Here is a 57,671-nt window from a genome sequence, read left to right on the forward strand (position 1 = left end):
GGCACGATGCGATTCTCCTCACAGGTCAGGCGGTTGAACCGTCGGTTGTGCTGATTGATGAGGAAGAAGTCCGAGTTGAAAGCGCAGGCGATCTTTGGGGCCAAGCGATCCCTGATGCCGAGGAGCAGCTTCGCAGAAGTTACCCAAGTGAGTTCAGCTTTGCCGTGATTGGCCCTGCTGGTGAACGGCAAGTTCGTTACGCGACGATTTCTCACGATGGCCGTCACGCAGGCCGTGGCGGCAGTGGTGCGGTGCTGGGCGCGAAGAACGTCAAGGCGATTGGCGTCCGAGGAAACCGGCGTTGTGAGTGGTCGCACCCTGAGCGGCTGGTTGAATATGCCAAGCGGCTATCCGCAAAATCATTCGGACCAGCCACAGCGAAATATCGCGAGTTGGGCACCGCTTCGAACCTGCTGGCCTTCAATCGATTAAATGTTCTGCCAACGCGAAATTTCCAACGGGGAAGTTTCGAGGGCGCGATGGCGATCGCTCCCGAGCAATTGAGCGTTGCTCGCGAGCGGACCCGTGCTTCTTGTGCCGCCTGTACGATTGGTTGCGAGCATCTGTATTCACTCAAGGACGAACGGCTAAGCGGCAAGTCGCGGCCGGTACGATTAGAGTACGAAAACCTTTTCGCCCTGGGGCCACTTTGTGAAGTTAGCGATCCGGAAGTCGTCCTGACTGCCTCGCAGAAGTGCGATGAGTTGGGGCTCGATACGATCAGCGCCGGCGGGACGATCGCCTTCGCGATGGAATGCCAACAGAAGGGCTACTTGCAGTCTTTAGGAATTGATGCCAAGTGGTTGCAGTTTGGCAGCGGAGAGGGCTTATTACGGGCGCTTGATGAAATCGCTGAAGCTACGTCGCTCGGGAAGTTGCTCGCAAGCGGAAGCCGTGCGATGGCGGACCTGGTCGGGCACGACTCGCTTGACTTTGCCCCACAAGTAAAAGGTTTGGAACTGCCCGGCTACGATCCGCGTGGATTGCAAACGATGGCTCTCGGGTTTGCCGTGGGCACGCGGGGGGCGGACCATAATCGCTCGGGGGCCTACGAAGCCGACTTCTCAGAGGAGGTCGACCGACGCCATGCAGGTCCTGGGTCCGCCAGGCTTGCGGTCGAGACGGAAGACAAAGCGGCGATCATGGACTCGCTCATCCTGTGCAAGTTTTTGCGAGGCGTCTTTGAGGACTTCTTTCTCGACGCCGCGGAAATGCTGAGCCTGGTGACCGGCTGGGACGTGACACGTGAGGAGATGCGAGCCACCGCCCGGCGAATCGTCGATGCGAAGAAACAATTCAACATCAAAGCGGGTTGGACACCGGCGGAAGACACGCTGCCAAAGAGGATGCTCAATAGTGCGTTAGAGGATGACGAAAAGGCAACGCTGCCGAGCGAGCGGCTGGATTCGCTGATTCAGGCCTACAACTTGGAGCGGGGTTGGACGCGTGAAGGCTGGTTGGAGAAAGAATGACCAATAACCAAGCCTAAATGACCAAGGTGAAGAATGGATATTTGGTCATTTGGACTTGGTCATTGGTCATTTTAAAACCTCTAGCTCCACATCAATCCCCTTGCTCGTCGGCATGCCGCTGCCGTGGGTGTCGCCACCCATGAGGAGGCTGGAGAGGTTGCCGTAGGCGATAAAAAGGAGCCCTGCCGGGAGTTCGTCCCCTTTGGAAGGTTCGACCTCAGCCTCGATTGTGTTCCACTCGCTGGTCAGCCGGACGCGATCTCCTTTGGAGATCCCCAAACGGCCCATGTCCTCGGGATTCACCTGCAGCGTGTTGATCTCGCGCTGGTACTTTTCGAGGAATTTCCCCTCGCTAATGCCGCAGCCTTGGTCGCTGGTTCTGCCGGGAATGAGGATGAAGGTTTCGGGCATTGAAGCTGTCAGCTGTCAGCTATCGGCTGTCAGCTTTCCTTACGAGATGGATGAACCTGTCGAACGGATTTGTGTGAATGTATGAAGGATGTTTGCAAAGCAATGGGCGCAGTAAGCCTCAAAGGTTTAAGTATGCGATTACTGCGGATACAGCAACTATAGCTACCACGATCATATAGGCAGCTTGATTGCCCATGTCATCTCTCATTGCAGTAACTCGTGCAGCTTGAAATGAAACTTCCCAAGCTTGCCGCCGTAGTTTCCTGCGCCGATGGCGAGGATGCCTTCGCCGGCGGCTTTGTTGAGGAGAACCTTCATCGCGCCTGCGACAGCCTCTTCATCGACGCCGTTGACGACGATCTCGTAGCTGGCGTTCACGCCTTCGACGAGTTCCGTTTCCACGCGTCCGCGGAGCGTGGGGCAGAAGGCATCGTTCGTGCTGGCGACGAGCGTTTTGTATTGGGAACCGACCTTGCTTCCGCTACGGACTACACCACCGGGGAATGGGGCGATCACGCCGGGCATGTCTTTGATCGCTTCGCTGGCTCTCCGAGCCGCGGCAAGTGCCGTGGTTTGGTCGATACCTTGGAGGATGATATTTCCGCCTGCGACCCCTTTGCCGACGCCGAGTTTTTCTTCGACAAGGAATTCGCCATCCATCACGGGGATCCGCCAGTAACGACGACCCGCGAAGACTTTGCTTTTCTGAAATCCATCGCCAAAGAATCGAATGTGTTTTCCCAGAGGGATCGTCTCCTCTTTGCCCTCATCGTCCTTCACGCCCTCAAGACCGTTGAAGACGGCCGTTGTGGGGCAGGTCATCACGCATTGGCCGACACGATTGGGGACCGACTTGGCGAGCGCATCGGTGGAAAATCCAAATACGAGAATTGAGGCTGCCGGCCGCCCATCGGGGGACTGCTCGGCTGGAATCCGTTGATCGACGCCCACCTCTGCATCGCAGGCGATCACACTGGAAGCGTAGCCGCCGATTTCAGCCAAGGCGGCGTCCAGCCAGTAATCGTCGGCAGCAGTAATGATGAGCCGCGTGTACCGCATGCGGAACGCTTCGGCAAAGGTATCCAGTATCTCGGTTGGGCCGATTTGCATGGCAGAAGGATGTTTCTTGAGGATTTCGGGAAAGCCTATCATCGCTAGCGTTCGACTTCATGGCAAGCGTCTCTGAGAACGTGGAGAGTCGAAGACAGCCGCGACCTAACAGGTCGCCGGGACCTTTGAGCGATACTACGGCGACCTGTTAGGTCGCGGCTGCCTTGTGTTTTCTCTGCTGTCACAAGCTACAGAGACCGATTACAATGGATGCGTAGCTACCGGAGCACTTTGGCTCCCGTCGCCCAACGATTTCGGGCGAGACGTGGAACTTTCTTCTCAAACTCCCATGGTCACTACTAATCCCGAAGCACCCTCTCAAGAAACCGAACTCAAGATCGTCGAAGACGCCACCTGCACGTTTTGTGGCTGCGTTTGCGACGACATCGAACTGACGGTCGAGAACAACCATATCACCAAAGCCAAACGTGCCTGTGTGCTTGGCAAAGCTTGGTTTTTGAACCACGAAGTTGAGGATCGCCCTTCGTGCTTGATCGATGGTCAGCCGGCAACGGTGGAAGAGGGTTACGATCTGGCTGCGAAGATCCTCACCGATGGCGATTACCCGATCATCTATGGGCTGAGCGATGCGCCGTGCGAAGCGCAACGCAAAGCCGTGGGCATCGCCGATTGGATTGATGGCACCATCGACACCACCACGAGTGTTTGCCACGGCCCCAGCGGCATGGCTTTTCAGGGTGTTGGCGAAGTGACGTGTTCGTTGGGAGAAGTTGCGAATCGCGGCGACATGATCATTTTTTGGGGCTCCAACCCCGCCGAGAGCCACCCGCGGCATTTCACGAAGTACAGTCTGATGCCAAAGGGAATGTTCGTCCCCAATGGTCGCAAAGATCGCACCTGTGTGATCGTTGACGTTCGGAAAACGAAGAGCGCGAACACGGCAGATATTTTCCTCCAGATCAAACCGCGGAAGGACTTTGAAGCCCTGTGGACATTGCGTGCTTTGGCACAGAACATCGAGCTCGACCCGGCCCTCGTCCTCGAAGAGACCGGCGTTGAACTGGCCGTGTTTCAGGATTTGATGGATCGGATGAAAGCCTGCAAGTTCGGCGTGATTTTCTTCGGTATGGGTTTGACCATGACACGTGGTAAGCATTGCAACAGTGAAGCTTTGCTGGCTTTGACACGCGACATGAACGCCTACACACGTTTCGTCGCGAAGCCGAATCGTGGCCACGGTAATGTGACGGGGGCCGACAACGTCGTGAGTTGGCGGACCGGCTATCCCTTCGGCGTGAACCACTCCCGCGGCTATCCCCGCTTCAATCCGGGCGAATACACCACCAGCGATACGCTCGCCAACCGCGAAGCGGACTGCGGAATGATGATCGCGTGCGACCCGATGGCGAACTTCTCACAGCCGGCCCGCGAGCATTTGGCGTCAATTCCTTACATCGCTCTCGACACGAAAATCACGCCAACCACACGGGCCGCTAAAGTGGCATTCAGCGTGGCGACCTACGGGATCAACACCGGCGGAACGGTTTATCGGATGGACGACGTGCCCATTCCGCTGCGTCCTTCCTGTGACTCCCCTCATCCGAGCGATTTTGAAGTGCTCTCGCAGATTGAGAAGCGTGTGCAGGCGATTATTGCCTCGCGGTAAAGTTCGTAGTTCCGCCTTTAGGCGGCCTTACGCTCAATACATTCTTGCAGCCAGAACCCGCCTAAAGGCGGAACTACAAACATGTCTGATTACATCAAAATCGCCGGCGGGACGATTCACGATCCGGCTAACGACATCGACGGCGCGGTGCGCGATATTTGGATTTCGGGCGGGAAGATCGTCAACCCGCCGGAGGACCCGAGCGTTAAGCCGAGCCGCACCATTGATGCACATGGCTTGGTCGTTATGCCCGGCGGTATTGATATGCATTGCCACATTGCCGGGCCGAAGGTGAATGTCGCCCGGAAGATGCGGCCCGAAGAAAAACGCAAGGCGGAAGTCATCGAGCGGACCGCCATCACGCATAGCGGCACGATGGGGAGCGTCCCTAGTACGTTTGCCACTGGTTACAAGTACGCGGGGCTTGGCTACACAACAGCCTTCGACGCGGCAATTCCGCCGTTGGGTGCTCGTCATGCCCATGAGGAATTCGACGACACGCCGTGCCTTGATAAGGGCTTCTACGTGTTGATGGGGAACAATCATTATGTGATGCGTTCCATCCAGCAGAACGAGCCGCAGAAGCTGAAGGCGTTCATTGCGTGGTTGCTACGCTCCGCCAAGGGGTTTGCTCCTAAGTTGGTCAACCCGGGCGGCGTCGAGGTTTGGAAGCACAAGCAGGCCGGCAACGTGCATGGGCTTGATTCGGAGGTCGATCACTTCCGCGTAACGCCGCGGCAGATCGTCAGCCAGGTAACGCAAGCCGCCAATGAACTGGGCCTGCCGCACCCCGTGCATATTCACTGCAACAATCTGGGGATGCCCGGCAACTGGGAGACAACGCTCGAAACGATGAAGGCCCTCAACGGCCACAAGGGGCACCTCACACACATCCAGTTCCACAGCTACGGCGGTGGCGATGGGGACGAGGACACGTTCAACTCGAAGGTCACGCAGCTTGCCGACTACGTAAACACGCACGACAACATCACCGTCGACGTGGGCCAAGTGCTGTTCGGTGAAACCACGAGCATGACCGGCGACGGACCGCTGGGTTACTTTCTTTCAAATGTCTACGGAGGCAAGTGGTTCAGCGGCGATACGGAGATGGAAGCTGGCTGCGGCATCACGCCGATCAAGTACAAGAATAAGAGCCTCGTGCACGCGCTGCAGTGGGCGATCGGGCTCGAGTGGTACCTGCAAGTCGAAGACCCTTGGCGGGTAGTGATGAGCACCGACCACCCCAACGGCGGTTCGTTCCTGGCTTATCCGCAGATCATCCGTTACCTGATGGACCGCCAGTACCGTAAGGACGTCATTAAGACTTGCCACCCGCGGGTGAAGGACCGCTGCACCCTCGGCGATATCGAGCGCGAGTACACGCTCAACGAAATCGCTATCATCACCCGCGCAGGCCCAGCACGAATCTTGGGCCTGAAGAACAAAGGCCACCTCGCCCCCGGCGCCGACGCGGACATCACGGTCTACACGCCGCACGAGAACAAGGAGACGATGTTCGAACTACCACGGCTGGTGATTAAGGATGGTCAAATCATCGTTGACCAGGGTGACATCCGCCACCCAATTCAAGGCAAGACGCTACACATCGAGCCCGAATACGACACGGGCGTCGAGGCAGATATCCAGGAGTGGTTCGAGGAGTTCTATTCGATCCGCTGGCGGAACTATCCGGTGGATGCGAGCTATTTGCACGAGTCGGAGGTGGTGCCGGGGCGGTGAATTTCGATTGGTCCAAACTTGTGTGTAAGGTATAATTCAGCCATGAGCATGCAAGTCACCCTCCCCGATGATGTTGCCGATCTCGTTTCTCGGCGAGCTGCCACAATGGGCAGTACGCCCGAGGATGTGGCTGTTTCGGCGATTCGCTCGTCACTTTCTCAAGCAGCGATGGCCGAACTCGATGAGGTGCTGCGGCCCATTCGCAAGGCGTTTGATGCCTCGGGGATGACTGAGGATGAGTTGAGTGACCTGCTGGAAGAAGAGAAGCATGCGATGCGACGGGGTGAGTAGTTGAATTCCCCGACCATTTTCGATTGCAATGTTCTATTGCAGGCATTGATCTCTTCTCAAGGACCGGCGGCACGTTGTGTTCGCGGAGCATTGTCTGGCGAGATCCATCTTGTCGTATCCGCTTATCTTTTGGACGAGTTGCGAAGCGTTGCCAGTCGTCCCAAACTGGTAGCACGTTTTCACTTAACGGAAGAGAAGACCGAGCAGTTTATCGAAGATGTCGTCGAAGTGGCTAAGTTGGTTTCTGAAGTTCCGCACGTTTTCGACTACCCTCGCGATCCCAAGGATGAGCCCTACATCGACTTGGCAATTGCCACCAAAGCTCGCTTACTGGTGAGTCGAGATAAAGACTTGTTGGCTTTGAACGATATGAGGCTGCCGGAGGCTGTCGAGTTGCGACGTTTGCATCCGGCGATTGAGATTCTAACGCCTAGTGAAATGGCATTACGTCTCGGTTGATCGGAAACCCGATTCTAGAGTGTCATGAGGCTCAAGGCCACCTCATAATCCTCTGGCGTATTACAGTTCATCAACGACCGCAATTCTGGATCGACTTCGCGTAATTGCTTAACGGGTATTTCTCGTGTGTCGCATTCTTCAAAGAGAAAGAAAGGCCGCAGGCGGTCGGCGGCCAGGAGTGCTTCGACCTTCGACAGCACACTGGTGCGGTAGACAGCCGCCAGCGGGTGGTGATAGTGTTTGCTTCCCGCTTCTTCCTTGGGCACGGCAATGTCGTGATCGCCGAGTAGCGAGAATATCCGCTCGACAAATGCGGGCACCAATAAGGGAACGTCACAACTAGTGGCGTAGACGGATCCGACCTGCGACTTGTCGCTTAGCCGTCCCGAGTCGAAACAACGCAACCCCGCGGCCAGCCCTTCCAGCGGCCCACGCTCGGGGTTCTCATCGTGCGTGATCGTCACTTCGTTTGGTAACCCAGGCAGCTCTTGCCCGACGGCGGCAACCACGACAATGTTCTTTGGTGGCACGACTTCGCCGACGAGACGCACGACGCGCTGGAGCATCACTTCCTCACCGAACGGGAGGAGCGCCTTCGGGGTGCCCATGCGGGTGGATTTGCCGCCGCAGAGGACGATTGCGCCTTGGTTATTCATTTCGAAACCGTTGTGATTTGACGCAAAGGCGCGGAGGACGCGAAGAATCGCAAAGAAACTTTGGGAACACTAATCTACACTAATTTTAGTAGGCGTCGATTAGCGGGGATTAGCGTTCTCTCTCTGCATTTCTTTGCGTCCTTTGCGCCTTTGCGTTGAATCCCTTAACGCATCAGTTTCAGGTGATTATGATATTCCTTGTCTCGTAATTTTTATTCTGGATTCCATTCCATGGCACTGAAACTTACTTACACCGGCGAAACGACCGTTCCTGTTGAGATCGAAAACTTCACGCCGTCTTGGGCGGCGGAGAAGTCACTCGACCAGATCAAGGCGTTTGAGATTTATCACGGCAACAAGAAGTTGCCGCTGAGCGACTTTTTTGAGGTTGAGGGGGACGCGTCGGATAAGCAGTTCGACTTCTACGGCGATCTTTCTGGGGTGCACTGGATCGGTGCCCACATGGACTCGGGCGAGATCAACATCCACGGCAACGGCGGTCGCCACATTGGTAGTGAGATGACCGGCGGGACGATTCATGTTTATGGCGACGCGGGTGGATGGGTTGGTGCGGAGATGAAAGCCGGGCTGATCCACGTGCATGGGAACGCGGGGCATTTAGTCGGGGCGGCTTATCGAGGCTCGACGAAAGGAATGACTGGCGGGACGATCCTTGTGGATGGGAATGCCGGCAACGAGGTTGGCCTCACCATGCGACGCGGCACAATTGCGATTGGCGGCAATGCGGGCGACGTGATTGGATTCAACATGATCGCGGGGACGGTGATCGTCCTCGGCGAAAGCGGCATCCGTCACGGCGCGGGGATGCGTCGCGGGACGATTGCTTTGCTGGGGGAAAACCCGCCAAAGATGCTTCCCAGTTTCAAGTACGCCTGCACAGCTCAGCCGCAGGTTGTGAGCTTGCTGTTGCGTGAAATCCGTGAGCTAGGATTCGCGATTCCTGATGAATTGCTCGCAGCAGATTACGATCTCTACCACGGCGACTTGGTCGCGCTGGGGCGTGGCGAAGTGTTAGTCCGTCACGCTGCTTAGGTTTTTATCCGCGTTCATCTGCGGCTAAGTTGAAGCCCTTCGTAGTCAGTTGATTTCGAATCTCGGGGCTCTCTAGTAACTCTTTGAAAGCGACGACTGCTGGTCGGTCGAGTCTGCTCTTGGGGATGACGAAATCAAATTGCTCGTCTCTGAGCGGCAAGAAGACGAGTCCTGCTGATTCAGCGACGGATCGAATTGCCACTCCCCAATCGGCGCGGCTTTGCGCGACGGCGGCGACCACGGCGTTGTGGCTTTTGGCTTGGACGCTGTGTCCTTGGGGCTGAAGCTTGGAACCCACGAGCTTGCGCTCGGGGCTAGTTGAGGTTTGCTCATTCTCTCTCCCATAGCCCCCAGCGCCAGCTGGGGGTTGCGGCGCAAGTAACTGATCGATCAGGATCCGCGTGCCACTGCCTCGATTGCGATTGATCATGCGAACGCCTTCGCTGGGAATCGTTTCGGAGAGGACGCCTGCGAGTGACTTCTCGGCAAAGCGACGGTCCTCTTGGCGAAAGACAATTCCTTGACTGCGGCCATAGCCTGGGAGGAGTGCGAGCGTCTCATCGAGAAATGGGTGATTGTAAGTGTCAGTTTTCTCGTCGAGCAAATGAATCCCAGCGATGTCGCATTCGCCTCGCCGGGCGGCTTCGAGTCCTGCGGTACTTCCAACGGCAAAGAATTTTACGTTGAGCCCACTTCGACTGAGCTTTGACAAAAGGAAATCGAGCCCTACGCAGTGGCTACCAATCACGACAAGGTCTGCCGGTTGCGTGCGTGCGCCGATCAATTGGACCGAGGCCGAGCTGCCGGCGTCGACGATTTCCGTGTGGCGATCAATCGTGACGAAGCCGTCGGCCTGACTAAACGTGGTGACGGAGCCAGAGCCTTTTCCCATCGGGTAGGCCTTCACAGCCTCGTCGCTGTCGACAAGCCCGACGAGCAAATACTCCGTGCGGCCAATCTCGGAATTCACTTTCACAGCCATTGTGGCTTCGAGAGTTCCTTCGTCTGCTGGTGAACGACCGCCGAGCAGGCTGATCACAGGGGCAACGAACTCGTGAAACGTGAACACAGCGGAGGTCGGGAAACCGGGAAGGATGACCACTGGTTTACCTGCTTCACTCGCTAGGCAAATCGGCTTGCCTGGCTTGAGGGCAACGCCGTGGGCGACGATTCCGGGCCCTTGCCATGGCTTGTTGTTGAGCTCGGCGACCACGCGATAACACAAGTCGCCCTGCCCTTTGCTTGTGCCGCCGGAAAGGAGAACGACGTCGGCTACTTGCAGGGCGAGTTTTAGTTTCTCTCGTAACTCATCGATGTCGTCTTTTACGATTCCAAGGTTCAGTGGCGAACCGCCCAGTTCGCGGATGGCGTCGGCGAGGATTTGGGCGTTCGAGTCATAGACCAACGCGGGCTGCATTGGCTCGCCGGGGACGATAATCTCGTCGCCGGTGGAAATGATCGCGACCTTGGGTCGTTGAAATACCGGAACGTCGGTTTTGCCGATCGCCGCTAGAACTCCCGTCTCGCGACTGGTGAGTACGGTTCCACTGCGGAGGATCGTTTCCCCGGCGGCAATATCCGTTCCGGCAAAGGTGATTCCAAACGCTGGGGCAACTGCCCGACGGACGGCAAGTTGATCGTCCTTCGCCTCGGCGTGTTCGATCATCATGACGGCATCGGCACCGCGAGGGATCATGCCTCCCGTGGCAATTGCCATTGCTTCACCGGATACAATTTCGCCTTGAGGCTGAACACCGGTGGAAACGATCTCCTTAAGAAGCTTGAGCGTTCGGGGTGTCTGCTCATCGGCTCCAATCGTATCCGTGGCCCGGATTGCGTAGCCGTCGTAGTTGGAGCGATCGAAGGAGGGGACATCGACGGTCGCGACGATGTCTTCGGCGAGGACTCGGCCTAGTGCTGCGGATAGCGAAACAATCTCGTTTCCTAACGGTGCTAGATTAAGTGCAGAACGGAACCGGCGCTCGGCTTCGTCGCGGTCGAGGACGTTTAGGAATTGTTCTTGTTTCATATTGAAACCGCAGAGCGGTGAAAGCCCGTAGCCTGGGGCGTGAGCCCCTGGAGCCTTCGATAATTTTGAATCAGCCCCAAAGGGGTGAGAGCATGACTCCGGCTCTGCGCTTTGGGTAACTGTCGCCCCTTCGGGGCTTAACGTTTGTTTTGTTGTTCGTTTCCCCGGGGCTCACGCCCCGGGCTATGGGCTTCCGTCCCTTCGGGACTTAGCCGAATCTTTTCTAATCGTATAAGAAAACCTCAACCTCGCTCCCTTCACCGTACCCTTCACTATCGGCTGGAATCACCACGAATCCGTCAGCTTTAGTCGTGCTGCTGAGAACCGACGCGCCGCTGATGGCGATGGGTTCTACAAGGCCAGATTCTGTATCAAAGTTCACGCGGGCGTAGTCGACTCGACCTATGGCGGAGACCAGCTTTCTCGCAAGTTGGCCTGTGGACGAAGCATAGGGCCAATCCGCCAAGAGGCCTCCCAGTTGACGAATCGCTCGACCTGCGAAAAAGTCGTACGCGCAGAGACACGACACCGGGTTACCGGGAAGTAAGAACACGAGCCGGTCGCCGAGCTTCCCCATCCCCGTTGGGCTGCTGGGACGCATGGCGATGCCGTGGATGCCTAGGGTGCCATGTTCGGCCAGCAGCGTTGGGGCATGGTCCTCTTGCCCGACACTCGATCCGCCTGAAACGAGAATCACTTCGGCGTCTGATTTCAACGCGGCGAGAACCGCGTCTCGATCGTCGGGGACGATGTCAGGGTTCTGCACGGTTCCGCCGTCGCGCTCAACAAGTGCAGCAAGCATGGGTCCATTCGCGTCGGTGATCTTTGCGCCTTGCGGTTCTGATCCCGAAGGAAGTAATTCGTTGCCGGTGATGACGATACGTACGCGAGGTTTCTTGATCACGGAAACTTCACCGCGACCGATGGAAGAGAGTACGCCCAAGTCTTGCGGCCTCAGGATTCTTCCAGCCGGCAGGACTTCTGTTCCGGCTTGGATGTCTTCGCCGACGTTGCCAACGTGTTTGCCTGCGGCAACGTCGCTGAGGGCGAACAGCTTGTCGGAATCTGTTTCACTCTTTTCGGCGGGAAGTACGGCATCGGCACCCGCTGGCAACGGGGCCCCTGTCATGATGCGAGCGGCTTGGCCGCGAGCGACTTTTCCCTCGAAAGGTTCGCCGGGGAAGCAGTCTCCGAGGATTTCTAACGGCAGTCGATTGTAGGCAGTCGCCCCATGTGTGTCTGCTGCATGAAGTGCGTAGCCATCCATCATCGCCCGGCGGAACTGGGGAACATCGATGCGACTGACGACGGACTGGGAGAGGACGCGATTGTGGCTGTGAGCAAGTTGGATCTGTTCTCCAGGCAAATTCTCTCGCGAAGGAATCTGCGAATCGAGCCATGCGAGAGCCTGCTCGACGGTCGAGCGCTCGCGAAAGCCTCGCATGCGGACGTCTGCGTTGGGGTGGGGGGTGTCTTGTTTCGTCATGTCTTAGTCTCAAATTCTGGCCCGTCGATCCCTATTCTGATTGCTGGTATAATCTCGGGAAAGCCTATCTGAGGAGAAACAGCGAATCCCTAATCTCTGTGAACCTCTGTGTCCTCTGTGGTAAATAAGTCTAAGCCCCGTGTCGCAAACCCACCACGATGTTGCTTGCACCGTCTGTGGTTGCGTCTGTGATGACATTACCGTCGAAGTTGACGACGGTCGAATCGTTTCGCACGAGCGGCTTTGCGAGCTTGGCGAACCCGCTTTCTTGGAACTGGTTTCAGAGGCGGAAGCTGTAGAAATCGGAGGGCAGTCGACCACGCTCACTGACGGCTATCAGCGTGCTGCCGAGATTCTCAAGGCGAGCTGTGCACCGCTCGTCTACGGGATGTCGAGAAGTAGCACGCCTGGGCAACGAGCCGCGGTACGTTTAGCGGACAAACTGGGGGCGGTGGTCGATACGACCGCTTCCACCTGTCACGCCCCCTCGATCATGGCAGTGCAACGCGTGGGCGAGAGTACCTCGACGCTTGGCGAAGTGCGCAACCGTAGTGACTTGGTGATCTACTGGGGGAGCAACCCCCTGGAAAGTCATCCGCGTCACCTGGAGCGAATTGTCGATTCGCCCGGTCAGTTCGTTCCTGGTGGGCGAAAAGGTCGGACGTTGGTCGTCGTTGACACGGTCAAGACGGAAACGGCTGAGCGGGCCGACGTGTTTATCCAAGTCGAACCGGGGGGCGACTTTGAACTCATTTGGGCGCTGCGGATGCTGACGCAAGGCAAGCCGCTCGGAGTCGGAGGACCTCAAGACACAAAACGCAGTGGGGGCGAGACTCCGACATCAGTCGGGGGAGTCCCAATCGCGCAAGTCGAGCAATTTGCAGAACTTTTGCGAAAGAGCAACTACGGCGCGGTTTTCTTCGGGCTCGGCATCACGCGCGAGAGTGTCCCTCACGCGACGATCGAGGCACTGTTACAACTGGTAACCGACGAGAACGCACACACACGATTTATCGCGCGGAGGATGCGGATACCGGGCGACGTTTCGGGTGCTGATAGCGTCCTTTGTTGGCAGACCGGCTTTCCGTTTAGTGTGAGTATGGCTCGCGGGTATCCTCGCTATAACCCTGGGGAATACACGGCGGGGAATCTCCTTGAAAGACACGAAGTCGATGCGGTGGTTTTGGTGGGTAGCGAAGGAGTATCGAAACTCACCGAAGAAGCTCAGGCATACCTGAGAACCATTCCGACGATCGTTCTCGACTATCCAGGGCAGGAATGTCCATTCGTGCCTGCCGTGAAATTCACAACGGGGGTCTACGGCATCCATCACGCTGGCACTGCGTACCGTATGGATGAGGTGCCGATTCCTCTCCGTTCGGTTCTGCAGACAGACCTGCCATCTGACGAAACGGTCCTTCAAGAGATTCTCGCCAGGGTATAATTCGGTCGCCAGGTCGAATACCAAGCGAGGATGCCATGCCTTCTAAGCTACCCGACGAAGTAGCCAAACAGGTTCAGAGCCAAATCAACGAGCTCTTCGCGGACTTCAATTCAAATGATTCAGAGGTTGACCCTCTCGCCCAGCAAGCGGTCTATCTAGCGCGAGAGTTGCAACGCCGCGCTTCGCAACTACAGACGCCCGCGGAAAAGCAGCAGCAGGCGGAATTGGATGCGATGATCACCTCGCCGGAGGACAAGGCGACGCTGATGCAGATGACTGATCAGGCGTTTCGCTCGCACTCGACACGTCGTGCGGCAGATCAACTGGTGCACATATTGGATGTGCAAGGCGTACCGCGGTTTTTTGGTCTGTTCGATAAGGCAATGCTCAAGGGCTTTCAGGCATTCGGCGGTTACCTGCCTGGCGTTGCCATGCCTTTGGTGAAGGAGAAGATGCAGCACGAGACGGCCAACGTTGTGCTGCCTGCTGAGGAAGAGCTTCTCAAGAAGCATCTCGAGGAACGCCGTCGCGAAGGCTTACGGATGAACGTCAATGTCTTGGGCGAGGCGTTGCTTGGGGAGAGGGAAGCCCAGCGACGTTTGCAAATGTATCTGGCGGCACTCGCACGACCCGAGATCGAAGTGATTTCGGTGAAGATCTCGACGATCTACTCGCAGATTTCTCCCATTGCGCGTGAACACACCGTCAACGTGCTCTGTGATCGCTTGGAACTGTTGTATCGGGCAGCAGCGAAACATCGGTTCAAGCGGTCTGATGGCAGCGAGGTGACCAAGTTCGTCTACCTCGACATGGAGGAATACCGCGACAAGCACATCACTGCCGAGGTTTTCATGCGAACGCTCGACCGGCCTGGGATGGAGCAAGTCCGCGCCGGAATAGCCTTGCAAGCGTATCTGCCTGACTCCTTCGAGACGCAGCAAACGATTACCGAGTGGGCAAGAGCACGGGTGACGGCGGGGAAGTCGCCGGTGACGGTTCGCCTCGTAAAGGGTGCCAACATGGAGATGGAACGCGTTGAAGCGAGCCTCTACGGCTGGCCGATCGCGACGTTCACAGACAAAACCGACACCGATGCCAACTATCTGCGGATGCTTCGCTACGGGATGCAGCCGGAGAATATCGCGGCGGTGCAGTTGGGCATTGCTTCGCACAATTTGTTCTCACTGGCTTACGGTCTGGTGCTGGCATTCGAGGCCAGCGCTCTTGATCGCGTGCAATTTGAGATGCTCGAAGGGATGGCCAACCATCAGCGACGGGCGTTGTTTGCCCTCTCCCAGAACATGCTGCTTTACGCACCGGCGTGCAAGCAGGAAGATTTCATCAATGCGATCGGGTACCTCGTGCGTCGGCTTGATGAGAACACGGGCGAGGAGAACTTCTTGCGTCACGCGTTTAGCTTGGAAGTTGGGGATGCGGAGTGGGAGAAGTTAGAAGAAGGCTTTTTGGCGGCCTTTCGGCGCATTGAGTCGCTTTCGAGCGCTCCGAATAAGGTACAAGATCGGAACATAGAGAGCGCACACCGGCAGGCTGTTAGCCCGCGGCAGCCGTTCGCTAATGAACCCGACACGGATTGGTCGCTTCCTCAGAATGGCGAGTGGGCTCAGCAAATCATTGAGCGTTGGGAGCCACAGCATAGTGACCACGCTGCCGATGTGCCCTTGGTGATCGCTGGGAAGGAAATCTTTGCTGATCGCGAAGTTGGTGAATCCACTGATCCCTCTCGCCCAGGAATTGTCGTCGCCAAGTATCGTGAAGGGACAAGCGAAGATGTCGAAGACGCGGTGCGATGTGCCGTCGCCGATCCAACGAACTGGCGTGACCTGCCCGTGGCGGAGCGAACGGAGTTGCTCGACCGAGTCGCCGATGAAATTGTTCGCAACCGTGGCGATCTCATGGGGGCCATGCTCGCTGAAGGAGGGAAGACGCTCGCCGAAAGCGACCCGGAAGTCTCCGAGGCGATCGATTTCTGCCGTTACTATGGTCAATCGGCAGCGGCCTTTCACGAGTTAGAAGGAGTGCAGGTCACGAGTAAAGGAGTCGTGGCGGTGGTTTCGCCCTGGAATTTCCCACTGGCGATTCCTTGTGGTGGCATCGCCGCGGCGCTGGCGGCGGGGAACACGGCGATTCTCAAGCCCGCTTCCGACACGGCGATGATTGCCTATCGGCTCTGTGAGTGCTTTTGGCGCGCCGGTGTGCCGCGCGAAGCCTTGCAGTTTCTCACTGGACGAGGCGGTACTGTTGGTCACCAGCTTGTGACGCATGATGCGGTCGATGCTGTGATTCTTACTGGGGGGACGAACACTGCAGAGCGGATGCTGGCCGCGAAGCCTGCAATGAACTTGTACGCCGAGACTGGTGGGAAGAACGCCACGATTGTCACAGCGCTGGCCGATCGCGATCTGGCGATCAAGAACGTCTTGCACTCAGCGTTCAGTCACGGCGGGCAGAAATGTTCGGCGACTTCCTTGCTGCTGCTCGAAGAAGAAGTCTACAACGACGCGAGTTTTCGAGAGACCTTGTGCGATGCGGTGGAGAGCTTGAAGGTCGGCTCGGCTTGGAAACTGGAAACGAAGATCGGCCCGCTGATTCGCCCGCCCAGCGGCGAGCTTGAGCAGGGACTGAAAGACCTTGAAGACGGCGAATCCTGGGCCGTGATGCCGCGGCTGCACGTCGATGAGAATCCGAATCTGATTGCCCCCGGTGTGAAGTGGGGCGTCACGCCTGGAAGTTTCACACACTGCACGGAATTGTTTGGCCCGGTGCTGGGCGTGATGTGCGTGAAGAGCCTGGGAGAAGCGATCGAATTGGTGAACGCGACGGGATACGGACTGACATCAGGTTTAGAGAGCCTCGATCATCGCGAGCACGACATTTGGAAGAAAGGCGTCAAGTCGGGCAACCTCTATGTGAACCGCCCGACGACCGGTGCGATCGTTCTTCGCCAACCGTTCGGCGGCATGGGCAAAAGTGCCGTCGGTCCCGGCATCAAAGCGGGCGGGCCGAACTACGTGGCGACCTTGATGAAGTTTCAAGATAACTGCGAGGCAGGTTTCCAGAATCGTGCGAGTCGCAGGGAAGCTCCAACTTGGCCAACCTTCCAAACCTTCTGCGAGGTCCTTGACGATCCCACGCTCACTAGCGCTATCGTTAGTTACGAACGATGGGGCGAGGAAGAGTTTTTGAGCACGCACGACCATTTTCATCTTGTGGGCGAAGATAACATTCGTCGTTATTTGCCCGTCAAGCGGCTCTGTGTGCGTGTCCACCCGGACGATCAAGCTTGGGAGGTGTTTGCTCGGGTGGCGGCGGCGCGAATTGCCGGCTCGAACATCACGGTGAGCGTCCCCGCGAGCCTTTCAGGCGAGGCGATGGGGGCTGTTTCCCAATTAAAAGAGCTGGTCGCGATATGGTCCCCCAAGCCAGAATTTCTCGCTGAGTCCAACGAAGATTTGGCGATGGCTACGTCTAAGCGACGAGTCGGGCGGCTGCGTTTTGCCCACCCTTCGCGCGTTCCCACGGATGTGAGAAAAGCCGCCGCCGATGCCCTGCTCTACATCGCGGACACGCCGGTTAGTTCGCACGGTCGTGTTGAGTTGCTGTGGTATTTCCGCGAGCAGTCGATCTCGCACGTGTATCATCGCTACGGGAATCTTGGTTTGCGTGGCAATTCACAGTGAAAGTCCCACGCAGAGTCGCGGAGATCGCAAAGGTTCTGTTTGAGATCTAGCTCGGCGGCCTCCGCACCTCTGCGTGGGATATCTAGCGACTACTTTTTCTTGCGGCGTTTCTTCTCTATCGTCCAAACCTCGGCAAAGCTCGGGTCGAGCCGTGCCAGCCGGTTCCGCCGGATGTCGAGCTGACGCAGCTTTCCTTTGCGGGGCTTCACCAACACGAACGGCAAGCAAACGGCTTTGACTTCCAGCGGCTCGCAGTCGCGGTACGGGGTGATGGCGATGCGGACCAACTCTTCACGCTCCGCTTGGGCGACGTCGTATTCCCAGATGAGCAGAGGGAACTCACAGATTTCATAGAGGATGGCGACCCAATCACCGGCGCGCACTTCCTCCGGCGCGAGCGACTTTGCCAAAGTCGCGCGCTCACACTCCACCTCGGCGTCGTTGGTTGCGGAAGAAGCCATGCGGAGGAGGACATGGCACGGCTAGCGGAGGTTCGCAAAGAGATGGCAATTGAACATTGACTAGCCCGCGAGCACGACGACGTTGGGTCTGGCTCGCGCGGAGAATTATTTGCAAGGGTTCCCGCGCGAGGCTTAGCTAGCAAACTTTCGTTCGCAGTGTGCGAGATCTGCCCTAAAAAACAGGCTGCAAACTCTTCAGTCGAGCTTCGGTCTCTGCCATTAGCGCATCCTCGGCGGCTTCGTCTTCCGCGACGTAGGTGACGCTGAATCTTAGGAACGGCCCCGCGTCGTCCCAGGGGACGGTGCAAATGGACTGTTCGGTGATGAGAAATTGGCTTGCCTCTTCCGCATTGGCGAACTCGACGCCCGGGCCTTCGAAGGCTTTCGGCGACGGCGTGTAGAGAAAGTACGTGCCGCCGGGCATTTCACATTCGAAGCCGCAGCGTTTGAGTGTAGCGACGAGCTTTTCCATGCGACGGCGATACTTCGCGCGGATTCGTTGCGGGATGCTCTCGTCATCGAGAGCGGCGATCGCGGCTTTTTGGATCGCCATGAATTGGCCCGAGTCGCTGTTGTCCTTCACGTAGCCAAACGCGCTGACGATCCGCTCATGGCCGCAGACCCAGCCCATCCGCCAGCCGATCATGTCGTAGCCTTTGCTCATCGAGTGAACTTCGACGCCGACGTCTTTCGCGCCCGGCACGGCAAGGAAGCTGTTTGGTTCTTGGTCAAACGAAAGCAACGCATGGGCGGCGTCTTGCACGATGACAATGTTGTTGTCTTTGGCAAACTGAATCGCCTTCTCGTAAAACTCGCGGGTGGCCGTCTTGCCGGTGGGGCTGTTGGGGAAGCAGAGCACGAGGAGCTTTGCTTTGTCGAGCACGTCCCCAGGGATGCCGTCGAGGTCGGGGAGGAAATCGTTCTCGGCCAGCAGTGGTAATTTGTAAACGCTGCCGCCGTAAAAGTTGGTGTGCGTCCCCACGACGGGATAGCCCGGCACGGTCATTAGCGTGATGTCGCCGGGGTTGATGAACACGCCTGGTAGCATCGCGTAGACAGGCTTCGAGCCGATCGCCGGGCAGATTTCGGTTGCCGGGTCGAGTTGTACGCCGTAGGTCCGCTGCATCATCCGCGCGACGGCTTCCCTGAAGGCGGGAATGCCGTTGTCTGAGTAGCCTCGATTCTCCGGCTTGTTGATCTCCTCGGCCATCACAAGGCGAACCTTCTCGTCGGCCATTTCGTCATTCTCGCCGATCCCGAAGTCGAGCAGTTGCCGTTCGGGAAAGTCCGCCAGGACTTTGCGTTTGGCGCGTTTGATCTTCTCGAACTTGTAAATAGCGGTGTCTTTGCCGTAGCTGGCACCGCCGATGCGGTCGGCGAAAAGGGACTGGAAGTAGGGATCGGACATTGTGGGGTGGCGTTGTTTATGAGTGAGCGGCAGTTACGTTAACCACCATCGTCCCGATGGTGTCTTCGCCGAAATGACGAATCCCACAAGCTACCGGAGTGTGCGAGGGGCGACAACCGGGCGAGGCGCGGTCCACGCGGAGCGTGGAGTTACAGTAACACCACGCTCCGCGTGGTGAGCCCTCTAGCCGGGGCTATTCTTGCGGCAATGTTGGCCACTCGACTTTGGGGAGGGGCATGCGGATGACGAGGTCGTCGCCCTCGGGGAGATCACTCTCGACGCTTGGAGCTTCGTAGTCCTCGCCATATGCTCCATCAGAGTATGAATTCCTTTCAGGGGACTCTACCTTGGGCACCTGAGTCCACTCACCATTGATGACTCGCCATGATAAGCTGTTGCGTACAATGCCGTCGTTATCAGTAGCGTTGTCGTCGATTTCGTTCTTCCCGATGCTGTAGAGGAGATAGCCATCGTCTCGAAGATCGTACCGGTAGGGCTGATTTGCGAAGAGGTCGTTAGGTACCGATCCCATAATCGTGGGGGCAAGCGTTTCTAGCTTTTTCGGATAGCTACCTTGTTCAAGGTGATAGACGGCTAGTGCAGTGGCTATTCGATGTAGTTCGAGGTTCGCTTGAAGGCGATCTTCGGCGACCATCAGCGATGGAAGAGCAGGCAGGAATAGGCTAACGAGCTTCTCGGAAGTTTGTTGACTACGAACCGATTCGCTAGCAAAAATCGAAAAGAGACTAGGTTCCTTCCCGTTGCCCAACGATTGCATTTCGTTGTCCAACTCTTTGAGCTTGGCTTGACGGTTCTTGCGGTCAGTGATCCGAGCCGCGTTGGCGAGGCGATTGTACCAGCGATTGCCCAGCTTCAAACTAGGGGTGGCATCGATTGGTCCTTTCCAAGCCAGACGCTCGAGTTGACTCGGTACACGACTGCTGAAGCTGAGACTGTTAATTGAGACACGCTCCCCGAATCGCCCGCAGGTAACGCGCAACGCAGAATCGAGGAACATGAATCGTTCTCCTCGATCGATAGCGCCAGCCATGTCGACTCTCATAGGCAGGGATTGCAGGTCACTCAAGATCTTGCGAGCAAGTTGCTCGGTAAGTTGCTCGCTGTTCAATACATCGTCAAGACAACTCATCGCGACATCTCGCATGGCGATACCGATGAGCTTCTCAACACAGGTATCTCCACGGGCAATGTGGTTTCCCAGCTGCATGATGGCGAAAAAGTCTTGCCAAGCAAGTTCAACTCTTCCCTCGCCCAAATGTAGCATGCCTCGCAGGTTCAGCTCACGAGAGGCAGAGCGACCAACTTGTGATGAAGTGAGCCACAAGGATAACAAGGCAGGGTTCGGTTCGTTGAGAAACGATGGAGACGGACTGTAGAATTCTGGTCGTTTGCCCGCTTCGACCAGCAAGTCGAGCGCTTGGTTATTCCGTTTGACCCAGCTTGCCAGCGGTGGGTATTGCTCCGCTGTCCACGGCCTCTCCTTCGCATATTCGATCAGAGCTTGAATGGAGTCTTTCGTAATCGCGGATGGCTGTTTGTCGGAGGCGGCCATGTCGTCCGCGTAGCCATATTCACCGTCTGGTACTTCCGGGGCGACATAGCCGAAATCCGTGTAGATTTGATCGTCGGTGTAGGCAGGCACCAGGAAAGCGCCGGTATCAAGGTTCTCTAGACCAATCTCGTCGCAGGCAAGCTGAAACATAGATTGCTCCATATTATTGTAATCCTGCGGCCCCATCGCTCGCCAGAATGGCACAGCTCCATTGTTCTCCGGCGTGACGCCTTCTCGTTGCTTGGCGAAAATCACTGCGGCATAGTCTGGTAGCCCATCCTCAGCCAGAGGCTCAGTGATGTAGGTTGTACTCTTGCCAAGCTTCAGCGTGGGAGTGGGGCCGAATTGTTGGTAGAGAAACCATCCGAGCAGCAGTGCCAGTGGAATACCAATGTAGAGAAGTTTGCGTTTCATTGCGTCTTATCTGTTGCTCAACGAATAAGCACGAATCGAGCGAGTGAAAGAAGATGGCTACCGCTCACTATTCTACCAAACAAGATTCGCGCTATTCGTGAGATTCGTTGACGAGAAAGCCCGCATGACTCAGCCCTCGAGGGCCGAGCTACTTGGCTTGGGGCCAATCAATCTCCGGCAGCGGCAAGCGGATCACTAGGTCGTCGCCTTCGTACTTCTCCCACGTTTCGGACTCGCCGGTGGGGTCGGTTTCGGAGAGGTTGTCGAGTTTGGCTTGCAGGGCGGCGTGGGTGGTCCATTCGCCTTGGATCACGTAGTGCGTTTGGTCTTCGTACTCGTCGCGGAAGGTGCCTTGGTCGTCCTCCGCGTTGCTGCCTAGGCCGTAGAGCAGGTAGCCCTGCTTCTGGCGGAAGTAGCGGAACTTTTGTTCGTAGACGGGGTCGAGAGGTAACTCTTGGAGGAAGTCGGGCGTCAGTTCGTGTAACTCCACAGGGTACTCTCCCCGCTTTGCGTGAAAGGTAGCCAGCGCGGTGGCGACGATCGAGAGGCGGCGTTTTGTGATGCCGCGACGTTCTGCCACCATAGCTGCCCATGTGGGGGAAAAAAGCAGGCTGGCCGTGCGGGCGTATTGCCATTTTGACCTCGCTTGGGGAGAGATGAGTGCCTGAGCCATGAGGGCCTTGCTTTCTCCAATCTCGCTCCAACTCTCGACGCGTTGGTTGACTTCGTCCAAGAATGCCTCACTACGTTTTGGATCTTCTTCGTAGGCGGCTTTCTCATAGAGATCGTGATCATCGTTGAGCCGGCGGAAGATGTAGTTCCAATCGTAGGCGGCACGGTTGGCAATCCAGTCGTTATTCTTCTTGTCGGCAGGCAGGCTTTTAGGAGGCTGGCGAATCATCTGCAGGGCACTATCAAGCGTTAGCAGGCGTTCGTCGTAAGTGATTGCCCGTCGCATTTCCTTGGCCGGTGGCAACGATTGGAGGTCGGTCAGCATTTGTGCGAGCAGCCCTTCAGGAACCGCGACCGATTGTTTAGCCATCTGGTGTAGGAGTGCCACGTGCGCTTTGTCGGCCATCCCTTCGACCGCGATGGCGACCAGCGAGGCAACGATTCCGAATTGATTGCTGGCGTGTCGGGCCAAGCGGCGGCAGGCCATCAGGTCGGCGTGGGCCGCGGCAAAACGTCCCTCGCCAGCACGGAGCGTTGCTCGTACGCACAAGCCACGAGTGAAGGCGCGTAAGCCTTCGAGCATCGAATGATCCTGTAGCAACAGGGGTGGGCCGTCTTCGAGAATTTCAGCGACCATCGGCCCGTAGAACTTCGGACGCTGCGAGGCTTCGATGGCTAAGTCGAGTGGTTTACTGTTGGCCCGCAACCACACGGCCAGCGGCGGGAAGTCGCTTTCCTGCCAGGGATGGTTGTAAGCGGCTTCGCCCTGCTCCCCGAGATGCTCGTCGGCCAGTTCGATGAGGTATTTGCCTTCCTCCGGCGGCTCGGGCATGTCGAGCTCGTTGAAGAAGGCGGCTCGTTTTTCTTCTTCGATCTCACGAGGGCCAAGCGCTTGCCAAAGAAGCACCACTGCGTTGTTGTCTGCCGTGACGCCTGCTTTGGCTTTTTGCCGTACGAACTCGAAGTAATCAGGTAGGCCTTCTTCGTCGAGGGGTTCGGTGATGAACGTGATGCTCTTCTCGATCTTCAGCGGCGGGTCTGCCGCGTAGGATTGGCGGCAGCAAAGGATGAGCAACGCACAGGTAGAGTAGATGAGGTTGTGTTTCATCATGCGTCTCTTTGGTCAACGAATGGCACAAATCTCACGAATGTGATTTGAATAGGCTTGCTACTATTTTAGCAAAGAAGATTCGTGTGATTTGTGAAATTCGTTGACAAGCACAACCAGAAACAAACTCAGCCCTGGAGGGCCGAGCTACTGGGCTTTATGCCACTGCATTTTGGGCATGGGGAGCCGGATGATGAGGTCGTCGCCCTCGTCATAGAGCTCTGGTGGGTCGGCTTCGGTTTGCAGCCACTGCTCGCTGTCGAGCCATTCGCCCTTGTATACGCGGAACGGTGCGTCGTCGTTGTAGAAGTACGTGTTCGTGCCGTTGTCGTCGGTCTCGTTCTTGCCGACGCTATAGAGGAGGTAACCCTCGCCCACGCGGCGGTAGTTGAGCGGTGCAGCGGCGAAGAGGTCCGCGGGGACTTTTTCGAGAATGTCTGCGGTTAGTGGTTCGAGTGTTTTTGGGTATTCGCCGTATTGGAGTTTGTAGATGGCAAGTGCCGTGGCGACTTGGGCCAGTTCGAGTTGCATTTGGCTGCGGTCTTCGGCATGTGTTGCGGCGCTGACCGCGGGCAGGAACAGACTCAAGAGGATTTCGGTGACGGTACGCGAGCGTTGTGAGGTGCTGAAGATCGCCCCGAGGATTTTTTTCGGTTTCCCGACTTGCAGGCCGCGCAGATCGTTGTTGATTTGGTCGAGGGCCGTTTGCCGCTGCTGATAGTCCTCGATTCGAGCTGCCTCAACCAGCCGGTCGTACCAGTGATTGCAGATTTCGAGCATCAGGTTGGGATTGAGGGCTGCTTTGGCCGCGACTTGCTCGACCCCGTCGCCAATGCTGTCAGTGCCGCCGAGTCTGCCCGTGCAAAACCGGAGCGTGGTATCCAAGCAGAAAAAACGTTCACCGGTGTTGATGGCCTTGGCCATGTCCACTCTCGGCTTGAGTGCTGAGAGGTCTTGGGAAATTTGTTGTGCCAATGCTTCGGTAAGACCCTCGTGGCTGAGCAGATGATCGTGTGCGCGGTAGGCAATTCCTTGCAAGGCGATCCCCACTAGTTTGTGAATGATTGTGGGGCCGTTGCCAACATGTTCGCCAAGTCTCAGGCAAGCGAATGTGTCGCCCCAGGCTCCTTCGAGATCACCCTCGCCCAGACGAAGTTGCGCGCGCGTCATCAAGGCGCGACCTGCTTCGCGCGAAGCCTGCACGCAAGGCAAGAGCAGGTAGATGAGCTCTTCCTCGGGATTCGTCAACGCAGAAATCGACGGCAGATAGAACTCTGGTTGCTTGCCGGCTTCGACTAGCCAGTCTAGTTGCTGCTGATGGTCAGCGACCCAATTAGCAAGTGGCGGACTATCGGTTTCCGCCCAGGGATAGGCTCTCGTCAGATCGAGGAACTCGTAAGCGGCTGATTCGGTGTGGAAGATCGGCTCGTCGTCCGACTCTCGGTCCCAGTGTTTGCTCGCTTTGTCCTTCGACAACCGGAATCCGATCGACTCCATCAGCTGGCCATCTTCCCGGGGCATGCTGAGGAAGGTGTCGAGCTTAACGTCGTTGAGTCCGACCGCGTCACAGAGTAACGCGAAGTCAGCGAGCTTCATGTTCTCGCAGGGGCCCATCGCTCGCAGAAAAGGGACCGCCCCGTTGTTTTCGGGTATCACCCCTTCGCGCTGCATCTGGTCGAGGGCCAGCACGTAGTTCGGCAGGCCATCGGCGGCCAGCGGTTCGCTGATGTAGGTGGTCGTCCGGCCCAAGCGCACCTTGGCGTTGGGGCCGAAGAGTTGGTAGAGGAACCAGCCGAGGGCGAGCAGCAGGAAGATGCCGGTGTAGAGGAGTTTTTTCTTCATGGGTCAAATTTTGATAGGTGAGAAAAAGAGAATATGGTAGGCTTCTGGGGATTCTCGCTGACATTATTCATCGAGAGTGTGCGTCGGCAGATGCCCTAGTAGTCTCTTCGTTTGAGCGGCTTCGCAGCACTCGTAGATTCTTCTTTTCGCTATTCTCAAGTCATTCGATCACGCTTTTGCGGGTTTCACCATGGAATACAGTTATACCTCGTCTCGGTCAGCCACGCGGTCCCGAGGTTTCACGCTCGTCGAGTTACTCGTGGTCATCGCCATTATTGGCGTGCTTGTTGGCTTGCTGCTACCCGCCGTTCAGGCAGCACGCGAAGCGGCTCGGCGATCGCAGTGCATCAACAATTTGCACAATATGGCGCTGGCTGTGCAGACTTACGAAAGCTCCAAGGGGCATTTTCCAGAGAGCTATGGAGGCTTTGGCAGAAACACCCAGCAGGGCGAGATTCCCGCTGAAGATAACAATCTTGAGACGGGCGTAGGCTGGCAACTGATGTTGCTTCCACAGTTGGAGCAGCAATCGCTTTTCGATCAGTTCGACAGTTTAGGAGCTCTAGAAGGTTTCTTTAATGCGCCTTCATCCAGCGGGCTCGGACTGCAACGCCAGGCAGTTCTTGATGCGGGGCTTCTGCAGACTCAATTGCCAACTTATATGTGTCCGTCTGATGCCTCGGTGCAGCAGCTATCGACCGAGCAATTTCAATGGGCGGGTAAAACTGTCGCTACAACTAGTTATAAGGGCAACTCCGGCAATCCTTGCCCGCCGGGAATCTTTGATTGTACGGAGCGAACGTATGAAGGAACAACAACTCGGTATGTGCCGCCTGGGATGCCCAGTTTGGGAGTTCTGTCGTACGCGGACTACCGGCAGCCAACCGAAGTTCGGATGATTGAAGATGGACTCTCGAATACGCTTCTCATCGGAGAAGACATTCCAGAGCACAACGATCACAGTACCGTCTTCTACGCGAATTCGAATTCATCCATTACCTCGACTCAGCTCAACTATCTTCCACAGCCCCCAACGCCTCGAGATTGGAGAATCGTACAGAGTTTCCGCAGCTATCATCCAGGGGGCGCGAACTTCGCAAAGTGTGACGCTTCGGTGACTTTTATCCCTGAGTCTATTGACATTGATGTTTATTGGTGGCTTTCAACTCGAGATGGCCATGAGGTACTGAACTCGACAAGTTTCTGACCGTTGCGAGCCGCGGATTACGCTCGATATAACTAGCGTTGACAGTTTAACTCTTCACATTAGTCCGCTGACGATTGATTAATCACACTCTATGAAGAATTCGAAAACCATTGATCGGTTAGTCGTCTGTTTGTTTGCAATGGCCGCCCTTTTGCAGGCCGGTTGTAATGATTTGCCTGCAACTGTCTCCGGCGTCGTTAGTGTCGGAGGAAACCCTATTCCGGATGGAAAAATCGGATTCTATCCGGTCGCAGGAGGACCGCCCGCCGTATCCAATATCGGACCAGATGGAAAATACGAGGTTAGAACTGCTTCGCGTGATGGGTTGGCTACCGGAGAGTATCTTGTGAGCGTCACGAGTTACGATCAAGAAATCACGATGGGGATGTCGCAGCAAGAGGCGCTATCTCATAGCCGAGTGGCGTACAAATACACCTCGCGCAAAACAACCGACTTAAAGGCGAACATCGTAGACGGAGAAAACGATCTGCCGTTCGACTTAGAGCCCCCGCCAAAGAAGCCGAAGAAATAGTTCGGTACGGCTCGCCTAAACAACTAGGTTAGGAAGCCCTACTCTTCTTCGCCGCTCGAATCTTCCGTCTCGCTAGGCGTAGCGACGGCATCGACTTCCTCGTCCGCCTCTTCCTTCGGCACGCGGACGATCGCCGCGAGTGAATCGTCGGCGTCGAGGGTCATGAGGTTCACGCCTTGGGTGTTGCGGCCGATGACGTTGAAGTCGCTGACTTTGACACGCTGGATTTTGCCGCGGGCGGTCATCATGAGAAGCTCGTCGGTTTCGTCGACGCGGCAGATGCCGACGACTTGGCCATTGCGGTCGGTCGTTTTGATGTCGCGTAGGCCCTTGCCGCCACGGTTTTGGGTGCGGTAGCTATTGCTGCTGCTGATGTCGTCGTTACCCGTTACAGAATTGTCGCCTTCGGCACTATCTGCGTTCGGGCCGAAGTAGGTTCGCTTGCCAAAGCCTTTCTCAGTTGCGGTCAGCAGCGTGGCTTCCGGATCGGCAACCACCATGCCGGCGAGGTGATCGTCCTTGGCGAGATTGATGCCCTTCACGCCGCTGGAGTTACGACCCATGGAGCGTGCATCGGTGGCGCGGAAGCGGATGGCCATTCCTTGAGCAGTCGCCAGTATCACCTCGTCGTCGGGACCGGTGACGACGACGTCCATCAGTTCGTCACCCTCTTTGAGTTTGATGGCGATGATGCCGGTTTTCTTGGGACGGCTATAGGCTTTGAGGTCGGTCTTTTTCACAAGACCGTTACGGGTGGCCATCAAGAGATGATGGTCTGGTCGGTCGAAGTCGCGGATTGCACGGCAGTCGGCGATCTTCTCTCCCTCATCTAGGTTCAACAGATTCACAATCGCCCGGCCTTTGCTGTCGCGCGACAGTTGCGGCAGGTTGTAAACCTTCTGCCAGTAAACTTTGCCGAGGTTCGTGAAGAACAACAAGTAGTGGTGTGTGCTCGTGACGAATAGATGCTCGACCGGATCGTCCTCTTCGACCTTCGCGCCTTTGATGCCCTTGCCGCCACGTTTTTGAGCGGAGTAGACGCTGGCCGGGGTGCGTTTGATGTAGCCTTGGTGACTGATCGAGACGACCATTGTCTCCTCTTCGATCAAGTCCTCCATGTCGACATCGCCGATTTCCTCATGGTCGATTTCGGTGCGACGCTCGTCGGCGTGCTTGTTGATCAGCATCTCGCAGTCTTCACGAATCATGGTGAAGATGCGTTGCGGATCACCAAGAATGTCCACGTAATCGGCAATTTCGACGAGCAGCTTGTTGTGCTCGTCGGCAAGTTTTTCTTGCTCGAGGTTCACCAACTGGCCGAGCGTCATGCGCAGGATCGCATCCGCTTGCACGGGGGTAAGCGAATATTCCTCGGCGACACCGCGCTCTTCTTGAAACTGGGAGTATCCTTCGTCTCCCAAGGCACGCTTGAGCAGTGCGCCTGGGGTTTTGATTTGCATCAACGCCTGCTTAGCTTCGGGCTGTGTTTTCGAGGCTCGGATGACGCGGATGACTTCGTCGATATTCGCATGAGCGAGCAGCAAGCCTTGAACGGTATGCTTCCGCTTGCGTGCCCGTGCGAGGAGGAATTGCGTGCGGCGGCGGATGACCGTGACGCGGTGGCGGAGAAACTCTTCGAGCATCTCCTTGAGCGAAAGCATCCGCGGCTTGCCATCGACCAGGGCGATCAGGATGATCGAGAACGTGTCTTGCAGTGGCGAGAACTTGTAGAGCTGGTTGAGGACGACATCGGGATCGGCATCACGCTTCAGATCGATGACGATCCGGACTGGCTCTTTGAGATCGCTTTCGTCTCGAACGTCGGAAATGCCGACGATCTTGCCCTCGTTGGCGAGCGCGGCGACTTTGAGCATCACCGCATCGCGTGATTGCTGGTAGGGAATTTCGTGTACGATGATTCGCGTCTTCTTACCCTTCTCTTCGGTACTAGTGCGGGCGCGGACAGTCACGGTACTGCGGCCTGTTTGGTAGCCCTTCAGAATTCCGCTGCGGCCACAGATCATACCGCCGGTGGGAAAGTCAGGCCCGGGGATGATGTCCATCAACTCAGGAACGGAAATTTCCGGGTTATCCATCAGGGCGATCACCCCACGGCAGACTTCACCCAAGTTATGCGGCGGGATGCTGGTCGCCATACCGACAGCGATACCGCCGGAGCCGTTGACTAGCAGGTTGGGGAATTTCGATGGAAGAACTGTCGGCTCGACGTTGCGTTCGTCGTAGGTGGGAACGAAGTCGACCGTGTCGAGTTTCAAATCGTCGAGCATGATCGACGCGATTTGCGACAGACGGGCCTCCGTGTATCGCATCGCCGCGGGAGGCAGGCCGGCGATCGAGCCAAAGTTGCCCTGTTTGTCGACCAGCACATGCCGCATATTCCACTCTTGGGCCATGCGAACCAAGGTCGGATAGATGACACTTTCACCGTGGGGGTGATAGTTACCTGACGTGTCACCGGAGATCTTCGCACACTTCACCCGCCCTGCCCCAGGCGAGAGGTTGAGGTCGTTCATTGCGACCAAAATGCGCCGCTGCGAGGGCTTCAGTCCGTCGCGCACGTCGGGCAGTGCGCGTGAGACGATCACGCTCATCGCGTAGGTGAGGTAGCTGTCCTTGAGCTCGTCTTCGATCGGCAAGTCCAACAGCCGCGCAGCGATGGCGGTGGACGGATCGAAGTTCGGCACGATGGGGTTGCCCTCAGCGTCGTTGCCGGGCGTGCCGTCGGGGTTGAGATTCGCCCCGTGGTCGGTGGGGTTGGAGTCTTCCGGATTGGTGTCGTTGGTATCGTCGTCCGCCACGCGTGGGGTCCTTCGTTCGTGCTTTTTCGTGCAAAGATAGCGTAGGGAATTAGCTCCCGAGCAAGCACTTAACTTACCACTTTTCGAGCCACTCTGACACCGGTGCAGGCCGTTGAAATGACGCTGAAAAACAAGGTGTTTTCTTCACCGTTAGTGTCAAGCGTGAGGCGGTAGAAATAGTCCGCTGAAATGCGCGTCAAAGCCAGGGTTGCGATGGCGACTGGTGTAACGTCTGAGTCTGTTAACCGCTTTGACAGAGAGAGACAATTTTCCATAAGCCGGCGTTGCCTGCCGCCGAGTGGGACAGACGATTGCGACCGAATCGGTCGCGAGGAGGAACAGAAAAGTGAGAAGTTTACTAGTAGCTTTGGTTGGTATCGTTGCCTTGGTTGGCCCTGCTGTTGCGCAGGCTCAAAACCAGAAGCGATTCTCTCGGGCTCGTTTGCCAGAGGCCGTGAATGGGCGACAGTCGAAAAGCCTAAACCGGAACACAAAGGAAGTCACACAGGCACAGTCCTCTCAATTGCCAAAGGGGCAAGCGGCCAAAGCGAGCACGTCGACAGGACGGAACAACCCCAACGATCCACAGTTCCAACCGAAGCCTGACTTGGTTGCGCTCTATGTCATCGACCGAGGGAACACGGCGATCATTGCCGTTCAAAACCGCGGCAAAGTTAGGTCGAACGCGACAACTGCTCGCTTGGTGATCTCTTCACTGGGAGCGGCAGGGACAAAGGTTCGCAACGTCAGCCTCGGTTCGCTTGAGCCTAATGGAACGAAACTGCTGCACGTGCGTGGACTGTTGTTGAGCCATGTCTCGATGTCCGTCCGAGTCGACGCTGCTGATAAGAATCAGGAATCGGATGAGACCAACAACTTGGCCTTCCATGTGGTCGAGGACCAGACGAATAACGGCCCGGACATGGCGATCACGAAGATCCAGTTCTTCTCAAAGCAGAAGGAAGTATGGGTGACAGTGCACAATTATGGCAAGAAGAAGGTCGACCGTTCAACTTTGCACTTAGAGAGCAAATTCGGACTGAAGCTCAACGAGCGGATGCGGCATACGATCAAAGACCTCAGACCGGGGACGCATCAGATCTATCGATTCTTCCCGAAACAGATGCAGCGAGGCATGCAGTTCGAGGCGATCGCCGACATCAATAACCATGTCCCTGAACAAAGCGAAGGGAACAATCGTCGTACGCAAACCTATTAGTTGAGAATAAACGTGCTCCCTACCCACAGGTACCCTGGGGTAGGGGCACATTTTCACGGTTTGTGCGTGGCGAGCCGAAGAGCTATGCCGCTTCGGATTCTTGCTTTGATTCAGCTGCTTTCGTCGCGGTTCCGTTCAGCCGCTTTTTGAGTTTTTCTCGGAAGCCTTCGACATCGTCTTTACCGATCGCCTGGGTCAAGACGTTGACCGCTCCACCGCCAACAAGGGGCAACTGGCTTTCGTGCCCGTTGTGTAAGGAGGCTAGCATTCGGACCGCTTCGTAGCCGTAGAGGTAAGGGTCTTGAGCAATGGTGGCGTGGATGTTGCCTTCGGCTACGCCGTCGAGAGTTTCTTCAGCAGCGTCGAAGGCGATGATCTTGAGCTCGCCGAGTTTGCCCGCCTCTTTGAGTGCTTGAAGCAATAACGCTCCGTGATAGCCATTCATGCCGACGACGCAGTCAAGATCTGGGTTTTCTTCCAAAGCTTTGGCGAGGTTTTCCTTTGTCTTTGCCTCACTGCCTTCGTCAATGGCATACACAACGGTCTCCCAATTCGGCCCGTCGCCGTCGTTATCGACTTTTTGGTTAGCCTTCACTTCCGCTTCTTCGTAGCCGAGTTTCCGCTCCTTCGTGTTGCTTTTTGTTAGATTGGAAATGAAAACTGCCACTTTTCCCCCGTCGGGGACAGCTTCGCGGACCAACTTGTGAGCAATTCGCCCTGCGCGAAAGTTACTGGTGCCGACATAATAGAGGCGTTCTGATAGTGGAGCGTCTGAGTCGAACGTGACGACGTGCATTTTATCGGAGAGGCGATTGATTAGCCGGGTTTGAGAGTCCGCATCGAGCGGGCTCACTGCACAGCCGTCGATTTCGGAATCCTGCAGAGCAATCATAATGCGCATCTGCTCGTCGGCGCCCTCAGCCTGCGAGGGCATTTTCACCTCGAGCTCGACATTGTGCTCCTTGGCAGCGGCCTCGGCTCCCTTGGCGGTCAGTTTCCAAAAATCGTCAGAGCCGCCTGTAACAAACACGGCCCGGGTAGTCTTGTTTCCCTTGGCGATTGGATCGACCGTTACGGAACTGCGATACCAGGCCGCTGCTCCGATAGCAATAAGTGCCAAGAGTATTAGCCCCCACTTGCCACCCGACGTTGTGTTTTCGGACATCGCGATTCTCCTTGAAGAGGCAGAAGAGATTGAGAAGAGAGACTTATATCATGGGATGAAACGGTCGTGGCAGCAAGCAACCGGCGCCGGAAACTTAAACAAGGCGAAATGAATCACTTCTCTTTCGATCTGAAACAAGGCATGTAACTATTCCAATTCGATCTTGTAGACATTGGCTATATCGTCAAGCGGCTCGCCGATGACCGGCGGGATCGTCAACTCCAATCCCGCGTCGGTTGGTTTCATGGCGATCGATTCACCGTTACTCAACAGCTTCACGCTTGCGACATTTAGCGCTGGGCGTCCGTCGGACTTGGCGAAGCCTTGGAGGAGCACTGTGTCTCCAGGAGCCGGTTTGCCTAATTGAAAGGCGTAGACTGTCTTGCCCTTCTGGGTGTAGCGAATGTCTTCAGCCGTCTTTGCTTTGTCCGTCTTTACGCCCCCGAAATGGCCTTTTTCGTCCTTGGCCGTACCGTGACCGAAGACAACGAAAGGCCGTGTGTCGTAAATAGCTTCGCCATATTTGTCGAGCCACTTGCCCATTTCTAGCAGTACGTTGCGTTGCCCCTCGGGTATACTGCCGTCGGCCTTGGGCGAGATGTTGAGAATCAATTGACCGTTCTTGCTGACGATGTCGATGAGGCTATGCAGCACGACTCTCGTTGGTTTGATTTTCAGGTTCTCGGTATAGCACCAACTGCCGTAGCTGATGGTATCGTCGGTGAGCCAGACAAACTCCGTCTTGTCCTTCATGCCTCCTTTTTCCAGATCAAGCACACCGACGGTCTGTGGTAAGTCTTCTTGCTTGTAGGTGACGAGTACTTCTTGGCCCTTCTTGGCCGCTTCGTTGAAGTAGTAAGCAACAAACTCTTGGCGGATCTCTTCAGGGATCTCGTGCAACCAACTGTCGAACCAGATCAGTTCAGGGTCGTACTTATCGATCACTTCTTTGAGCTTGCCCAGCCACATGTCGAGGAACTCTTCACGCGGCATGTAGCCGTAAAGGATGGCTCGCTTCTTGTCCTCGAGCATTGAGGGGAAGTTGGTTTTCGCACCGGAGTAGTGACCGGTCCACTGCCCCTTCTCGTTCTTCCAAAGACTGTTCCGTGCGTGATGGAAAGTGACGGCCAGCTTCATATCACGCTTGCGTAGTGCCTTGGCCATCTCGCCGGTGATGTCCCGCTTGGGGCCGGTGTCCATCGAGTTCCAAGGCGTTAGCTCACTGTCCCACATCGCGTAGCCGTCGTGATGCTCAGCTACGGGGCCAGCGAAGCGAGCGCCGGCTTTCTGGAACAGGTCACACCACTCTTCAGCATCGAAATGCTCCGCGGTGAAGTCAGGTACAAACTTGTCGTACCCAAATTCCGTGGGCACCCCATACTTGTTGACGTGGTGAGTGTATTCCTTCTTGTCCTTGAGGTGCATATGCCGTGGGTACCACTCGTTGCCAAAAGCCGGTACCGAGTAAACGCCCCAGTGGAAGTAGATGCCGAACTTGTCGTTGCGAAACCACTCAGGGGCAGGCGTGTGCTTGGCGAGGGATTCCCAGTTCGCTTCGTAGGGGGCCTGTTCGTGCTCTTTGGCACTAGCAGATGCCGTGAGAAAAAGAAGTGAGACCACTACAGAAAGAAAGCCGAGGTTCTTGAACTTCATCGAGAGATTCCTCTAGAGAGTGAGTTTTGGGGATATCGCAACCACGAAATGCTCCTAGCCGGAGTTCCATGCATGATAGCAGGTTGGCGACTTGCCGTTGCGTAGGGAGACTTCCTGCAGCTCTGGGTTTTTAGCGAAAAAAGGCTTACAATATTTGCTTATTCCTGACGAAACACCCAAAGCCCTCTCAACGACTCTTATTTGACGCAGCGAACCTTATGGCGAAGGTCACTCTCCCCGCAGGCTACAATACCCCCGAGACGGAAGCTCCGGTGGAGATCGAGTTGAAAAGTCCCGGGACCGCTGCCTTGCTGGCGTGGCTGGTGCCCGGGTTGGGGCACGTCTATCAAGGACGAACGGGAAAAGGCATCCTGTTCTTCGTTTGTGTCATGGGGACGTTTCTTTACGGAATGGCGTTGGGCGAAGCGAAGGTCGTCTACGCCGCCTCGACGAGCCCGTTGCCGATTCCCGGTCCGTTTTACGAGCGATGGCAGTACGCCTTGCAAGTTGGCGTTGGCTTGGCAGCAATGCCTGCATATGTGCAGACATGGCGCGATCCAACCGGTAACTCGCAAGCCAACGGGGAAGAGGGCGGCTTCATGGCTCCGCCCAGACAGCGTCGCTTCCGATACATTGACGACTCTGGTAACGAGACGTTCCAGCCAAATGAGCAGTCGTTATGGGAAGTGAAAATGCATCCCAACTACGAGATGGGCACCGTCTACACGGTGATCGCCGGACTATTAAACCTCTTAGTGATCTGCGATGCGTATGCTGGCCCGCTTGTGATTCTTCCTCCCGCAAAGAAGGAAGACGATACGGACTCCGAACCTGATTCTGAGTCTACCGATCCCTAACGATCGCACCTTGATAGAAGTTTAGCGATGTTTGCAATACTCACGACTTTGTTGGCAATCCAATTCCCATTGCCACTGGGAATCATGAACCTTTGGCACGCCGTGCCCCTCGTGGTTAGTGTGAGCTTGGTTTGGTCGGCCACACGACACGAATTGATGCCTTCCATCCTCCGGCATGCCGTCCGATTCGCTGTCTGGGTGCTTGCATTCATGGGGCTTTTCATGGTTCTCCTATCCGTCATGCAGCATTTGGCCAGTTGAAAGGTACGCTGTTCATCTTCGAGATTGCTGGGCGAGCCCAAGCCGGTGCTTGTGATTGGGGCACCAGAATCGTATGCTGACGACATAAGAAAGACTTACACGCACTTGTAGCTCAATTGGATAGAGCACTGGTCTTCGAAACCAGGGGTTGTAGGTTCGAGTCCTACCAGGTGCGCTTCCTGAGCCCTTGATGGTAAATTCCTTTTCGCAGCGGCCTCGGTAGGAAATGCGGATTCAACACTCTCGTATGTCAGTAAAGATACTGACAAACATTCCTGGGGGGTCTCATCTGAACCACCGCTCTGAGCAGACGTCATGGTTATCGTCTGCACAAGTCCTCTCGTCCGGCCATCGTTAGCTGCAATTGCCAAGCCAATTATTCTGGCCTAATTCCGTCGGCTTAGAGTATCGCGGAGTTACTACGCAGCCGCTTGTTGAATGCAACCTAAGGCAACTGCAAGCTTCGCTTTGTTGGCTGTCCATGATCTGTTGCGCTGCGCTTGCCTACTTCTCGACATTAGTTTCCTACTCATAATGAGTGCCAAGGACTGAGGCGGGTATCGCTCAGAATCGAGGCTCGATTCGATGCATAGATCGTTAGGCCTGTGACGAATTACTAAGAAAGCATCCATGATGGAACCCCCCACAGCCGAACACGCCCGCCTCGCAGAAGAGAAAGCCCGTGAGCAGAACTGGAAGCGTTGGGGTCCCTACCTTTCCGAGCGACAATGGGGCACCGTCCGCGAAGACTACTCTGCCAATGGCGACTCTTGGCGAGACTTCCCCCACGATCATGCTCGCAGTCGGGCTTACAGGTGGGGAGAAGACGGCTTGATGGGTTTTACCGACCGACAGTGTCGGCTTTGCTTCTCAATCGCGCTATGGAACGGCAAGGATCCGATTCTTAAGGAGCGCCTGTTCGGTCTCACAGGTCCCGAAGGCAATCACGGTGAAGACGTCAAAGAGTGCTACTACTACCTTGACTCGACTCCAACGCACTCTTACGCGAAGGCATTGTACCGTTATCCGCAAGCAGAGTTTCCCTACCAGCTATTGGCAGAGGAGAACGCCCGACGTGGCAAAAGCAGTCGTGAGTATGAGCTAGTCGATACGGGAGTGTTCAAGGATCGCCGTTATTTTGACGTGGTGACCGAATATGCAAAGGCGGGACCCAACGACCTTCTGGTTCGCATCACAGCCACCAATCGTGGTCCAAAGGAGGCCGAGTTGTGGCTCCTGCCAACCCTCTGGTTTCGTAACACTTGGATCTGGGGCTGCAAGCACGAGGGCTGCACCCTGAAGCCGAAGCTCGCTTTGGTCGGCAACGGTTCTTTGGAAGCAACTCACGAAACTCTCGGTAGATTCTACGCTAGTTTCAGTCACCATCCGTCTGGTGACACTGCCAAGGTGCTCTTTACTGAAAACGAAACTAATAGCAAGCTTCTGTTCGGCAGAGAGCAATACACTCCTTATGTCAAAGATGCGTTCCACCGATATCTGATCGATGGTCAAGAAGATGCGGTCAACCCGCAGCAGCTCGGCACGAAAGCAGCAGGCCTCTACCGATTGCAAATACAAGCAGGTGAAAGCCAAAAAATCGAAGTTCGTCTCTTTGAAGAAGGTGCTTCAAGTACCGCGGCCTTCGGTGAAAACTTCGATCAAGTGTTTAATGATCGCCTTATTGAGGCAGACGCATTTTATGACCATGTGATTGGTCCCAATGCAGACAATGAGCAACGCAACGTCTCTCGGCAGGCATATGCGGGGTTGAATTGGACCAAGCAGTTTTATCACTATATCGTTGAGGATTGGCTCGACGGTGACGAGGTGATTAATAAGCCACCGGCTCAGCGACGGAGTGGACGCAACCACAAATGGGGGCACCTCTATGCTCGTGACGTACTGAGCATGCCAGATAAGTGGGAATATCCTTGGTTTGCCGCCTGGGACTTGGCCTTCCACATGATTCCACACTGTCGAATTGATCCAGAATTCGCAAAGAATCAACTTCTGGTACTCTTGCGCGAATGGTACATGCATCCCAACGGTCAGTTGCCGGCTTATGAGTTCGCTTTCTACGACGTCAACCCACCCGTACACGCTTGGGCCTGCCTGCGTGTGTACCAGCTGACAGGTGGCAAAGACCGAGAGTTTCTCGCCAAGTGTTTCGGTCGATTGCTGCTCAATTTCACATGGTGGGTGAATCAAGTGGACGATGGCGGCGATAACGTCTTCGCCGGGGGCTTTCTCGGGTTGGACAACATCGGCGTTTTCGACCGCTCCAAAGGTCTTCCAGCGGGAGCCAAACTGGAACAAGCCGATGGAACTGCCTGGATGGCTTTTTACTGCGGCACAATGTTGTCGATCGCCCTCGAAATGGCACGTGAAGATCCTAGCTACGAGGATATGGCGTCTAAGTTCCTTGATCACTTTGTCCGTATCGCTGACGCAATCAACAGTCGTAACGGTGCGGGCCTTTGGGATGACGACCAAGGTTTCTACTTCGACCAGCTACAGATCGACGGCCAGACCATCCCGATGCGGGTGCGCTCGCTAGTCGGATTGCTTCCACTGATCGCCGTAGAAGTACTCGATGAACCTTTGGTTCAATGCCTCCCTGCTTTTAAGAATCGATTAAAGTGGTTCCTCACTTACCGTCGTGATTTGACCAAACAAGTGTCTCTAGCCGATTGCCCCAAAGGGTCGAGAAAAATGCTTTTGGCGATTCCTAATCGCGAACGCCTGGAACGAGTCCTTCGGGTGCTACTTGATGAATCTGAGTTCCTTTCGCCCTTCGGGATACGCTCGCTCTCAAAGCGTCACGAACACGAGCCGTTCAACCTAAGAATCAGGGGACAGACACACAGCATCCGTTACGTGCCTGGAGAGTCGGATAGCTACATGTTCGGCGGCAACAGCAATTGGCGAGGTCCCATCTGGTGGCCAACTAGTTATCTCTTGATCGAATCGTTGGAGCGATACTACGAATTCTATGGTGACGACTTCCAGGTGGAATGTCCTTCTGGTTCGGGGCAGATGAAGAACTTGCTCGAAGTGGCACGCGAAGTCAATGACCGGCTAACTCGCATCTTCTTACCTAGCGAACCTGACGGTGCACGGCCCTGCTTGGGTGCCACCTGTTGCCCGAAAGAGTATTTCGACTGGCAAGGCGAGGTGCTTTTCCACGAGTACTTCCATGGAGACACGGGCGAGGGACTCGGTGCCAGCCATCAGACTGGCTGGACCGCTCTTGTAGCAAACTGTATCGAGCGGCAAATCGGCAAGCACCCCACAGTTGACGGTGTTCACGCTTTTCATGGCCAGGAGCTTTAGCCCTAGTTGCCGCTCCAAATGAGGTGTGAAATCTCCGACTCCCTCCTTATGGAACGAGCCAAGAATACGGGGTGTGGTGAGATACGTTTTCTTGCCAATCACATAAATTGTATTGTCCTGCCAAGCGACTAACTCCTTTAGCGGGTCCCGCCTGCACAAGATCAAAACTTGAGCTCAGTCTGGTCGTTGCTGAATCTCGCAGTGAGATTTGTTCTCTCGTTCCACTGAATTCGATTCCCTAGCCACGGTAGCTATTCGCTTAGCCCGATTGCTTTCGTAGCTATACTAGATAGATGCCAGTAGCCACTCCACCGCTGACGGAGAATGCCTTAGCAGAGGAATCGGGTTTAGCGACCGATGCTCTGCAGCCGGATCCGTTTCCGCTACCGCTAACGCCATTCGAGCGGATGATGCTTGCCGAGGACCGCGCTGAGTATCCGATGGTGGCGACAGTGGAGTTCGATTTCTCTGGTCGTCTTGATCGCACGGTTCTGAATGACGCCTACGCAACGGCGATCGCGAGGCATCCTCTCTTGCGAGCGCGAGTGGAAAAGCAACCATTTAAGCAACCTATTTGGGTTGCTGCAGCAACTGCCCAGGTCGAGTATTCGAATGAGGAGGCGGGCTTTCCGCTGAAGAGAATCGATTTATCGGAGTTGTCAGGGCTCTTGCTGCGCGTAAGTGAGGTTGCCGATCGGGTGAAGCTGCAACTCCATGTGCATCACGCCTGTTGCGACGGAAGCGGGATTTTCTCGTTCTTTCAAGATTTGCTACTGGCTTACCATCAGCAAGTCGCGGGAGAGACACCCCAGTTGACTCCGTTAGATTTCGACGCGTTACCGAGAAGAAATAAGTTCCCGCTGTCGTCCAAATCGATTGGCCAGTGGCTCTATCGGATCGGTTTTGGAATCCGTGAAGCGGCAAAGTTTACCCTTAGGGCAATCGAGCCACTTGTTAGCAGCAATGATCGTGGAAAAGGGATTTCTGGCTTTCATCAAGTTGCGTTGCAGACCGAGGGAGAACTCCTCAAGGGTTTGAGAAAAACCGCTGTACGTGAAGGTGTCACACTGAATGACTTACTGTTGCGAGATTACCTTGCTACTTTGGGCGATTGGCAGCGACACAATCGCGATAGTACCTTGGCGAAAGAGCGATTCCGATTGCTAGTTCCTTGTGACCTGCGGACGGAACAACACGCGGAACTCCCTGCTGCGAACGTTCTTGGATACGCATTCTTAACCCGCGACATTGCGGACTGTGAGCATTCGGATGAGTTGCTCCAAAACGTCCAAGCGGAAATGGCTTTTATCCGTGAGACGAATGCTTCGCTCTACTTTCTGCGTTGCCTGAATGTGGCGGCCCGAGTGCCGGGCGGCATGGCTGGCATTGGACGGTCCCGCGGTTGTTTCTCAACAAGTTTATTAAGCAACTTGGGCGACCCCTCGAAGTATCTCTCGCGGGAACTCCCCCGAGACCGCGGCAGAATCAAAGCGGGCGATCTTGTTCTAGAAGACATCGTTGCTCACCCTCCCCTGCGAGCGGAAACCAGGGCGGGAATCGTCCTTATTACCTACAGGAATCAATTGTCGCTGGGGCTGACATGCGACGCTCGTTATTTTTCTGAATCGGCGGCTCAGGAACTTGGCTCACAGTTTCTCATGGTGCTCAAGAAAACCGCTACAAGTAGCTAATTCCGATTAGAATAGAAACCCACTCTGTTCTTCTTTGGCCAAAGCCCTTTTGTCAAACATCGACGCGCTGAATCGTTAGACCACTTTCATGGAGATTGATCACCAACGAACTGTCGTCGAACTCATCGCAGAGCGTACGCGGGCTCAACCAAACAAGATCGCCGTTGAGGATGCTCAAGGCGATACGCTTTTCTATTGCGAGTTAGAAACGAAGGCGTCGCAGTGGGCTACTTTGTTTTGTAACGAAAGCATCGGGAATGAAAAGATTGTTGCTATCGCGGCATCGTCTTCGCTTGAGACCATCGCAGCCATTCTAGGTGTTCTCAAAGCAGGCGGTGCTTATCTGCCGCTTGATTTGGGTAGCCCTAAAGTCAGACTTCAAGTAATGCTTGAGGACGCAAAACCTTCGCTTGTTCTTTGCGACGAGCTTGGAGCAAAGCAGGTTGCAGGTTGCGGATTCCACCAGCTCTCTTTGCTTGATGCAGCCGCACGAGACGAAAGTTCGGAGCAAACGACGCAGGCAGGAATCTCTCCTGAACAATTGGCCTACATCATCTTTACTTCGGGTTCGACTGGGCAGCCAAAAGGTGTTCTTCTGGAGCATCGCGGTCTGTCAAACATGGCACAGGCACACGCCCAAGTGTTTGGTGTTGGACCGGAAAGTCGGGTGCTACAGTTTGCTTCGCTCAGCTTTGATGCGTCGGTGCATGAGATCTTTATGACGCTCGTTGCCGGAGGCACACTCTGCTTAGCGGAACGAGAGCAAATGGCACCGGGAAAAGAACTGGTGGAACTGCTTAAGCGGCGGCGCATTACCAATGTTTTGTTACCCCCGACGGCACTTGCGCAGCTTCCTGACGCGGAATTGTCCGATCTGCGAACCTTAATTGCAGGAGGTGAGCGTTGTCCAGCTGCACTCGTCAAGCGTTGGAGCGAGGGGCGGGACTTTTTCAACGCTTACGGACCGACGGAGTCTACAGTGACCGCGGCTATTTGGCAGTGCGATTCGGATGAAGATCGTGACCCGCCGATTGGCTGCGTCCGCCCGGGTGCTGAGCTATTCAATCTGAAGGATGATGGTGCACCTGCATCGCTTGGGGAAGTTGGCGAGCTGCACGTCGGAGGAATTGGTTTGGCTCGCGGTTACTTGAACCGTCCTGATCTGACGAAAGAAAAGTTCATCGTTAGGTCATTACAGCGGCTTTACCGGACCGGTGATTTCGTGAGAGAGCGAACCAAGGATGTCTTCGAATTCGTGGGGAGAGCTGATCGACAAGTGAAGGTGCGCGGCTTCCGTATCGAACTCGATGAGATCGAGAGTTGCCTAGCGAATCACCCACAAGTTTCTAGTTGTGCCGTGCGTGTTTGGGAGCGTGAAGGGGCACACGGCCAGTTGGCCGGTTACTACACTGCGATTGATCAAATTGAAGCCGAGCAAGTTCGTGCGTTTCTTGTTGAGCAATTGCCGGCCTCAATGGTGCCTTCTCATTTGATTCCTATGGACAAACTGCCGCAGGCGGTAAGCGGAAAAGTCGACTATCAAGAGTTACCGGATCCACTTTTCCCACCCCGTGACGAGAAGGTGCAAACTGGTGAGATTACAGAGAATGACCTTGAATCTCGCCTGACCGAAATTTGGGAAGAAGTGCTGGGGCTAGAGGTTGCCCGGGAGGATCACTTTATTGAGCTAGGAGGCGACTCGCTGTTGAGCGTCCAAGTTGCCGTGCAGGGGCAAGCCGCTGGGTTGGAGTTTACCAGTGCGGAAGTGCTCGCTTACCCGACTGTGGCTAAGCTCGCTCAACTCTTGGAAAGCCGATCGTGAGCGATTCTCGACCGAACTCACCGCCACCCAACAAGCATCCGGCTTGGACGCCGCGCATCTGGTTTGGGATGCGTTTTGGTGATGTGATGAAGTTGCTAAGGGAGGGGAGATTTCGCGTTTCGCTCTCCAGAATTCACATGCCGTTGCTACTTCTGCCCGTCGCGGTGGTGAATTCGATTTTGTATTGGTGCCAACAACTGTTGTTCGGTCGAGCAATTGCAGAAATGCAGCTGCCGGCTCCGCTGGTGATCGTCGGCCACTTTCGCTCTGGAACAACACATCTCTATGAGTTGCTGGCTCGCGACCCAAGATCTATAGCCCCCACGACGTTTCAGTGCTTTGCCCCGAATCATTTTCTGTTGACGCAAAGCTGGCTGCCGAAATTCCTGCGTTGGCTGATGCCCACGAAACGACCGATGGACAATATGACGATTGGGCTGGAGCGACCGCAGGAGGACGAGTTCGCCATGGTCGCCATGGGTGGACCAACGATGTACCGTCGGATGGCGTTTCCGAACGAGCCGCCGGTCGATTTGTCGACGCTCGACATGGAAGGAATCCCGCCGCGAAAGGAAAACCGCCTGCGGGAGCGGTTAACGTGGTTCTACAAGGCAGTGACTCTGAAAACTGAGCGTCGATTATTGGTGAAGGCCCCACCCCACACGGGAAGAATTGCTTGGTTGGCGGAGCAGTTTCCTGGAGCGCAGTTCTTACATATTGTGCGAGATCCCTCGGCGATGATTCCTTCGCTGGAACGCACTTGGCGGGTTCTTGATCTGACGCAAGCGTTCCAGACACCAGACGGAGATAAGGATTACTTGCCGTTGATTGAGGAAACCTTTGAGCGAATGTTTGCCAGCTTTCGCGAGTCCCAGGCGACTCTTAAGGCCGGACAACTCCATGAGATCCGCTATGAGGATTTAATTGCCGATCCGTTGAACACGCTTGAGGAAGTTTACCGTGAACTCCAACTGGGAGACTTCGGGGCTGCACGACCGGCTATCCAGGAGTACCTAAATTCGCTTGCAGATTACCGCCCTAATCAGCTTGCCCAAGTATCTTCTGATGGGGTCGGCGAAAGTGAAATCTGGCAGTGGTATCGTGAGACTTACGGGTACGGCAAAGGTTCGTAGCTGGATTGCGATAACTTACTCGACCGCAACGCCGCACCAGCGCCGCAGCTCCAGAGTAGCAAGTACCCAAAGTCCCGCGGCATCCAGACCGTGATCATCACGAGCATGACGGCAACGATTGCCCCAGCCATTCCTGCGGTGAAGGCAACTCCGCTACGGCTATCCAGCGCGACGCGTGTGTAGTCGTAGACGGCTGTTCCCACGAGCAGCGTGAAGCAGACCAGTCCCAGATAACCGAACCGCAGTGTCATTAGCACATACTGGTTGTCAACGAACTGCAGCCGAGTGAGTGTTTCCGCATACTGCTGGCCGACAGGCACTCTAGGAGGAAATCCGGTGACTGCATCGGTTCCGTATCCCAGTAGTCCCGCCTCGCGTAGAGCGCGGGCATATACAATCGGAAGATAGAGTCGTGTTCTCGTCCCACTGAATTCGACCTTTTCGTCAGCGACAACGATTTCGCGTTTCCGGCGATACTCGGACTCACCCGACCATACTTCCAGGCCTTTGATGATCGTCTGGAATTGCCAGGCGGAGAGCAGCACGATCAACACGCCGGAGACTGAAAGGACGACTCTCCAACGAGGGCGGCAGATAAGTGCGACAACGTAGAACAAGACGGGCAACGCAAGAATCGGTCCCCGCGACACGGAGCTGACGACTCCGGCCCCAACGATCCACGGCGTCCATCGATACCAGTTCGGCCCACCGCCACGCTTCACGCGCGAGGCGGCGTACATCGCCCAGGGCATGAGCAGCAGCAACATCGTGCTAAAGAAAATCGGATGCTTGGCGACCGCGTAGGCCCGTTTGAAGATCCAGCGTGACATTTCGCGGCCCATGAATTCCATCGGGCGCTGGCCGTAGAGCATCTCCGGGAGATTGGTTCGCGCAATCATTTCGACAAGGCCTAACCCACTGAGCGCAAGTGCCACGCCAAGGGCGACTGGGTACAAGTTGCGTAGGTCGTCGATGTCTCGCAGGACAATCCGCCCGATCAGGTAGGGCATGACCCATTCGCCGAAGGCACGCACAGGGACGACAAGCGAGAAGCCAGAATTTTGCCAGTCGGAAAGCACGTGAGTAGCCGCTAGTGCCAGCACGACGCCGTCGGCGAGCATCCAGCGCCAAGGTTTGAAGATACTTGGCCGCGTTAGGCAGGCGAGCAAGCACGCGATGCCCAGCCCAGAGCGCATGTCGACTTCGGTCTTGAAGGGGAGCCAATCGACGCGTCCGACACTCGCGCCGAAGTAGGCCCACGTGGGCACCAGCAGCGAGAGGAGCATCACCTCGCCAAAGCCGCGCCGCATGCCGACCGTGCGACTTCGCCAAGCGAAGATGCTAATCAGGAGCAGCCAACTAACCCCGTACATGCGTCCGCCTTTTTGTCCTGCTTACCCGCGAATACTGACGCCGCCATCAACGACGAGCGTCTGCCCCTGAACGAGATCGCTCAGAGGACTGGCGAGGAACAACACCGCGTCGGCGACTTCTGCCATGGTGAGCGGACGGTCCCCCGTGAGCATCCGTTCTTGCACGGCAGCGAACATTTCTTTCGCCCCAGGAAGCATTCTCGTTGAATCGGTTTCGACCAGCCCGGCCAGCACGACATTGAAGTTGATGCCCGAATCGCCCAACTCGTAGGCCAAGTGTCGGGTTAAGCTCTCAAGGGCTGCCTTGGAAGCACCGATCAAACCATACGCGGGCAGACCGAGTTGCGAGCCGTGGCTGGAGAGGGCGATCACCTTGCCGCGACCATCGCTCGCTTGCAATAACTCACGAGCCGCCTGCGTCAGTGAGATGAGCGCTCGGGCATTCGTGTTCATCGCCGCTTGAAAGTGTTGCGGCTTGGAATCCATCAGCATCCGAAAGCCGCCCGAGGCGGCGTTGCTAACAACGATGTCGAGCGAGCCGAAGCGTTCGCTGATGAATTCGACCATCGCTTGGATATCCTCGTCTTCGCTCACGTCTGCTTTAATCGCAGCAGTGCGACGGCCCAGTTGCTGGATTTGCTCGGCCAGTTCGTTGGCTGCCGTCTGGGAGGTGACGTAGTTGGTCACCACGTCCGCCCCCGCTTCCGCGAGCCGCAGCGCGGTTTGCCGTCCGATGCCGCGGGCGGCACCGGTCACTAGGGCGACTTTTCCTGAAAGGTCGATCATGGGTTGTTCAGTTGCTTTAGATTAAGTCGTCGTTGTTCGCTGTAAGTATTCTTGAAAGGCGTGCAGTCGTTCTTCGCAGCGTCCCAGCACGCCCGCGTGGGGGCTCGCCTTCATGCCGGCTTGAATTGCCGGGAACAGAGCGAGGTCTTCTTGCATAATTTTCTTCGTAATCCCTGCCGTGACGCGCCCCCAGACGGCAGATGCCGCGCTGCGTCGCCAGGTTGGCTGCTCGGCAATACGTCCGAACTGACGCACCATGCCCGCTGACTGGGTTGGTCCACAAGGAGAGACCCTATGACACAGACTAATTGCATCGGTGAACGAGAACAACAAGTTCGGGAAAACATGATGCTGCTCGTAGAGCCCCGTGGGCTCGTAGCCAAGCTTAGCGACGAACCGGCTTTGCCGTTTCTGCAACCAGCCGTCGAGCCGCGAATGGACGTCAAATGGCAGGGGCACGCTCATTGAGGTTCGTTGGTCACAGATGGTATGTTCTATGCGAGCTTCCCCGGGGTCTTGCTTGAAAGTTTGTGGGTGGATCGAGGGGACGTGGTAGGCCTCCAAGGAGTTCTCGATTGGAATCTTCCAATTGACCGGATACTCAGGGTTCCAACGGAGGAAGGGTCGCCACTGCGGGCCAAAGCGTTCGGCTAATCGAGGGAAGAATTCCCCTAGAAATTCTTCCAGCGAAGGAGCCTTGTCATCAAGGCAGACGAAAACTAACTGGCCACAAAGTTCGACACGGTAACTTGGTAATCGCAGTGATTCGCGATCAATCGGGGCGAAGTTCTTCGGCTCGGGAATCTTACGCGTGTATCCGTCCGCACCATACTGCCAGCCGTGGTACTGGCATTGGATGGCATTGCTCGTGCCGCTGGTCTCGTTGGTGAGTAGGCAATGACGGTGTGCGCAGACGTTGGAAAAAGCGATAAGCGCTCCCTCGCAGTTGCGGACTTGCACAGGCTGCCCGGCAAGCTCAGTGGTGAGATAACTTCCCGGCTGTGCGAGTTCGTCCGCCGTGGCGACCAAGTGCCAAGCGGAGCGAAAGAGTATCTGCTCGCGTTGGTGTTGCTGCTCGCTCCAGTAAGCTTCCGGCGAAAGCAGGTGCGGCAAAGCTTGCTGGGCGACAAACATCAGGCTACCTACTCAGGAGGAATGCTTACGCCTTGGGAAGCCAAACGATGCGATAATCCTCGACGTCGACCAAGATATCCCCGTTGGCACCGGTGAGAGCGAAGTCGAACCATGCGTAGCGGTCCTCGCGACGTTTGAAGCGTGACTGCATGAGGCAGCGCTCACCAGGGTATGGCTCGCGTCCTAAGGAGAGTCGCGTGATACTTTCGGGCAGCGCGGTCCCATCCTCAATCGCGAACCAGGCCAGGAGTCCCGTTGCGTAGAGACATGCATCAATGGCAGCGCTCGGGACAATCCACCCGGTGACCGAGCGACGCGGGCCCGCCAAGTGAACAATTGATTGCGAGGCGATCTGGCCCCAGGCTTGGTTTTCCGCGATCTGGATACTGCGAAGTCCGCGGAGCGGCTCGCCCAAATAAAATTTGGAGCCGCGGGCCGGATAGCGGACTGCTTCCCAGGTTTTCGATGGTGGCGGAGCGAGCCAAGTAGGTTTCGCGAGAGCATTGCCTGCTTGGACTTGGCCGCTGAGGTAGGGGCGTCCCGCTTCGACTAACTGACCGTTGCGCGAAACGACATCGGCGAGGAGGCGACAGCTTGCAGTATTGGCCGTTTGCTCAGCGATTACCGTGACGGGGTGGGGCTTGTCCGTGTGAAAGCGAAGTCCATTCTCAGCTTTGAGGTTGGTGAGAGTTAGCCCTTCGCGACGACCCAGCGCACGTGAACCGGCCTCTGCGAGCATTTCCATTCCGACAACGATCGGCAGGAGCGGACGATCATCGAGGCGGTGCTCACGAAGGAAGGGGTCGGTCGTCGGGTTGAGTCCAAAGGTCGATTCCTGCCTGTTGTCAGAGGCCGTTGTCTTACCGCGATCAAGCAACGGGCATGGTGCGACAGCACCCTTAGTTTGCTCTGGCATTTCCGACGGGAAGAACAGCCGACGGTAGCGGTCGTCGGTGATGAGGACTTCCCCTTCGGGAGCACCCGCTTCCAGCTCGCGAATGAGATGCTCAACACCTTCCGCGGCAGGCATGAATTGCATGTCGACCATTTCTAGGGCCAGCTTTACCTCGGGGCGGGTCGCCATGCCGACATCCCCCCAGGCGTGCCAGTGGAAGGCGACGGAAGCCACTTCCGGTCGTTGCCAGCGATACCAGCCGATGAGCTTGGCGAGCATATCGTTGGCAAGGGAATAGTCCGCGTGTCCATTGGCGCCAAATCGTCCGCTGATCGAACCGAAACCGGCGAAGTATTCCAACGGGTCTTCTTTGGTGAGTTCCATTATGGCAAGAGCGCCGTCGATTTTTGCCCGTAGGCACTGCTCGACTTTCACGGGGTCTTTGTTCTCGAAGCGTGCGTCTTTGCCAACACCAGCACCGTGGATGATGCCTTGGATGGGGCCGCTGGTGGTGCGGATTTCGTTGAGCGTTTGACTCAAGGCAGTGCGGTCGGCAACGTCGCAAGAATAGTAATGTGCCTCGATGCCGGCTGACCTGAGCTTCTGAAGGGTCTCGTCAATCTCGAGAGATTTGTCGATGTTCTTCCAGGCTTGCACGGGATTCTCGCCAGCGGTGCGTGCTTCGGTCATGACTTCCAGCTTCACCCGCTTCAAGCCTGCGTCGTCGAGGTTCCGCCAAGCAGCGGGGACTTCTGGGACAGGTGCGGTGCCGATGAGGTGGGCTTTCAAACCGAAACGACTAGCCAGCTCTTGAGCCACGTGGGCGGTGATGCCTCGGCCTCCGCCGGTGAAGACCCAGTTGCCACCCCGCTGGATCGGCTTCGTGGCGGGTTCAGTCAGCGGAATGTCTTCCACGCGGACGACACGACGCTCGCCACCTGAGCAAGTTACCTCCGTGTCGAAGGTTCCCGCGGCGAGTTCCGCCAGAGCTGCGTCAACGACTTCCCGTGGCGAGTTGTGCGGGGCGGCGTCGATCAACTTAATGGGCAACGTGCGAATGCCGTTGACCCAGTTTTCGATCATCATCCCTTTGAGCAGACCAGCAACTCCTCCTCCCTCTGCCGAGAAGACCGGTTCGCAGAAACCGAAGTCGCCACCCAATGAAGTCACGCCAACCAGCGAGGCTTGCTCGCTCAGGCCTTCGTCCACGATGCGTTTGATCCAGTGCTGGCAGACCGAGAACGGCGTCTGTAGCCCGCGTGGACGGCGGTTGTTCCAGCGATCTTCATCGAACGTGGTCCCGGCCGATGGCTCGCAGGGCGTGACGATGAATAGATGCGTGACTGGGCCGGTTTGCCATAGTCGATCAAGCTCAGCGACTGCTTCAGCCGGGGTGGCTGTTTCCGGGAGGATGGTCGCACACTGTCCTAGTTCTTCAACACGTTGTTGGAACGCCTCGGCCAGCGGACCAACGCCAAGGATTGCGGCAGCTCCATGCAATTCGGGAATCGTTGGCACACCGGGCAGCAACGGCTCTCGCTTCATGCGAAGGATGCGACGGCTTGTGACTTGGGTGTCGCTTTCCTCAACTTGTGTTTCGGGGATGTTTGGCGGCTGGTAGAGTTCCGGCTCGTCGTTGGTGTCGGCATCATCGGTCGTGACAAGCAGCGGCAAGTCGCCGTTCGCTGGGGAATCGTCTCGCAAGAGGTTGTACGCGGCAATGCTGCGGACATCGACGCCGGCACCCTCGGCAAGGCCGGAAAGCTCTTGCCATTGTCGGTTCGAGAATTGCTGTCTCAGAGTTGCTTCACTTTGCAAAGACGCTTGCTCTGTTGAAGACCCAAAGCGATCTGCCGCATCCAAGAGATGCGCTCGAATGTGGTGTGCGTTGGCCGTGCCGCGTTGGATGGAGTCGCGATAGACATGGCTGAAGTCTTCTGTTCTCGGCGTCGGTATTGCTGAGGCAGGCGGGGGAGTCAGGAGCTTGGGTGGCTCGGAGGTTGACATCTTTGGCGTGATGGAGACGGTCTCGACTTGTCCGGCGGTCACTTGGCGAAGCAGGTTCAAAACATCGCGTAGCGTGCGGAAGTCGGAGAGCGAGAAGCGATCAGTCGATTCAACCTCGATCGTGAAGTGTTCGCGAAGTTCGCCGAAGAGTTGCGCCTTCTTAATGCTGTCGATCCCCAGGTCCGCTTCCAGGTCCGCGTCGAGTTCGACAATCTCTGGCGGGTAGCCCGTCTGTTCGACGACGAAGTCGACGAGAAACGTCTCCAGCCCGCCAAGTTCTGCGAGCGTGTTGGGCGCGACAACCTCCTGAGAGTATGATTCTGCTACAGGATCAACTTGGGGCTCGAGTGCGGCGGATGGCTGTGGTGCTGGGATCGCCGTGGCCGGTGAAGTGTCTTCCGATGTCGCTTTCGTATCCGTGAGCCACTCGGTCTTGCCCCCGCTTTGTTCGAGGAGTTCTAGCACGTCGCGTAGTGTGCGGAACTGATCGAGCGAGAACTGCGCTGCCACTTCGGGGTCGATGGCTTGCTCGAGGTCGAACATCTCGCGTAGCTCGCCGAAGAGCTGCGCCTTTTTAATGCTGTCGATCCCCAGGTCGGCTTCCATGTCCCAATCGAGCTCGATGATTTCCGCTGGGTAACCTGTTTGTTCGACCACGAAGTCGATCAGGAATTGATCAAGCCCAGCGGGTGGTGGCGAAGCCACGGTTGCTGGGACGCTTGGGGCAATCGGTGCGTCACCTCCAAATTGGGATTCGGCTGGGGTGGCTGGCTCCGGAGCGTGACCATTCGCGGCGGCGCGTGTTCGGTCACGTCGGTTTGTGGTGGCGTCGAAGCGCTCGATCGTGGCCGTCGCCTCTCTGGCTGGTGGCGGTGAAACGGGGCTTCTCGCTTGTGTGCGAAGTCTCGCCTTTCGCGTTAGGGTTGCGTCGAAGTGCAGGATTTCGTGAGTTGTCATTGGTTTTCGTTGTGATGTAGCGCTGGCCGGTTCAGCCTTTGAACGACGACTGTCTGTGCTTCTTAATTGGATTCCCAACACTTCACATTGAGCACGAATGTGAACGGCTTGTTCTTCGCGCGTGCGGCGTTGATGGTCCACGGCGAGACACGAGATCTCGTTTGCAGCCGCATTGGTATGCGAGGTGAGGATCTGTTCGTTGAGCCGAGTAAGCACGGTCTGTGGGCCAACTTCCACTAGCAAGTCGCAACCTTCGTCAACCAAGCGGTGAATCATGTCGCAGTAAACGACCGGGCTGACAAGTTGGTTGACCAAGTTGTCTCGAACGTCGTCGGGATCAGCAAGGTATCGGTTAGAAACTGATGAGAGGTAGGGCACACGGGCGGGCTGCAAAGGAACTTGCTTGAGTCCGGTTGCCAACAGCGGCTGTGATGCCGCCATCAGCGGCGTATGAAAGGCGCAAGGCACCTGGAGCAAACGGCAGTTGATTTCTTCTCGTGCGGCGAGTTGCTCGAAGCGTCGCACTTCTTCGAGGCTGCCTCCGACAACCGTCTGCTCGGGGGCATTGCGGTGCGTGATGGAGACCTTCGCCTGATTCTCGGCGATCAGCTTTTCCACACGTTTAACATCTGCTTGAAGTGAGAGCAGCGCGCCGCGTTCCTGGATCGAGCGATTCAAGGCGTCGGTCCGTATGCGTGTAATTCGTAAGGCTTGCTCAGACGTTGCGCACCCCGCGGCGGTCATCGCGGCGAACTCACCAAAGCTATGCCCGCAGACAAAGTCTGGTTTGAGCCCTAAGTCTTCGAGCCAAGCCAGTGCCAACAAGTCCGCGGTCAGCATTGAAGACTGAGTTGCCCAGATTTCTTGGCCGAGTTGGTTGGCTTCTTTCCCTGCAAGTTGCTCGAACGTTTGCCCTCCGAGTTCCCTCAAGTGCTGATTCGCTTCTGCAAGCACTGACTGAGCTGAGGGGGAATGGTCTGCCAAGTCTGCCAACATCCCAGCATACTGCGAGCCCTGTCCAGGGAACACGAAGGCGACCTTCGGCATGCTTTGTTTCGTCTGTGCAACGTAAATGCCTTTGGCGGCTAGGGAGCGGCGCGTATTGGCTTCGATTCGATCTTCCATGCAACCTGCGAGCATCTTCGCGGCGAGGGACTGTTGCATCTTGAACTCCTCTGTTGAGGAGGCAACGGTCGCCAGACGAAACTTTGCTGGCTCTGCAGTAATAGTTTGGTTGTTCGAGTTCAAGTTCTCCAAGAGTTCTGCCAAGTTGTTGCCTGTGAAGCGATGGAGTGTTGGAGTCGATGTGAGCGTCGCGACGGGGACAACTTTTTCTTGTGGCGTGCCTTTCGTGAAGGCGACCGTGTGGGCTAAGCCGCTAGCGGCGTGGTTGCTGATGGCTTGGGTTTGGCTTTCATCGGAAATTGTCCCGGCGATGATTGTGGCGAGGGTTTGGGCACTCATCGTGTTGCCGATTTGGGTGACGAGTTGGTTCTCGACCAGCCTCTCCGCAGCGAATCCAGCCGCTTCGAGCGCTTGTCGCTCTTTCTTGTCGAGTTCTGTGACACCAAGTCCGGAAGTCACGCTGGAGAGTGTCGAGTTCGCGTCCAATCTGGATTGTAACCTTGTTGCAGACGATCGAATCGCTTCGCCAATCGCCTTCTTGCTTGCTCCTGCAGCAATTTCTTGGATCGTCCCGAGCACTCGATCACCGTCGCGTTTGGCATCGCTAAGGCGTTTTAAGAGCAGAATGGCGACGCCTTCCCCGGGGACGTAACCTTCGCCCGGGGTTTCCGTGGAACCTTCCAAGCGACCCTGAAGCGTGAGCGCTTCGTAGTTCGCGAGGTCCATCGAGCGTTGGGCACCGGCGCAAAGAATGTGCGAGCAGGCCCCGCTGCGGAGCAGATTCACGGCGACACTTAACGCCGCGTCTGAGGAGCATTCCCCCGCATCGACGGCCATTGCTCCACCTGCGAGGTTAAGTTCTTTCGAGATGCGGGAGGCGAGCGTGCTGCTGGTGAAGCTGCCGGTTTCGTCAATCAGCGCGGGCTTGGCGGTGATCAACTGTTCTTCGAACTCTGTGATCATTCGAGCGATGTGGTCGCCGGTGTAGCCGCGGCTGGAGAGTAGTTCGCCAAGTTGTTTTTTGAGTTGAGGCAAACGCAGTCCGACGACCAACTCGTGCCCGAACTCGCCACCGAAGATCGTTCCTACGACCACTGCGGATTGTTCGCGATCGAACTCGCGCGTGTCGTACCCTGCTTCCGCTAGGGCTTGTCGCGCGGCGTCAAGTAGCATGAACTGCAATGGATTCGCGTTAGCAATCTGTTTGGGTGGGATGCGGTACTTTCGCCAATCGAATTCGTAGTCGTTGATGAAGCCACCACGGAGGGAAGTGGTTGTCCATGGCTTACTGCCTTCAGTTCCCGTGATGCAACGACGATCACGCCACCGCTCGTTTGGTGCCTCCGTTAGTTGACTTGTCCCTAAATCTAATAAGGTCGCGAATTCGTCTAGTGACTTTGCCCCGGGCAGAATAACCCCCCGGCCGACAATGGCGATCGGTTCCTGCTGTTTGCTGATTCTTGATGAGCTACTACTTGGCTGAAGCTTCGACCGGTGCTTCTCAATGTATTCCTCGACAACAACATGGACATTCAAGCCACCGATCCCGAATGCGTTGACGCCTGCTCTTCTTGGTGTGCCTCCTACTTTTTGCCACGGGGTTGCTTGATCTGGCAGTTGGAAGGGAAGCTCGTTCCAAGGGATCTTGCTATTAGGATTCTCGACATTAATCGTAGGAGGAACTTGCCCGTGTCGAATCGCGAGGACGGTTTTCAAAAGACTCGCTAAGCCTGCTGTCTCAAGCGTGTGGCCGATGTTCGACTTGACGCTTCCAACTGGAACGGATCGCCCCTGGAAGTGCGGGCCGAAGAACTCGCCGAGGGCTTCCATCTCCGTGGCGTCACCGATCTGCGTGCTGGTCGCGTGAGCTTCGAGATACTGGATGTTGCCCGGCGAGAAAGCGTTATGTGATGAGCTGCCGTGGTAGGCCCGCTGCATCGCCCGCATTTGGCCTTCTTTTCGGGGTGCCCAGAGGCTTTTGCCGCGACCGTCGGCCGAAAGGCCTATTCCGGGCAGCACCGCTTGGATGGTATCGCCATCGGCAACAGCGCGTGACAGCTTTTTTATGACCAGGGCGACGTAACCTTCGGAACTGATAAGCCCGTCGGCGTCTTCATCGAACGGGCGGGTGCCCGTGGCACTGCACGATTGGGCTTGCGAGAACAACACCAAGCTGTCTGTCTTGTTGTAGGAGGCTCCGCCCACTATGGCCATGTCGACTTGATCGAACTGCACCGCGAGAGCCGCCATCGACAACGCGACGACCGAAGAAGCACAAGCCGCGTCGGTCACTAAGTGTGGCCCCGTCAGACCAAGGGTGCGAGAGATGATGCTGGCTGCGGCGTTGGCATCGACTTCGGGGCCACCGTTGCTGTCGCGATGAGGCAAGCCTGTACGCATTTTTTGCACCAGTGTGGACGCAATTGCCTCTTGCTCGTCCGTTGGTAACGAAGCAAAGCCGCGGGACTCTTTCAAGTACTCTGCCGTCTCCGCGGCGAGCGTTGCGTAGACGAGATCACTTCCGTAGTTGCTGCCGCCGGAGTGACCGATGTAAACGCCCGTGTTGCGATGGGGAATTTTGCGCACGTCGTAGCCCGCATGTCGGCAGGCTGCCGCGGCGACTTCGCACATCACCAGATGGCACGGATCCCAGTGCGAGAGTTCCTCCGGCTTGAGGGGGCAGACATCAAGATCAAGCGGGCGATCTTTGATGATGCCGCCGAGCGTGCTATAGGTTTTGCCACGCACGCCTTTCTTGGGATCATAATAGAGGTCGCGATCGAGCCGCTCGGGTGGCAGTTCGGTGATTGCGTTACGCCCCTCGACCAACAACCGCCAGTACTCGTCGAGATTATCCGCCCCCGGTAGTCGGCAGGCCATCCCCACGATCGCGATGGGCTCATGGAGCAAATTCTGACGGTGGTTGGACGACATGCCCGTTGCTCGGTTGTTGGTAAGTTTCAGTGTTGTGATTCAAAGGGTGATTCGTTTGAGAGTGGCCGTTGAGTTGGGCTCGGGTGCCTGTGTTTCTGAGGAAGTCGAGTAGCCGTTCTAGTCGATCTCGTCCCGCTGGCTCGCATGCTCGGCCGCTGAGGATGAGCTTTCCGGAGCAGATCGCTTGCTCAACGTCGAGCGATTGTTCTACGAGTGTTTGGAAGGTTTCTGAAGAAGCGTAGACATCGGGTTGCCAGGGCGTCGTTTTCTTCTCAGGCAAACTACCGCGACTTCTGGCAGCGGTTGGTTCCATGCCAGCAAACGCGACATGCCAACTGCCGCCTCCAGCACCGCTCAATTCGAGGGCGAGCCCGTCGGTCCATTGTACTTGGGAATCGTCTCGGAGTTGGCTTGGCAGAGATGCCAATTTGCTCTCGATGTTTAGTGTGCTGCTCTTCACTGGTGCCGGCCGCCAGGAGAAGTCAGCTTCAATCGAAGTCCGCCAGAGGCGGACGAGGGTTTCATGGTCGAGCGTTGGGCAAGGGACCGCCTCTTCGCGAAGCAAATGAGTGCGATCGAATTTCGGGTCGTCACTGAAGTAGGGCTGATAAGTTTCCATGTGTTCGCGGAAGCCAACGCTCTCCATCAGTGCCGTTGGGATTCCTGCTCTTTTTGAGGTCTGTGACTCAAGGCTTTCCAAGGCTGCAGCAATCATCGCTTCGGCCATTGTGTCGATCCTCGTGGGATCGGAACTTGTGAGATGAAAGACTCCGCCACGCGCCGAAGGAGAATGCATGAGTTGAAGCACAGATTGAGAGACCCAATCCACCGGGACGAGGTCCTTGCGTTCGCTTCCGTCCAAGCCCAGCAGTTGGATGAACTGCCCTTCAACGACTTCGCGAACGAGTTCTAAATCGAGCTTCCAGCCCTCCTGCAGCTTTGCAATTAAATGTAAATAACCAAGACGCAATGCGGTGTAGATACCTCGATAAGAGGCTGCAAAGCCGGTTTGCGAGTCACCGACAATGATCGAGGGACGCAGGAAGGTGGGATGATCGAGAAATGATGCCTCTCGAACTAACTTCTCAGCCTGGGCTTTGCTCTTCTCGTAGTCGTTGCGAAAGCTTGCAGCTTGCGGATCGACAGGCTGCTCAAAATGCTTGTCACCTTCGCTGCCGCCAAGGTAGGCCGTCGAGACGTGATAGAATTTCTTGATCCCCGTCTGCTCGCACAATTGAAGGACGTGCCTCGTTCCTTCGAGATTGGAACGATAAGGCTCGCCGGTTGCTGGCTCTGGCTGAAAACTGACGCAAGCAGCAGAGTGTAACACTCTCGTGCAGTTGGCGGCGAGCCAAGTTTGATCGGAGTCGCTCACTCCTAAGCTTGGTTCATGGAGATTCCCGACAATCACCTTTGGTCGAGGAAGGTAACGCTGGAGTTCTCGCTCCCAATGTTGAAGTAACGCTTCGACCCGCGCTTGTGCGGTTTCCGTGGCCCGATCACGCACGATGACAGCCACAGGTTCCCTGGCAATTAACAAGTCTCGCAGGAGGTACGACCCTAACATCCCCGTCGAACCAGTTAACAGCAGATAACTCATCACTTTGCCAGAACTTTGGACTGTCAGCCTAATGCCAGTGGGTTGTCAAGCTTTGGTTTACCGGTGCCCTCCTCAGGTAAACGCACTCGTCGAAAACCGAAGTCCTTACGGCTCAGCTTGTTACGCCTAAGGGGCCATTGTAATACTGGCTCGTTTGATTTGCCAATCAAATAAGCAGGTGGCAAGAACTTGGTTTTGGTCTCGAGCAGTCTCAGTCCCTGAAGACAGCGCAACGCATCTCTTGATGGCTATAAGGTTTCCGTGAACTGATCTAACATAGAACTCGAATCGAGCCAGCGACAACAATCAGATCGAAGCAGTTCTCATTCCGAATCTCGAAAGTACCTACGCTTGAAGATCGAAGGCAACCCGAAGCGTGTGATCGCAATCGGTGATATTCACGGCTGCGCCGCAGCATTGTCGGCTTTGATTGAGGCTATCTTGCCTGTAAAGGATGACCTCGTCATCCCTTTGGGTGACCTCGTGGATCGCGGGCCGAGTTCCTCGACAGTGATTCAAATGCTGCTTGAAATTGGCCAAGAATGCCAACTACGACCGATACTGGGTAATCACGAGGAAATGATGCTCCAGGCGATGAACGACCCGAAGATGTTAGAAATGTGGCTTCGCTGTGGTGGAGCCTCTACGCTTGAATCCTACGGGTTTTCAGGGGATTTGGCAGTTGTTGAGCCCAGCCATCTCGATTTTCTCTCAGCGTTTTCTGACTATCTCGAAGTCGAAGATTTTTTCTTCGTTCATGCCAACTACGACCCTGGCTTGCCTTTTGCTGAGCAGCCCGCGGACCTACTTCGCTGGACTTCTCTCGACCAAGAACTGCCTTCGGCCCACACCAGTGGCAAGCATGCGATCGTCGGTCACACACCGGAGAGAAGTGGTGAGATATTCTCACTGCCGCACCTAACTTGCATTGACACCTACTGTTACGGCGGTGGGTGGCTTACTGCCATGGAGGTTCTTTCGGGGCAAATCTGGCAAGCGAGCGCTGAAGGTTCGCTGCGAGAAATCTGAGCAAGTCACTGCTAAGGAAGTACGCGCATCGACGCTTCTCCAAGACTTCACAATCGGTCGCTAACGTAATCGGAAATTGCCAAGTAATTGAATCGTAACGACTTAGGGATTGGCTTCTGAGGAGAGGCTGGCAAATGGTGCGGGTTTTGCAGCCCATCGTTGCCAAAGTTGTATGCCGATCCGTAATCGTGAATCCTCCGGCTGCGGGTTGTTAGGCTGAATGGACCTCGACCTTGAAGTTTTCAGCATGGAAAAGCACTTAATCGTTGACGGCAGCGAGTGCAGGCAATTACGCTATAAGGCTTCGGAAAATCGAATTTCACCTGCAAATAGGGGTGGAATTCCGTGTCGGCAACTCGCAAAAGAGTCGCAGACAAGTGTCGGCTGTAGGGATGCAATTATTAGTAAAGCACCATTGAAGTTTGCGGAGTGAAGTCGATGTCGTCCGTGGTTGAAGCCCCCGTCCAAACGAAGCCGAGTGTCCGTTACCGTCAGCGGACTGTTCCGGCTGGAACCTCTCCGAAACGAGCGGCTGCTGATCCAAGCACGCTTGACATTGGAGCCATCTTACAACGTCGCTGGCCTTTGGTTCTCGGTTCGGTTGTCGGTGGATGGATTCTAGCCGCTATCTACTTTGTGGCGGTTGCCCCGACGTTTGAGTCGAATGCTCAGCTACTGGTGATGCGCAAGGATCCCAAGCTCGCCTCCCATGGTGTCGGCGGAGCCCGCGATGCCGAGGCGATTTCCGAAGATCTGCTTGCCACGAACATGCAAGTGATCCAGGGCCGTAAAATTATCGACCAAGCCTTGGCTCTCAACGGACTCGACGAACTGGAGTCGATTACGGCGGTATTGGATGAGGATGAGACTCCGACGGACTATGTCCTCGACAATTTGAACGTGACACGTGGTGGCGAAGGTCAAGCGATTGATGCTCACGTTTTGAACATTGCTTTTCAGCATTCCGATCCTGAAGAAGCGAAGCAAATTCTCGAAGCGGTGATTGCCCAGTATCAAGCTTTTCAGAAAGAGAAATTCCAGGACGTCAACGTTGAGGCGGCAGACCTGATTGTGCAGGCTCGTGGTGAACTGAGCGAAGATCTCATCGCCGCAGAGAATACTTACAAAGAATATCGCGAGAACGCCCCATTGCTCTGGAATGGAGACGAAAGCACCAACGTGCAT

The 57,671-nt window shown here is 56.1% G+C and carries 37 protein-coding genes and 1 tRNA gene (2 of these 38 running past the window's edge); 20 read left to right on the top strand and 18 right to left on the bottom strand.

Going from position 1 to position 57,671, the window contains the following annotated elements; genetic code table 11:
- On the top strand, positions 1-1,472 hold the 3' portion of the coding sequence (locus tag RIB44_17825; protein MEQ8618434.1) for an aldehyde ferredoxin oxidoreductase family protein. Its footprint begins 325 nt before the window's first position; only the last 1,472 of its 1,797 coding nucleotides appear in the window; its start codon lies off the left edge, out of view; it ends in the stop codon at positions 1,470-1,472.
- 66 nt (positions 1,473-1,538) lie between these two features.
- Here the strand turns inward: RIB44_17825 and RIB44_17830 are convergent, their stop codons facing one another.
- Both RIB44_17830 and fhcD read right to left on the bottom strand, forming a co-directional pair.
- A complete protein-coding gene (locus RIB44_17830) occupies positions 1,539-1,883 on the bottom strand; it encodes a molybdopterin dinucleotide binding domain-containing protein (GenBank protein MEQ8618435.1) in 345 nt (114 codons plus the stop codon).
- A 204-nt stretch (positions 1,884-2,087) separates the two neighbouring features.
- Positions 2,088-2,993 carry a formylmethanofuran--tetrahydromethanopterin N-formyltransferase gene (fhcD, locus tag RIB44_17835; protein MEQ8618436.1) on the bottom strand — a complete coding sequence of 302 codons (906 nt, stop codon included), beginning with the start codon at positions 2,991-2,993 and terminating at the stop codon, positions 2,088-2,090.
- Between the two features lie 289 nt (positions 2,994-3,282).
- Between fhcD and RIB44_17840 the strand changes: the two genes are divergently transcribed.
- The 4 genes from RIB44_17840 to RIB44_17855 all read left to right on the top strand — a co-directional run bounded on the left by RIB44_17840 (position 3,283) and on the right by RIB44_17855 (position 7,110).
- Entirely contained in the window at positions 3,283-4,620 is a 1,338-nt protein-coding gene (locus RIB44_17840) for a formylmethanofuran dehydrogenase subunit B (GenBank protein ID MEQ8618437.1), read from the top strand.
- Between the two features lie 81 nt (positions 4,621-4,701).
- Positions 4,702-6,360, top strand: coding sequence for a formylmethanofuran dehydrogenase subunit A (locus tag RIB44_17845; protein ID MEQ8618438.1), 1,659 nt, complete (start codon positions 4,702-4,704; stop codon positions 6,358-6,360).
- A gap of 42 nt (positions 6,361-6,402) precedes the next feature.
- Complete coding sequence (locus RIB44_17850; protein MEQ8618439.1) at positions 6,403-6,651, top strand: hypothetical protein; 249 nt, start codon at positions 6,403-6,405, stop codon at positions 6,649-6,651.
- Positions 6,652-7,110 (top strand): putative toxin-antitoxin system toxin component, PIN family, encoded by a 459-nt coding sequence (locus RIB44_17855; protein MEQ8618440.1) that lies wholly within the window; start codon positions 6,652-6,654, stop codon positions 7,108-7,110. It begins immediately after the preceding gene.
- 14 nt (positions 7,111-7,124) lie between these two features.
- Here RIB44_17855 and RIB44_17860 read toward each other — a convergent pair whose 3' ends face one another.
- Positions 7,125-7,766, bottom strand: coding sequence for a molybdenum cofactor guanylyltransferase (locus RIB44_17860; protein MEQ8618441.1), 642 nt, complete (start codon positions 7,764-7,766; stop codon positions 7,125-7,127).
- Positions 7,767-7,997: 231 nt separating this feature from the next.
- Here RIB44_17860 and RIB44_17865 point away from each other — a divergent pair, with 231 nt between their 5' ends.
- Complete coding sequence (locus tag RIB44_17865) at positions 7,998-8,819, top strand: formylmethanofuran dehydrogenase subunit C (protein ID MEQ8618442.1); 822 nt, start codon at positions 7,998-8,000, stop codon at positions 8,817-8,819.
- Positions 8,820-8,823: 4 nt separating this feature from the next.
- On the opposite strand, the gene RIB44_17870 is transcribed toward RIB44_17865, so the two are convergent.
- Positions 8,824-10,848: a molybdopterin biosynthesis protein gene (locus RIB44_17870; GenBank protein MEQ8618443.1), complete on the bottom strand. Its 2,025-nt coding sequence runs from the start codon at positions 10,846-10,848 to the stop codon at positions 8,824-8,826.
- Positions 10,849-11,071: 223 nt separating this feature from the next.
- Complete coding sequence (locus RIB44_17875) at positions 11,072-12,334, bottom strand: molybdopterin molybdotransferase MoeA (GenBank protein MEQ8618444.1); 1,263 nt, start codon at positions 12,332-12,334, stop codon at positions 11,072-11,074.
- Positions 12,335-12,473: 139 nt separating this feature from the next.
- On the opposite strand from RIB44_17875, the gene RIB44_17880 reads away from it, so the two are divergent.
- Both RIB44_17880 and RIB44_17885 read left to right on the top strand, forming a co-directional pair.
- The gene (locus tag RIB44_17880) at positions 12,474-13,778 is read left to right on the top strand and encodes a formylmethanofuran dehydrogenase subunit B (GenBank protein ID MEQ8618445.1); all 1,305 of its coding nucleotides are present in this window, start codon (positions 12,474-12,476) and stop codon (positions 13,776-13,778) included.
- A 35-nt stretch (positions 13,779-13,813) separates the two neighbouring features.
- Positions 13,814-17,476, top strand: a complete 3,663-nt coding sequence (locus RIB44_17885; protein MEQ8618446.1) for a proline dehydrogenase family protein — start codon at positions 13,814-13,816, stop codon at positions 17,474-17,476.
- Positions 17,477-17,565: 89 nt separating this feature from the next.
- Here RIB44_17885 and RIB44_17890 read toward each other — a convergent pair whose 3' ends face one another.
- The 5 genes from RIB44_17890 to RIB44_17910 form a co-directional block, all read right to left on the bottom strand.
- Entirely contained in the window at positions 17,566-17,937 is a 372-nt protein-coding gene (locus RIB44_17890) for a hypothetical protein (GenBank protein MEQ8618447.1), read from the bottom strand.
- Positions 17,938-18,109: 172 nt separating this feature from the next.
- Complete coding sequence (locus RIB44_17895) at positions 18,110-19,345, bottom strand: LL-diaminopimelate aminotransferase (protein ID MEQ8618448.1); 1,236 nt, start codon at positions 19,343-19,345, stop codon at positions 18,110-18,112.
- Positions 19,346-19,538: 193 nt separating this feature from the next.
- Positions 19,539-21,332, bottom strand: coding sequence for a hypothetical protein (locus RIB44_17900; GenBank protein ID MEQ8618449.1), 1,794 nt, complete (start codon positions 21,330-21,332; stop codon positions 19,539-19,541).
- Positions 21,333-21,480: 148 nt separating this feature from the next.
- Positions 21,481-23,112 carry a hypothetical protein gene (locus RIB44_17905; GenBank protein MEQ8618450.1) on the bottom strand — a complete coding sequence of 544 codons (1,632 nt, stop codon included), beginning with the start codon at positions 23,110-23,112 and terminating at the stop codon, positions 21,481-21,483.
- Positions 23,113-23,259: 147 nt separating this feature from the next.
- Positions 23,260-24,954 carry a hypothetical protein gene (locus RIB44_17910; protein ID MEQ8618451.1) on the bottom strand — a complete coding sequence of 565 codons (1,695 nt, stop codon included), beginning with the start codon at positions 24,952-24,954 and terminating at the stop codon, positions 23,260-23,262.
- Between the two features lie 190 nt (positions 24,955-25,144).
- On the opposite strand from RIB44_17910, the gene RIB44_17915 reads away from it, so the two are divergent.
- Both RIB44_17915 and RIB44_17920 read left to right on the top strand, forming a co-directional pair.
- The gene (locus RIB44_17915; protein MEQ8618452.1) at positions 25,145-26,161 is read left to right on the top strand and encodes a DUF1559 domain-containing protein; all 1,017 of its coding nucleotides are present in this window, start codon (positions 25,145-25,147) and stop codon (positions 26,159-26,161) included.
- 91 nt (positions 26,162-26,252) lie between these two features.
- Positions 26,253-26,693: a hypothetical protein gene (locus RIB44_17920; GenBank protein ID MEQ8618453.1), complete on the top strand. Its 441-nt coding sequence runs from the start codon at positions 26,253-26,255 to the stop codon at positions 26,691-26,693.
- 38 nt (positions 26,694-26,731) lie between these two features.
- Here the strand turns inward: RIB44_17920 and gyrA are convergent, their stop codons facing one another.
- Complete coding sequence (gene gyrA / locus RIB44_17925; protein MEQ8618454.1) at positions 26,732-29,512, bottom strand: DNA gyrase subunit A; 2,781 nt, start codon at positions 29,510-29,512, stop codon at positions 26,732-26,734.
- Between the two features lie 346 nt (positions 29,513-29,858).
- Here gyrA and RIB44_17930 point away from each other — a divergent pair, with 346 nt between their 5' ends.
- The gene (locus RIB44_17930) at positions 29,859-30,731 is read left to right on the top strand and encodes a CARDB domain-containing protein (protein ID MEQ8618455.1); all 873 of its coding nucleotides are present in this window, start codon (positions 29,859-29,861) and stop codon (positions 30,729-30,731) included.
- A gap of 82 nt (positions 30,732-30,813) precedes the next feature.
- Here RIB44_17930 and RIB44_17935 read toward each other — a convergent pair whose 3' ends face one another.
- Both RIB44_17935 and RIB44_17940 read right to left on the bottom strand, forming a co-directional pair.
- A complete protein-coding gene (locus RIB44_17935) occupies positions 30,814-31,896 on the bottom strand; it encodes a substrate-binding domain-containing protein (GenBank protein MEQ8618456.1) in 1,083 nt (360 codons plus the stop codon).
- A 147-nt stretch (positions 31,897-32,043) separates the two neighbouring features.
- Positions 32,044-33,549, bottom strand: a complete 1,506-nt coding sequence (locus RIB44_17940; protein ID MEQ8618457.1) for an alpha-L-fucosidase — start codon at positions 33,547-33,549, stop codon at positions 32,044-32,046.
- A 218-nt stretch (positions 33,550-33,767) separates the two neighbouring features.
- On the opposite strand from RIB44_17940, the gene RIB44_17945 reads away from it, so the two are divergent.
- The 7 genes from RIB44_17945 to RIB44_17975 all read left to right on the top strand — a co-directional run bounded on the left by RIB44_17945 (position 33,768) and on the right by RIB44_17975 (position 42,646).
- On the top strand, positions 33,768-34,406 hold the full coding sequence (locus tag RIB44_17945) for a hypothetical protein (GenBank protein MEQ8618458.1): 639 nt from the start codon (positions 33,768-33,770) through the stop codon (positions 34,404-34,406).
- A gap of 27 nt (positions 34,407-34,433) precedes the next feature.
- Complete coding sequence (locus tag RIB44_17950) at positions 34,434-34,667, top strand: hypothetical protein (protein MEQ8618459.1); 234 nt, start codon at positions 34,434-34,436, stop codon at positions 34,665-34,667.
- A gap of 101 nt (positions 34,668-34,768) precedes the next feature.
- Positions 34,769-34,842 (top strand) — tRNA-Arg (locus RIB44_17955).
- Between the two features lie 455 nt (positions 34,843-35,297).
- Positions 35,298-38,000: a glucosidase gene (locus RIB44_17960; protein ID MEQ8618460.1), complete on the top strand. Its 2,703-nt coding sequence runs from the start codon at positions 35,298-35,300 to the stop codon at positions 37,998-38,000.
- 293 nt (positions 38,001-38,293) lie between these two features.
- Positions 38,294-39,691 (top strand): hypothetical protein, encoded by a 1,398-nt coding sequence (locus RIB44_17965; GenBank protein ID MEQ8618461.1) that lies wholly within the window; start codon positions 38,294-38,296, stop codon positions 39,689-39,691.
- 88 nt (positions 39,692-39,779) lie between these two features.
- Positions 39,780-41,513, top strand: coding sequence for a non-ribosomal peptide synthetase (locus tag RIB44_17970; protein MEQ8618462.1), 1,734 nt, complete (start codon positions 39,780-39,782; stop codon positions 41,511-41,513).
- Positions 41,510-42,646: a sulfotransferase gene (locus RIB44_17975; protein MEQ8618463.1), complete on the top strand. Its 1,137-nt coding sequence runs from the start codon at positions 41,510-41,512 to the stop codon at positions 42,644-42,646. The genes RIB44_17970 and RIB44_17975 overlap by 4 nt, the downstream gene beginning before the upstream one ends.
- On the opposite strand, the gene RIB44_17980 is transcribed toward RIB44_17975, so the two are convergent.
- Genes RIB44_17980 through RIB44_18000 form a run of 5 tightly spaced genes read right to left on the bottom strand, consistent with a single transcriptional unit; the run spans position 42,622 to position 55,457 of the window.
- Positions 42,622-44,019: an O-antigen ligase family protein gene (locus RIB44_17980; GenBank protein MEQ8618464.1), complete on the bottom strand. Its 1,398-nt coding sequence runs from the start codon at positions 44,017-44,019 to the stop codon at positions 42,622-42,624. The genes RIB44_17975 and RIB44_17980 overlap by 25 nt on opposite strands.
- A 21-nt stretch (positions 44,020-44,040) precedes the next feature.
- Positions 44,041-44,805 (bottom strand): SDR family oxidoreductase, encoded by a 765-nt coding sequence (locus tag RIB44_17985; protein ID MEQ8618465.1) that lies wholly within the window; start codon positions 44,803-44,805, stop codon positions 44,041-44,043.
- A gap of 21 nt (positions 44,806-44,826) precedes the next feature.
- A complete protein-coding gene (locus RIB44_17990; GenBank protein ID MEQ8618466.1) occupies positions 44,827-45,939 on the bottom strand; it encodes an aromatic ring-hydroxylating dioxygenase subunit alpha in 1,113 nt (370 codons plus the stop codon).
- A gap of 25 nt (positions 45,940-45,964) precedes the next feature.
- Complete coding sequence (locus RIB44_17995) at positions 45,965-53,857, bottom strand: SDR family NAD(P)-dependent oxidoreductase (protein ID MEQ8618467.1); 7,893 nt, start codon at positions 53,855-53,857, stop codon at positions 45,965-45,967.
- Positions 53,823-55,457 (bottom strand): SDR family oxidoreductase, encoded by a 1,635-nt coding sequence (locus tag RIB44_18000; protein MEQ8618468.1) that lies wholly within the window; start codon positions 55,455-55,457, stop codon positions 53,823-53,825. Before RIB44_18000 ends, RIB44_17995 begins: the two co-directional genes overlap by 35 nt.
- A 351-nt stretch (positions 55,458-55,808) precedes the next feature.
- On the opposite strand from RIB44_18000, the gene RIB44_18005 reads away from it, so the two are divergent.
- Both RIB44_18005 and RIB44_18010 read left to right on the top strand, forming a co-directional pair.
- Positions 55,809-56,486, top strand: coding sequence for a metallophosphoesterase family protein (locus RIB44_18005; GenBank protein ID MEQ8618469.1), 678 nt, complete (start codon positions 55,809-55,811; stop codon positions 56,484-56,486).
- Positions 56,487-56,924: 438 nt separating this feature from the next.
- A protein-coding gene (locus RIB44_18010) for a polysaccharide biosynthesis tyrosine autokinase (GenBank protein MEQ8618470.1) crosses the window boundary here: on the top strand, positions 56,925-57,671 show its 5' portion. It continues 1,617 nt past the right edge of the window; 747 of the gene's 2,364 nt are visible here — the first part of the coding sequence; it begins with the start codon at positions 56,925-56,927; the stop codon falls past the right edge of the window.

This window comes from Lacipirellulaceae bacterium, assembly GCA_040218535.1.
In the GTDB taxonomy this organism is placed as follows: domain Bacteria; phylum Planctomycetota; class Planctomycetia; order Pirellulales; family Lacipirellulaceae; genus Adhaeretor.

Coding starts and splice junctions, on each gene's coding strand:
- RIB44_17830 (MEQ8618435.1), bottom strand. CDS start 1,883: ATGCCCGAAACCTTCATCCTCATTCCCGGCAGAACCAGCGACCAAGGC.
- fhcD (MEQ8618436.1), bottom strand. CDS start 2,993: ATGCAAATCGGCCCAACCGAGATACTGGATACCTTTGCCGAAGCGTTC.
- RIB44_17840 (MEQ8618437.1), top strand. CDS start 3,283: ATGGTCACTACTAATCCCGAAGCACCCTCTCAAGAAACCGAACTCAAG.
- RIB44_17845 (MEQ8618438.1), top strand. CDS start 4,702: ATGTCTGATTACATCAAAATCGCCGGCGGGACGATTCACGATCCGGCT.
- RIB44_17850 (MEQ8618439.1), top strand. CDS start 6,403: ATGAGCATGCAAGTCACCCTCCCCGATGATGTTGCCGATCTCGTTTCT.
- RIB44_17860 (MEQ8618441.1), bottom strand. CDS start 7,766: ATGAATAACCAAGGCGCAATCGTCCTCTGCGGCGGCAAATCCACCCGC.
- RIB44_17865 (MEQ8618442.1), top strand. CDS start 7,998: ATGGCACTGAAACTTACTTACACCGGCGAAACGACCGTTCCTGTTGAG.
- RIB44_17870 (MEQ8618443.1), bottom strand. CDS start 10,848: ATGAAACAAGAACAATTCCTAAACGTCCTCGACCGCGACGAAGCCGAG.
- RIB44_17875 (MEQ8618444.1), bottom strand. CDS start 12,334: ATGACGAAACAAGACACCCCCCACCCCAACGCAGACGTCCGCATGCGA.
- RIB44_17885 (MEQ8618446.1), top strand. CDS start 13,814: ATGCCTTCTAAGCTACCCGACGAAGTAGCCAAACAGGTTCAGAGCCAA.
- RIB44_17890 (MEQ8618447.1), bottom strand. CDS start 17,937: ATGGCTTCTTCCGCAACCAACGACGCCGAGGTGGAGTGTGAGCGCGCG.
- RIB44_17895 (MEQ8618448.1), bottom strand. CDS start 19,345: ATGTCCGATCCCTACTTCCAGTCCCTTTTCGCCGACCGCATCGGCGGT.
- RIB44_17900 (MEQ8618449.1), bottom strand. CDS start 21,332: ATGAAACGCAAACTTCTCTACATTGGTATTCCACTGGCACTGCTGCTC.
- RIB44_17905 (MEQ8618450.1), bottom strand. CDS start 23,112: ATGAAACACAACCTCATCTACTCTACCTGTGCGTTGCTCATCCTTTGC.
- RIB44_17910 (MEQ8618451.1), bottom strand. CDS start 24,954: ATGAAGAAAAAACTCCTCTACACCGGCATCTTCCTGCTGCTCGCCCTC.
- RIB44_17915 (MEQ8618452.1), top strand. CDS start 25,145: ATGGAATACAGTTATACCTCGTCTCGGTCAGCCACGCGGTCCCGAGGT.
- RIB44_17920 (MEQ8618453.1), top strand. CDS start 26,253: ATGAAGAATTCGAAAACCATTGATCGGTTAGTCGTCTGTTTGTTTGCA.
- RIB44_17935 (MEQ8618456.1), bottom strand. CDS start 31,896: ATGTCCGAAAACACAACGTCGGGTGGCAAGTGGGGGCTAATACTCTTG.
- RIB44_17940 (MEQ8618457.1), bottom strand. CDS start 33,549: ATGAAGTTCAAGAACCTCGGCTTTCTTTCTGTAGTGGTCTCACTTCTT.
- RIB44_17945 (MEQ8618458.1), top strand. CDS start 33,768: ATGGCGAAGGTCACTCTCCCCGCAGGCTACAATACCCCCGAGACGGAA.
- RIB44_17950 (MEQ8618459.1), top strand. CDS start 34,434: ATGTTTGCAATACTCACGACTTTGTTGGCAATCCAATTCCCATTGCCA.
- RIB44_17960 (MEQ8618460.1), top strand. CDS start 35,298: ATGATGGAACCCCCCACAGCCGAACACGCCCGCCTCGCAGAAGAGAAA.
- RIB44_17965 (MEQ8618461.1), top strand. CDS start 38,294: ATGCCAGTAGCCACTCCACCGCTGACGGAGAATGCCTTAGCAGAGGAA.
- RIB44_17970 (MEQ8618462.1), top strand. CDS start 39,780: ATGGAGATTGATCACCAACGAACTGTCGTCGAACTCATCGCAGAGCGT.
- RIB44_17980 (MEQ8618464.1), bottom strand. CDS start 44,019: ATGTACGGGGTTAGTTGGCTGCTCCTGATTAGCATCTTCGCTTGGCGA.
- RIB44_17985 (MEQ8618465.1), bottom strand. CDS start 44,805: ATGATCGACCTTTCAGGAAAAGTCGCCCTAGTGACCGGTGCCGCCCGC.
- RIB44_17990 (MEQ8618466.1), bottom strand. CDS start 45,939: ATGTTTGTCGCCCAGCAAGCTTTGCCGCACCTGCTTTCGCCGGAAGCT.
- RIB44_17995 (MEQ8618467.1), bottom strand. CDS start 53,857: ATGTCGTCCAACCACCGTCAGAATTTGCTCCATGAGCCCATCGCGATC.
- RIB44_18000 (MEQ8618468.1), bottom strand. CDS start 55,457: ATGAGTTATCTGCTGTTAACTGGTTCGACGGGGATGTTAGGGTCGTAC.